General features: G+C 71.6%; 55 protein-coding genes and 1 pseudogene (1 of these 56 only partly in view). 32 read left to right on the top strand and 24 right to left on the bottom strand.

What is annotated here, in order from left to right; genetic code table 11:
• Window positions 1–167 carry the 5' end (the start) of an aconitate hydratase gene (locus AB0F91_RS26725; protein ID WP_360601625.1) on the bottom strand. The gene continues 2,647 nt to the left of window position 1, outside the view, so the window shows 167 of its 2,814 coding nt (coding positions 1–167); it begins with the start codon at window positions 165–167; its stop codon lies off the left edge, out of view.
• 364 nt (window positions 168–531) lie between these two features.
• On the opposite strand from AB0F91_RS26725, the gene AB0F91_RS26720 reads away from it, so the two are divergent.
• Together AB0F91_RS26720 and AB0F91_RS26715 are read left to right on the top strand one after the other, a co-directional pair.
• Window positions 532–1,875, top strand: coding sequence for an NlpC/P60 family protein (locus AB0F91_RS26720; RefSeq protein ID WP_360601623.1), 1,344 nt, complete (start codon window positions 532–534; stop codon window positions 1,873–1,875).
• A gap of 19 nt (window positions 1,876–1,894) precedes the next feature.
• Entirely contained in the window at window positions 1,895–2,473 is a 579-nt protein-coding gene (locus AB0F91_RS26715; RefSeq protein WP_360601621.1) for an SMI1/KNR4 family protein, read from the top strand.
• Between the two features lie 43 nt (window positions 2,474–2,516).
• Here AB0F91_RS26715 and AB0F91_RS26710 read toward each other — a convergent pair whose 3' ends face one another.
• Window positions 2,517–3,299 (bottom strand): GNAT family N-acetyltransferase, encoded by a 783-nt coding sequence (locus AB0F91_RS26710; protein ID WP_360601619.1) that lies wholly within the window; start codon window positions 3,297–3,299, stop codon window positions 2,517–2,519.
• Window positions 3,300–3,711: 412 nt separating this feature from the next.
• Here AB0F91_RS26710 and AB0F91_RS26705 point away from each other — a divergent pair, with 412 nt between their 5' ends.
• The 3 genes from AB0F91_RS26705 to AB0F91_RS26695 are packed head-to-tail and all read left to right on the top strand — an operon-like array spanning window position 3,712 to window position 6,706.
• Window positions 3,712–4,776: a MoxR family ATPase gene (locus AB0F91_RS26705; protein WP_360601617.1), complete on the top strand. Its 1,065-nt coding sequence runs from the start codon at window positions 3,712–3,714 to the stop codon at window positions 4,774–4,776.
• A gap of 5 nt (window positions 4,777–4,781) precedes the next feature.
• Entirely contained in the window at window positions 4,782–5,729 is a 948-nt protein-coding gene (locus AB0F91_RS26700; RefSeq protein ID WP_360601615.1) for a DUF58 domain-containing protein, read from the top strand.
• Complete coding sequence (locus AB0F91_RS26695; protein ID WP_360601613.1) at window positions 5,726–6,706, top strand: VWA domain-containing protein; 981 nt, start codon at window positions 5,726–5,728, stop codon at window positions 6,704–6,706. Before AB0F91_RS26700 ends, AB0F91_RS26695 begins: the two co-directional genes overlap by 4 nt.
• Before the next feature lie 6 nt (window positions 6,707–6,712).
• Here AB0F91_RS26695 and AB0F91_RS26690 read toward each other — a convergent pair whose 3' ends face one another.
• The 6 genes from AB0F91_RS26690 to AB0F91_RS26665 are packed head-to-tail and all read right to left on the bottom strand — an operon-like array spanning window position 6,713 to window position 11,992.
• The gene (locus AB0F91_RS26690; protein ID WP_360601612.1) at window positions 6,713–7,180 is read right to left on the bottom strand and encodes a tRNA (cytidine(34)-2'-O)-methyltransferase; all 468 of its coding nucleotides are present in this window, start codon (window positions 7,178–7,180) and stop codon (window positions 6,713–6,715) included.
• An 18-nt stretch (window positions 7,181–7,198) separates the two neighbouring features.
• A complete protein-coding gene (locus AB0F91_RS26685; protein WP_360601611.1) occupies window positions 7,199–7,633 on the bottom strand; it encodes a thioesterase family protein in 435 nt (144 codons plus the stop codon).
• A 23-nt stretch (window positions 7,634–7,656) separates the two neighbouring features.
• Window positions 7,657–8,598, bottom strand: coding sequence for a TAXI family TRAP transporter solute-binding subunit (locus AB0F91_RS26680; RefSeq protein ID WP_360601610.1), 942 nt, complete (start codon window positions 8,596–8,598; stop codon window positions 7,657–7,659).
• On the bottom strand, window positions 8,595–9,980 hold the full coding sequence (locus AB0F91_RS26675) for a HAMP domain-containing sensor histidine kinase (protein WP_360601608.1): 1,386 nt from the start codon (window positions 9,978–9,980) through the stop codon (window positions 8,595–8,597). The genes AB0F91_RS26680 and AB0F91_RS26675 overlap by 4 nt, the downstream gene beginning before the upstream one ends.
• A gap of 3 nt (window positions 9,981–9,983) precedes the next feature.
• Window positions 9,984–10,649 carry a response regulator transcription factor gene (locus AB0F91_RS26670; protein ID WP_360601606.1) on the bottom strand — a complete coding sequence of 222 codons (666 nt, stop codon included), beginning with the start codon at window positions 10,647–10,649 and terminating at the stop codon, window positions 9,984–9,986.
• A gap of 14 nt (window positions 10,650–10,663) precedes the next feature.
• A complete protein-coding gene (locus AB0F91_RS26665) occupies window positions 10,664–11,992 on the bottom strand; it encodes an MFS transporter (RefSeq protein WP_360601604.1) in 1,329 nt (442 codons plus the stop codon).
• 348 nt (window positions 11,993–12,340) lie between these two features.
• Here AB0F91_RS26665 and AB0F91_RS26660 point away from each other — a divergent pair, with 348 nt between their 5' ends.
• Both AB0F91_RS26660 and fabI read left to right on the top strand, forming a co-directional pair.
• Window positions 12,341–13,045, top strand: a complete 705-nt coding sequence (locus AB0F91_RS26660; protein WP_285966883.1) for a beta-ketoacyl-ACP reductase — start codon at window positions 12,341–12,343, stop codon at window positions 13,043–13,045.
• A 44-nt stretch (window positions 13,046–13,089) separates the two neighbouring features.
• Entirely contained in the window at window positions 13,090–13,857 is a 768-nt protein-coding gene (gene fabI, locus AB0F91_RS26655) for an enoyl-ACP reductase FabI (RefSeq protein ID WP_360601602.1), read from the top strand.
• A gap of 56 nt (window positions 13,858–13,913) precedes the next feature.
• Here fabI and AB0F91_RS26650 read toward each other — a convergent pair whose 3' ends face one another.
• Both AB0F91_RS26650 and AB0F91_RS26645 read right to left on the bottom strand, forming a co-directional pair.
• Window positions 13,914–15,122 (bottom strand): Cmx/CmrA family chloramphenicol efflux MFS transporter, encoded by a 1,209-nt coding sequence (locus AB0F91_RS26650; RefSeq protein WP_360601600.1) that lies wholly within the window; start codon window positions 15,120–15,122, stop codon window positions 13,914–13,916.
• 95 nt (window positions 15,123–15,217) lie between these two features.
• Entirely contained in the window at window positions 15,218–15,802 is a 585-nt protein-coding gene (locus tag AB0F91_RS26645; protein WP_360601598.1) for a TetR family transcriptional regulator, read from the bottom strand.
• Window positions 15,803–15,888: 86 nt separating this feature from the next.
• Between AB0F91_RS26645 and AB0F91_RS26640 the strand changes: the two genes are divergently transcribed.
• The gene (locus tag AB0F91_RS26640; RefSeq protein WP_360601767.1) at window positions 15,889–16,932 is read left to right on the top strand and encodes a ferrochelatase; all 1,044 of its coding nucleotides are present in this window, start codon (window positions 15,889–15,891) and stop codon (window positions 16,930–16,932) included.
• A gap of 113 nt (window positions 16,933–17,045) precedes the next feature.
• On the opposite strand, the gene AB0F91_RS26635 is transcribed toward AB0F91_RS26640, so the two are convergent.
• Window positions 17,046–17,843 (bottom strand): hypothetical protein, encoded by a 798-nt coding sequence (locus AB0F91_RS26635; RefSeq protein ID WP_360601596.1) that lies wholly within the window; start codon window positions 17,841–17,843, stop codon window positions 17,046–17,048.
• A 100-nt stretch (window positions 17,844–17,943) separates the two neighbouring features.
• Between AB0F91_RS26635 and AB0F91_RS26630 the strand changes: the two genes are divergently transcribed.
• The 5 genes from AB0F91_RS26630 to mshC all read left to right on the top strand — a co-directional run bounded on the left by AB0F91_RS26630 (window position 17,944) and on the right by mshC (window position 24,137).
• Window positions 17,944–19,341: an ATP-binding protein gene (locus AB0F91_RS26630; RefSeq protein ID WP_360601594.1), complete on the top strand. Its 1,398-nt coding sequence runs from the start codon at window positions 17,944–17,946 to the stop codon at window positions 19,339–19,341.
• A complete protein-coding gene (locus tag AB0F91_RS26625) occupies window positions 19,341–21,299 on the top strand; it encodes a VWA domain-containing protein (RefSeq protein WP_360601592.1) in 1,959 nt (652 codons plus the stop codon). Before AB0F91_RS26630 ends, AB0F91_RS26625 begins: the two co-directional genes overlap by 1 nt.
• 770 nt (window positions 21,300–22,069) lie before the next feature.
• Window positions 22,070–22,642, top strand: a complete 573-nt coding sequence (locus AB0F91_RS26620; protein ID WP_360601590.1) for a MerR family transcriptional regulator — start codon at window positions 22,070–22,072, stop codon at window positions 22,640–22,642.
• Window positions 22,636–22,812 (top strand): hypothetical protein, encoded by a 177-nt coding sequence (locus AB0F91_RS26615; protein ID WP_360601588.1) that lies wholly within the window; start codon window positions 22,636–22,638, stop codon window positions 22,810–22,812. The genes AB0F91_RS26620 and AB0F91_RS26615 overlap by 7 nt, the downstream gene beginning before the upstream one ends.
• An 83-nt stretch (window positions 22,813–22,895) precedes the next feature.
• Window positions 22,896–24,137 (top strand): cysteine--1-D-myo-inosityl 2-amino-2-deoxy-alpha-D-glucopyranoside ligase, encoded by a 1,242-nt coding sequence (gene mshC, locus AB0F91_RS26610; RefSeq protein ID WP_360601586.1) that lies wholly within the window; start codon window positions 22,896–22,898, stop codon window positions 24,135–24,137.
• A gap of 187 nt (window positions 24,138–24,324) precedes the next feature.
• On the opposite strand, the gene AB0F91_RS26605 is transcribed toward mshC, so the two are convergent.
• Entirely contained in the window at window positions 24,325–25,950 is a 1,626-nt protein-coding gene (locus tag AB0F91_RS26605) for an ABC-F family ATP-binding cassette domain-containing protein (protein ID WP_360601584.1), read from the bottom strand.
• A gap of 154 nt (window positions 25,951–26,104) precedes the next feature.
• Window positions 26,105–26,590 carry a MarR family transcriptional regulator gene (locus AB0F91_RS26600; protein ID WP_360601582.1) on the bottom strand — a complete coding sequence of 162 codons (486 nt, stop codon included), beginning with the start codon at window positions 26,588–26,590 and terminating at the stop codon, window positions 26,105–26,107.
• Window positions 26,591–26,745: 155 nt separating this feature from the next.
• Here AB0F91_RS26600 and AB0F91_RS26595 point away from each other — a divergent pair, with 155 nt between their 5' ends.
• The 4 genes and pseudogenes from AB0F91_RS26595 (at window position 26,746) to AB0F91_RS26580 (ending at window position 30,341) form a co-directional block, all read left to right on the top strand.
• Window positions 26,746–27,333, top strand: a complete 588-nt coding sequence (locus tag AB0F91_RS26595; RefSeq protein WP_360601580.1) for a helix-turn-helix domain-containing protein — start codon at window positions 26,746–26,748, stop codon at window positions 27,331–27,333.
• Window positions 27,330–28,603: pseudogene (locus AB0F91_RS26590) on the top strand (MFS transporter). The gene AB0F91_RS26595 and the pseudogene AB0F91_RS26590 overlap by 4 nt, the downstream one beginning before the upstream one ends.
• Window positions 28,567–29,397: a metallophosphoesterase gene (locus tag AB0F91_RS26585; protein ID WP_360601578.1), complete on the top strand. Its 831-nt coding sequence runs from the start codon at window positions 28,567–28,569 to the stop codon at window positions 29,395–29,397. The pseudogene AB0F91_RS26590 and the gene AB0F91_RS26585 overlap by 37 nt, the downstream one beginning before the upstream one ends.
• Window positions 29,394–30,341, top strand: a complete 948-nt coding sequence (locus tag AB0F91_RS26580; RefSeq protein WP_360601577.1) for a phosphotriesterase — start codon at window positions 29,394–29,396, stop codon at window positions 30,339–30,341. Before AB0F91_RS26585 ends, AB0F91_RS26580 begins: the two co-directional genes overlap by 4 nt.
• 68 nt (window positions 30,342–30,409) lie before the next feature.
• Here the strand turns inward: AB0F91_RS26580 and AB0F91_RS26575 are convergent, their stop codons facing one another.
• Window positions 30,410–31,324, bottom strand: coding sequence for a PAC2 family protein (locus tag AB0F91_RS26575; RefSeq protein ID WP_360601575.1), 915 nt, complete (start codon window positions 31,322–31,324; stop codon window positions 30,410–30,412).
• Window positions 31,325–31,664: 340 nt separating this feature from the next.
• Here AB0F91_RS26575 and AB0F91_RS26570 point away from each other — a divergent pair, with 340 nt between their 5' ends.
• The 4 genes from AB0F91_RS26570 to AB0F91_RS26555 all read left to right on the top strand — a co-directional run bounded on the left by AB0F91_RS26570 (window position 31,665) and on the right by AB0F91_RS26555 (window position 34,307).
• Window positions 31,665–32,351 carry an HAD family phosphatase gene (locus AB0F91_RS26570; RefSeq protein WP_360601573.1) on the top strand — a complete coding sequence of 229 codons (687 nt, stop codon included), beginning with the start codon at window positions 31,665–31,667 and terminating at the stop codon, window positions 32,349–32,351.
• Between the two features lie 65 nt (window positions 32,352–32,416).
• Window positions 32,417–32,680, top strand: a complete 264-nt coding sequence (locus AB0F91_RS26565) for a phosphoribosyl-ATP diphosphatase (protein ID WP_184778231.1) — start codon at window positions 32,417–32,419, stop codon at window positions 32,678–32,680.
• Window positions 32,681–32,715: 35 nt separating this feature from the next.
• A complete protein-coding gene (hisG, locus tag AB0F91_RS26560) occupies window positions 32,716–33,561 on the top strand; it encodes an ATP phosphoribosyltransferase (protein ID WP_360601571.1) in 846 nt (281 codons plus the stop codon).
• Between the two features lie 146 nt (window positions 33,562–33,707).
• Window positions 33,708–34,307, top strand: coding sequence for a YdcF family protein (locus tag AB0F91_RS26555; RefSeq protein WP_360601569.1), 600 nt, complete (start codon window positions 33,708–33,710; stop codon window positions 34,305–34,307).
• A gap of 21 nt (window positions 34,308–34,328) precedes the next feature.
• Here the strand turns inward: AB0F91_RS26555 and AB0F91_RS26550 are convergent, their stop codons facing one another.
• The 4 genes from AB0F91_RS26550 to AB0F91_RS26535 form a co-directional block, all read right to left on the bottom strand.
• Complete coding sequence (locus AB0F91_RS26550; protein WP_360601567.1) at window positions 34,329–34,496, bottom strand: hypothetical protein; 168 nt, start codon at window positions 34,494–34,496, stop codon at window positions 34,329–34,331.
• A gap of 37 nt (window positions 34,497–34,533) precedes the next feature.
• Window positions 34,534–35,469: a ParA family protein gene (locus tag AB0F91_RS26545; protein ID WP_360601565.1), complete on the bottom strand. Its 936-nt coding sequence runs from the start codon at window positions 35,467–35,469 to the stop codon at window positions 34,534–34,536.
• A 63-nt stretch (window positions 35,470–35,532) separates the two neighbouring features.
• Complete coding sequence (locus AB0F91_RS26540) at window positions 35,533–36,324, bottom strand: thioesterase family protein (protein ID WP_360601563.1); 792 nt, start codon at window positions 36,322–36,324, stop codon at window positions 35,533–35,535.
• Window positions 36,324–37,217, bottom strand: coding sequence for a RecB family exonuclease (locus AB0F91_RS26535; RefSeq protein WP_360601561.1), 894 nt, complete (start codon window positions 37,215–37,217; stop codon window positions 36,324–36,326). The genes AB0F91_RS26540 and AB0F91_RS26535 overlap by 1 nt, the downstream gene beginning before the upstream one ends.
• Window positions 37,218–38,208: 991 nt before the next feature.
• Here AB0F91_RS26535 and AB0F91_RS26530 point away from each other — a divergent pair.
• Both AB0F91_RS26530 and AB0F91_RS26525 read left to right on the top strand, forming a co-directional pair.
• Window positions 38,209–39,366 (top strand): M50 family metallopeptidase, encoded by a 1,158-nt coding sequence (locus AB0F91_RS26530; RefSeq protein WP_360601559.1) that lies wholly within the window; start codon window positions 38,209–38,211, stop codon window positions 39,364–39,366.
• A gap of 81 nt (window positions 39,367–39,447) precedes the next feature.
• A complete protein-coding gene (locus tag AB0F91_RS26525) occupies window positions 39,448–40,278 on the top strand; it encodes a tRNA (adenine-N1)-methyltransferase (protein ID WP_360601557.1) in 831 nt (276 codons plus the stop codon).
• A gap of 27 nt (window positions 40,279–40,305) precedes the next feature.
• Here the strand turns inward: AB0F91_RS26525 and AB0F91_RS26520 are convergent, their stop codons facing one another.
• The gene (locus AB0F91_RS26520; RefSeq protein WP_360601555.1) at window positions 40,306–40,758 is read right to left on the bottom strand and encodes a hypothetical protein; all 453 of its coding nucleotides are present in this window, start codon (window positions 40,756–40,758) and stop codon (window positions 40,306–40,308) included.
• A 10-nt stretch (window positions 40,759–40,768) separates the two neighbouring features.
• On the bottom strand, window positions 40,769–41,779 hold the full coding sequence (locus AB0F91_RS26515) for a hypothetical protein (protein WP_360601553.1): 1,011 nt from the start codon (window positions 41,777–41,779) through the stop codon (window positions 40,769–40,771).
• A 351-nt stretch (window positions 41,780–42,130) separates the two neighbouring features.
• Here AB0F91_RS26515 and arc point away from each other — a divergent pair, with 351 nt between their 5' ends.
• Window positions 42,131–43,933 carry a proteasome ATPase gene (gene arc, locus AB0F91_RS26510; RefSeq protein WP_360601551.1) on the top strand — a complete coding sequence of 601 codons (1,803 nt, stop codon included), beginning with the start codon at window positions 42,131–42,133 and terminating at the stop codon, window positions 43,931–43,933.
• 51 nt (window positions 43,934–43,984) lie between these two features.
• Here the strand turns inward: arc and AB0F91_RS26505 are convergent, their stop codons facing one another.
• Complete coding sequence (locus AB0F91_RS26505) at window positions 43,985–44,890, bottom strand: DMT family transporter (protein ID WP_360601549.1); 906 nt, start codon at window positions 44,888–44,890, stop codon at window positions 43,985–43,987.
• Between the two features lie 108 nt (window positions 44,891–44,998).
• Here AB0F91_RS26505 and AB0F91_RS26500 point away from each other — a divergent pair, with 108 nt between their 5' ends.
• The 3 genes from AB0F91_RS26500 (at window position 44,999) to AB0F91_RS26490 (ending at window position 47,058) form a co-directional block, all read left to right on the top strand.
• Window positions 44,999–45,340, top strand: a complete 342-nt coding sequence (locus AB0F91_RS26500; protein ID WP_360601547.1) for a hypothetical protein — start codon at window positions 44,999–45,001, stop codon at window positions 45,338–45,340.
• Window positions 45,341–45,430: 90 nt separating this feature from the next.
• Window positions 45,431–46,354 (top strand): aldo/keto reductase, encoded by a 924-nt coding sequence (locus AB0F91_RS26495; RefSeq protein WP_360601545.1) that lies wholly within the window; start codon window positions 45,431–45,433, stop codon window positions 46,352–46,354.
• Between the two features lie 77 nt (window positions 46,355–46,431).
• Window positions 46,432–47,058 (top strand): hypothetical protein, encoded by a 627-nt coding sequence (locus AB0F91_RS26490; protein WP_360601543.1) that lies wholly within the window; start codon window positions 46,432–46,434, stop codon window positions 47,056–47,058.
• Here the strand turns inward: AB0F91_RS26490 and AB0F91_RS26485 are convergent.
• Window positions 47,049–47,561 (bottom strand): NUDIX domain-containing protein, encoded by a 513-nt coding sequence (locus AB0F91_RS26485; protein ID WP_360601541.1) that lies wholly within the window; start codon window positions 47,559–47,561, stop codon window positions 47,049–47,051. The genes AB0F91_RS26490 and AB0F91_RS26485 overlap by 10 nt on opposite strands.
• Before the next feature lie 41 nt (window positions 47,562–47,602).
• On the opposite strand from AB0F91_RS26485, the gene dop reads away from it, so the two are divergent.
• From dop to prcA, 4 genes are all read left to right on the top strand, one after another.
• On the top strand, window positions 47,603–49,105 hold the full coding sequence (gene dop / locus AB0F91_RS26480) for a depupylase/deamidase Dop (protein ID WP_360601539.1): 1,503 nt from the start codon (window positions 47,603–47,605) through the stop codon (window positions 49,103–49,105).
• 99 nt (window positions 49,106–49,204) lie between these two features.
• Window positions 49,205–49,399, top strand: coding sequence for a ubiquitin-like protein Pup (locus tag AB0F91_RS26475; RefSeq protein WP_360601537.1), 195 nt, complete (start codon window positions 49,205–49,207; stop codon window positions 49,397–49,399).
• Between the two features lie 190 nt (window positions 49,400–49,589).
• Entirely contained in the window at window positions 49,590–50,456 is an 867-nt protein-coding gene (gene prcB / locus AB0F91_RS26470) for a proteasome subunit beta (protein WP_360601535.1), read from the top strand.
• 68 nt (window positions 50,457–50,524) lie between these two features.
• Window positions 50,525–51,301 (top strand): proteasome subunit alpha, encoded by a 777-nt coding sequence (gene prcA / locus AB0F91_RS26465; RefSeq protein WP_360601533.1) that lies wholly within the window; start codon window positions 50,525–50,527, stop codon window positions 51,299–51,301.
• 63 nt (window positions 51,302–51,364) lie between these two features.
• Here prcA and AB0F91_RS26460 read toward each other — a convergent pair whose 3' ends face one another.
• The gene (locus AB0F91_RS26460; protein WP_360601765.1) at window positions 51,365–52,552 is read right to left on the bottom strand and encodes an alpha/beta hydrolase-fold protein; all 1,188 of its coding nucleotides are present in this window, start codon (window positions 52,550–52,552) and stop codon (window positions 51,365–51,367) included.
• Window positions 52,553–52,713: 161 nt separating this feature from the next.
• On the bottom strand, window positions 52,714–54,213 hold the full coding sequence (locus AB0F91_RS26455; protein WP_360601531.1) for a phosphatase PAP2 family protein: 1,500 nt from the start codon (window positions 54,211–54,213) through the stop codon (window positions 52,714–52,716).
• Window positions 54,214–54,360: 147 nt separating this feature from the next.
• Here AB0F91_RS26455 and pafA point away from each other — a divergent pair, with 147 nt between their 5' ends.
• Window positions 54,361–55,719 (top strand): Pup--protein ligase, encoded by a 1,359-nt coding sequence (gene pafA / locus AB0F91_RS26450; protein WP_360601529.1) that lies wholly within the window; start codon window positions 54,361–54,363, stop codon window positions 55,717–55,719.
• Window positions 55,720–55,964 lie beyond the last annotated feature (245 nt).

Raw genomic sequence — 55,964 nt, 5'->3', positions numbered from 1 at the left:
TTCGCGCCGTCCTCGGTGCGCAGCAGGTTCTCGAGCAGGATCTTCAGGCTGTAGGGCAGGCGCTCGGCGCCCTCGACCTTGTTCAGGCGGAAGACCTCGTACGAGTTGTCTCCGACCTTCAGCGTGTCTTTGGCGCCGAAGCTGTCCTTGCTGGCAGGTGCAGTCACGTCTAACTCCAGTGGCGGGGACCCGCGCCGTCGCGGGTGCGGGCCCCGGGTCAGTTCGGTGTGTGTTTCGCGGTCCTCGGGAAGACCGCGACCGAGTCTTGCGCACCCCCACCGTAGGACCGGAATCGGGATGGCACACCTCGTCCGTCGCCTCAAACAGTACGCGTGTCCTGTATTCACTTCAAGACGACACGCGGGGTGAGCTGGGCCATTCGGACACGCCGCACGTCGGGGGTCCCCCGATGAGGGGAATTGGTGTCTACGGTGTGTGAGTTCCGCCTGAGGCTTGTGATAGTGGTGTGACTGCAGTGGCACGCGGTGTGATCACTGCTGGCAGGCGCTGGTGAGCGGGAGGTGGCTGGTCGTGGTGGTCTGGCGTGGACGGGGCGGCAGACCGGGCGTACGGCGTGGCGTCACCGTCGGCACCTTCGCCCTCGTGGTCCTCTTCGGAGCAACCGGCACGGGCCTGGCGGTGCCGCCGCCCCCGCCCAACCCGAGCGACTCCGAACTGAACTCGTCGAAGGCCGCGGCCAACGAGAAGGCCGGCGAGGTCGGCAAGCTCACCAACCAGCTCGCGCAGGCGGAGCAGAAGCTCAGCTCACTGCAGGACGACGTCGAGCTGAAGCAGGAACAGGCCATGAAGGCCCTGGTCGACCTGCAGTCGGCGCAGGACGCCGCGAGCCAGGCCGAGGCCGCCGCGAAGTCCGCGCGCACGGAGGCCGACGCCGCGGCGGGTGCGATCGAGAAGGCACGCCAGGACCTCAAGGAGTTCGCGGCCGCCAGCTTCGAGCAGGGCAGCACGGTCGGCTCGATCTCGGCGTACCTGACCTCCGACAGCCCCAAGGACCTGCTGGCCCGCGCCCAGATCCTCGACTCCATCGGCGGCTCGCGGCTCAACGCGCTCGACCGCCTCCAGCAGGCGCAGACGGACAAGTCCAACAAGGACGCCGCCGCGCGCAAGGCCCTCGACGTCGCGCAGCAGAAGCAGGAAGCCGCGCGCCAGGCGAAGAGCGGCGCCGACGCCGCCCAGGCCGACGCCGTGCAGGCGCAGCAGGCCCAGGCGTCGCAGAACCAGCAGCTGCAGGCGAGCAAGAGATCGGTGGAGCAGCAGCTCTACGCGGCGCAGTCGAAGGTCAACGGCCTGCAGGGCCAGCGCCAGCGCTACCAGGACTGGCTGGCGCAGAAGCAGCGCGAGGACGAAGAACGCGCCCGCCAGGCCGCGCTGGGTTCCTCGGGCGGCGGCCGTCCCTCGTCGGGCGGCGGTGGCCGGCCTTCACCCGCGGCGGGCTCGTCGATCGAGTCCGTGATCGCCCGGGCGCTGTCGCAGCTGGGCCGCCCGTACGCCTGGGGCGGCGGCAACGGCAGCGGCCCCACCCGCGGCATCCACGACGGCGGCGTCGCCGACATGTACGGCGACTACCGCAAGATCGGCTTCGACTGCTCCGGCCTGATGATCTACGCCTTCGCCGGCGTGCGGGCCCTCCCGCACTACAGCGGCTACCAGTACACCTCCGGCCGCCGCGTCCCCCTCTCCCAGATGCGCCGCGGCGACATGCTCTTCTGGGGCGGCGCGGGCGGCATCCACCACGTCGCCCTGTACCTGGGCGGCGGTCAGATGGTGGAGGCTCCGCAGTCAGGTTCGTACGTGCGGGTGACGGCGGTGCGGTACGGCGGAATCATGCCGTATGCGACCCGGCTGATCGGCTGAGGTCCTACGCTCGTCCTTCGTGACGTGGGACGGAGTCCGCGACCGGCTGGCGCGGCTGGCGAAGCGGCGGGACGCCCGCTCGGTGTTCAGTGCGGCCGCACACCGGTTCCGGCTGGCGCCACCCCTGGGCGAACGCGACGTCGAGGCTGTCGAGGAGCAGTTCGGCGCGCCATTGCCGGCGCCGTACCGGAGCTTCCTCGTGGAGGTCGGCGCGAGTGGAGCGGGTCCCGGCTACGGGCTGCTCGGCTTCGGCCGGTCCGCTCGGCGCTGGGAGTTCGCCGCCGACGACCGACGTGGCGGCGGCTCCGTGGACCTGCGGACGGAGTTTCCGCATCGAGAGCTCTTCCGCCACGCCGAACGGCCGGACTTCACGAAGATCCCGCACGAGCGATGGCCTGAGCTGTCCCGCTCGCTCGATGCCCGCGACGAGGCCGGCACCCACGGCACCCTGCCGCTCTGCCACCGGGGCTGCGGCCGCTACGACCTCCTCGTGGTGACCGGCCCCGACCGCGGCGCGCTGTGGTTCGACGGCGAGGCCTCCGACGGCGGAATCGGACCCCAGGCCGACGGCCGCGGCCGGATGACGTTCGAACGCTAGTACCTCGGCTGGCTCGCGGAGGTCGAGGCCGCGGTGGGCCGGTCTAGGCGGGGGTCCACACGTACGGCGTGGTCGTGGTCACGGCGGTGAAAGCGAGGCGCTGGAGGATCGGGCGGCTCGGCGGGAGGGCGTCGACCTGGAGGTAGCGGACGCCGCGGGTGCGGGCGGTGGCGGCGCGGTGCGCGACGAGTGCGCGGTAGAGGCCGCGGCCCCGGAAGTCCGGCAGGGTGGCGCCGCCCCAGAGGCCGGCGAAGCTGGTGCCGCCGACGAGTTCCAGGCGGGCCGCGGAGACGACGTGGCCGGCGGACTCGGCGACGACGTGGACCGTCGTGCCGTGGTCTGCGCGGGCGCGCGCGAGGAGGTCGCGGGCGACGGCGGCCTCCTCGCTGCCGAAGACGGTGGCGCTGAGGTGGGCGATGCGGCGCAGGTCGGCCTCACCGGTGGCCTCGCGGATGGTGACACCGGCGGGGGGCGGGGCCGACGGGGAAATCGCTTCTACCGGGGCGATGAGGACAGTTTCGGTTTCCTCCGGGACGAAACCGGCGGCGATCAACCGGCCGGGCAGATCGGCCGGGCGGTCGTGGGCGCGGGTTTTCCATTCGAAAGCCTCCCCGCGCGAGGCGAAGAAGCGGACCTGGCGGTGGATGAGGGCGTCGAGCGCACGGCCGGTCACGCCGAGGTCCGGCGGGCCCACCACGAAACCGCGCCGGGTGCCGAGGACGCGGGTGACGGGGGCGTCGCGGTCCAGGGTCGTGCCCGGTTCCGCGGTGGTCAGCTCGGCGGTGCGGACTTCGGCGTCGTAGGCGGCCAGGAGGGGGTCGGTCATGGGGCGACGCTAGCGTGGGCGGGCGACGGGGAGCGCGCCCGCCGGTGGTGTCCCCGGCGACAGTCCGGTGTGGACGAACGGGAGCTGAGGGCGGGGGGAAGCTCGTCGTGGACCTGCCTATCGCCCGCGAGTCCACTGTGGACCAGCGGACCGCGCCGGCCGCGGCGCCGCGTTCGTCGACGTGGCAGGGGAGGGGCTGCGGGTGCACCACACCGCGAGTCAAAACGGTCAAAAGTGACGATCTCGGCATCGCGAGCGACCTGTGCCGACGCCGCTGACACCGTCTTCACAGCTGTCACACCGCTGATGCGCTTGGCTACCGTGACGGGCCAGCGTGCCGCGCGGACTACGACCACCGGGAAGCAGTACGGTCGCGGGCGAGCCCGGAGGAAGCAGAACCACAGGAGGCAGAGTGACCGAGCCCGGCTACGCCGAGGGCGGGAACGGGCAGCAGCCCGGCACGCCGGCGCGGGACGCCCAGTTGCTGGAACGCACCGTGTTCGAGGTCAAGCGCATCATCGTCGGTCAGGACCGGTTGGTGGAGCGCATGCTGGTCGGGCTGCTGGCGAAGGGGCACCTGCTGCTGGAAGGCGTGCCCGGTGTCGCGAAGACGCTGGCCGTGGAGACCTTCGCGCGGGTGGTCGGCGGCTCGTTCTCTCGGGTGCAGTTCACGCCCGACCTCGTGCCGGCCGACATCCTCGGCACGCGCATCTACCGCCAGGGCGCCGAGCGCTTCGACGTGGAGCTCGGCCCGGTCGTGGCCAACTTCGTGCTCGCCGACGAGATCAACCGCGCGCCCGCGAAGGTTCAGTCGGCGATGCTGGAGGTGATGGCCGAGCGGCACGTGTCGATCGGCGGCCAGACTTTCCCGATGCCCGACCCGTTCCTCGTGCTCGCCACGCAGAACCCGATCGAGAACGAGGGCGTGTACCCGCTGCCCGAGGCGCAACGCGACCGCTTCCTGTTCAAGATCGTGGTCGAGTACCCCACGGCCGAGGAAGAGCGCGAGATCATCTATAGGATGGGCGTCACGCCGCCGGTGCCCCACGAAGTGCTCAGCCCCAGCGAGCTGGTGCGCCTGCAGGGCGTCGCGTCGCAGGTGTTCGTGCACCACGCCCTGGTCGACTACGTGGTGCGCCTCGTGCTCACCACCCGCACGCCCAACGACCACGGCCTCGCCGACGTCGCGGGCTGGGTTTCGTACGGTGCGTCGCCGCGCGCGAGCCTCGGCATCATCGCCGCCGCCCGCGCGCTCGCGCTGGTGCGCGGCCGCGACTACGTGCTGCCGCAGGACGTCGTCGACGTGGTGCCCGACGTGCTGCGCCACCGCCTCGTGCTGTCCTACGACGCGCTGGCCGACGGCGTGCCCGTGGACCACATCATCACCCGCGTGCTGCAGACGGTGCCCCTGCCGCAGGTCTCGGCCCGGCCGCAGGGCGGGACCGGGCCGGTGCCGGCGGGCGCGCCCGTCAGGTAGTCGGCGTGGCAGGGAAGGCGCAGAAGGACCAGCGTCCCGGGTGGGCGCCCCCGGTGCTGCGCGGCGACCGCCTGGAGGCGGGGCTGCGCACGCTGGAGCTCGACGTCCGCCGCCGGCTCGACGGCCTGCTGCAGGGCAACCACCTCGGCCTCGTGCCCGGTCCGGGCTCCGAGCCGGGCGAGGCGCGGCCGTACCAGCCGGGCGACGACGTACGGCGGATGGACTGGGCCGTCACGGCCCGCACGACCACGCCCCACATCCGCGAGACGGTGGCCGACCGCGAGCTGGAGACGTGGGTGGTCGCCGACCTGTCCGCGAGCCTCGACTTCGGCACCGCGCTGTGCGAGAAACGCGACCTGGTGGTGTGCGCGACGGCCGCTGTCGCCCACCTCACCGGCGGGGGCGGCAACCGCATCGGCGCGCTCGTGTCCAACGGCCAGGGCGTGAACCGCATCCCCGCGCGCGGCGGGCTCGCCCACGCGCGCGGCCTGATCCGACGGCTCGCCGAGACCCCGCGGGCGCCCGAAGGCGTCCGGGGTGATCTCGCCGACGCGCTGGAGCAGCTTCGCCGCCCGCCCCGCCGGCGTGGCCTGGGCGTGGTGATCTCGGACTTCCTGGGCCCCACCGACTGGCAGCGGCCGCTGCGCGCGCTCGGCGGGCACCACGAGCTCATCGCCATCGAAGTCCTCGACCCGCGCGACGTGGACCTGCCCGACGTGGGCACCGTCGTCCTGGCCGACCCGGAGACAGGGAAACAGCGCGAAGTGCACGCTTCCGCCTTGCTGCGCAAGGAGTTCGGCGCCGCGGCGCACGCCCATCGGCAGGACGTCGCGGCCGGGCTGCGCCGCGCGGGTGCGGCGCACCTGGTGCTGCGTACCGACTCCGACTGGATCGCCGACATGGTGCGGTTCGTGGTCGCGCGCAAGCGCCGCTGGTCGGGTGGTGTCGCATGAGCCTGACCGGATTCACTTCGCCGTGGTGGTTCCTGCTGCTGATCCTGGTGGCGGCCGTCGCCGTCGCGTACGTGCTCGCCCAGCGGGCGCGGCGCAAGCGCGTGATGCGGTTCGCGAACCTGGAGCTGCTGGACAAGGTCGCGCCGAAGACGCAGGGCTGGATCCGGCACCTGCCGGCGGTGCTGATCGTGTTCTCGCTGCTGGTGCTCACAGTGGCGCTGGCCGGGCCGACGGCCGAGCAGAAGGTGCCGCGCAACCGGGCCACCGTGGTGCTGGTGATCGACGTGTCGCTGTCGATGGAGGCCACCGACGTCGCGCCCAACCGGCTGAAGGCGGCGCAGGACGCGGCCAAGCAGTTCGCCGAGAACATGACCCCGGGCGTGAACCTGGGGCTGATCTCCTTTGCCGGCACCGCGACCGTGCTGGTCAACCCGACCACCGATCGCGCCGGAGTGGTGAAGGCGATCGACAACCTGAAGCTCGCGCAGTCGACGGCCACCGGTGAAGGCATTTTCGCGGCCATGCAGTCGATCGAGAGCTTCTCGGCCGTCGTCGGCGGCGCCGACGGGCCGCCGCCCGCGCGCATCGTGCTGATGAGTGACGGCAAACAGACCGTGCCGGAGGATCTCTACGCCCCACGCGGCGCGTACACCGCGGCCCAGGCGGCGAAGCAGGCCCAGATGCCGATCTCGTCGATCTCGTTCGGCACCACGCACGGTTCGGTGGACATCGAGGGCAAACCGCAGGACGTGCGGGTCGACGACGACTCCCTGAAGGAGATCGCGCGACTGTCCGGCGGCGACTTCTACAAGGCGGCCAGCGCCGACGAGCTGAAGAAGGTCTACGCCGACCTCGGCGAGCAGATCGGCTACGAGCTCAAGAACGCCGACGCGAGCAAACCGTGGGTCGTGATCGGCACCCTGGTGCTGATGATCGGGGCGGCGGCCGCGTTGCTGATCGGCCAGAGACTCCCGTAGCGAGCGTCAGCCTGGCGGCAGACCGAATCCGTTCTGCCGCCAGGCTTCGTAGATCGTGATGGCCGCGGTGTTGGCCAGGTTGAGCGAGCGGCTCGTGGGCAGCATCGGCAGCCGTACCCGGTCGGTGATCTCGGCCGCGTGCTGCACGGCGTCGGGCAGGCCGGCGGACTCGGGGCCGAACAGCAGCACGTCGCCGGGTTCGTAGGCCACGTCGGTGTAGAGGCGCGTGGCCTTGGCGCTGAACGCGTAGACCTTGGCCGGCAACAGGGCTTGCCACGCCGCGGCGAGATCAGCGTGCACGCGGACTCGCGCGAGGTCGTGGTAGTCGAGTCCGGCTCGGCGCAGCTGCTTGTCCTCGAGCGTGAACCCCAGCGGCTCGACCAGGTGCAGCTCGCAGCCCGTGTTGGCGGCGAGGCGGATCGCGTTGCCGGTGTTCGGCGGGATCTCGGGGTGGTAGAAGAGCACGCGGAACATGGCCGGACCTCGGGAACGTCAGGAAGCGGTGGGTGCGGGCAGGTGGGCCGCGTAGACGTCGCGCACGGCGGCGGGCGGCTCGGTCTTGCTCAGGGTGACGGGGTCGATGAACACGTAGCGGGTCTTCGCCTCGGTGGTGAGCTTGCCGCCGCGGCGGATCTCCGACTCGTAGACCATCGACGTGGTCCCGAGGTGCGTGAGGAACACCGACACCACGAGGTCGTCGTCGTAGCGGCACGGCGCGCGGTAACGCAGGTTCGACTCCGCGACCACCACGTCGATCCCCGTGGCCAGGAATGCTTCGTGCGATCCGAACAGCGCCTTCTCGACCTCGAAGGAGGCCATGTCGACGTAGGCCAGGTAGTGGGCGTTGAAGACGATCCCCTGGCCGTCGCACTCGTGGTAGCGCACGCGCAAGGGCATCTCGACCAGCGGTCGGCGCGGTGGGGTCACGCGACCAATCTAGCGAGCGCGGATCAGCCGTGGAGCGCCCGGTACGTCTCCGCGGCCCCGCGGTGCAGCGGCACGGGCTGGGTGCCGATGAGCGTGCGCACGTCGAGGAACTGCGTCCCGACGGCCTGCGCCGGCACCAGATCGGCCGCGCGCCCGGCGAGCACGCGCACCACCGCCGCGGTGACGTCAGAGGGCAGCCGCGGGGCGCAGACGAGCAGGTTCGCCACGCCGATCGTCGCAGGCGCCCCGACTCCGGCGTACGCGCCGGCGGGCACCTGGACCTGTTCGTAGACCGGGCCGTGCTTCGCGCGCAGCGCGGGGATCACGGACGCGAGGGGCAGCAGGGCCAGCGGTGTCGTGCGGTTGAGTTCGGCGAGCGCGGGGGTGGGGAGGCCACCCGACCACAGGAGCGCGTCGATGCGGTGGCTCGCCAGCGCGGCGATGGCGTCCGCCAGCGGCAGATGCCGCGCCACCACGGACACGCCGGCCGTGGCGAACACGCGCTCGCCCAGCTGCGCGGCCCCCGACCCGCCCGCGCCGACGGACACCGGATGTCCACCCAGGTCCTTCAGCTGTGCGAGACCATCGTCTGCGCGCACGACGAGCTGCGGGTAGTTCTCGTACACCCGGCCCAGCGCCTGCACCGGGACCGGCGCGGGGAACGGCGCCCGGCCCGTGAGCGCCGACTGCGCGACGTCCGCGAGCACCAGCCCCAGGTCGGCCGTTCCGTCGCGCACCCGCTCGACGTTCACGACACTCGCCTCGGTCGCCACGGCCACGCAGTGCAGCCGCGGCTCCGCCCGGCTCACCTCGGCCGCGAGCACCTCCGCGAACGCCAGGTAGAACCCGCCCTGCTCCCCGGCAGCGATCGTGACGGACCGCTCGGGTCCGCGGTACGCGGGCGCGCACCCGGCGAGTGCGAGGCCGAGCCCGCCGAGCAACGCGGTGCGGCGCGTGATCGTCACGGCGTCACCGCCGGCAGTGTCACGCGGACCTGCAACCCGTGCGGCGCGTTGGCGCGCAGTTCGAGCGTGCCGCCGCGGGCACGGCTTTGCTCGCGCGCGATGGCGAGGCCGAGACCTGTGCCGCGGGGTGCGCCGTCGCCGCCGGCGCGCCAGAAGCGGTCCGTCGCGCGGGCGAGGTCGGCCCCCGGCAGGCCGGGGCCGTCGTCGGTGACGACGAGGGTGACGGCGCCCGGCGAGGCCTCCCACGCGGCCGAGATGGTGGTGCCACGCCCGGCGTGGTGGACGGCGTTGTCGAGGAGCACGTCGAGGATCTGCGCGAGCTCGCCCTCGGGGGTGTGAACGAGCACCGGTTCTTCGTGGCCGGGACAGGGGAGCAGGGTGGCACCGGCTTCGTCGGCGGCGGGCCGCCACGCGTCGACGCGTTCGGCGATCACGGCGGCGAGGTCGGCGGGTTCGTCGTCCGCGCCGGCGGCGATGCGGGTGGCGGTGGACTCCGCGGTGGCGAGGGCGAGCAGGCCGTCGAGGATGCGTTCGAGGCGTTCGACCTCCGCGACGATCGCCCGGTACGCCGGGTGGTTCGCCTCGCCCGCAGCGACCGAGTCGACGCGCAGCCGCAGCGCGGCCATCGGGTTGCGCAGCTGGTGGGAGGTGTCCGCGACGAGCCGGTGCTGCTGGTCGGCGGCCTCGGCCACGGCGTCGGACATGCGGTTCACCGAAGCCGCCAGCGACCGCAGCTCGCGCGGCCCGGAGCTCTCCGGCACCTGCGCGCGGTGGCCGCCCGCCACGGCCAGCACGCCCGTCTCCAGCTCCAGCAGCGGCCGCACCATCCACCGGGCCAGCAGCACCGCCAGCAGGACGAACACGGCGGCCACGAGCAGTGCCCCGGCCGCGATCGCGCTCCAGCGGGCCGCGACGTCGGCCGCCGCCGCGGCCACGGAAGCGCGCAGCACCACCACGCCGGCCACCCGCGTGCCCGACCCCACCGGACGCGCGAACAGCACCGGCCCGGCCGACCACGGGCTCAGCCGCTCGACGCGCGGCGGCGGCTCGTTGCGCATGGTCGCCTCCACGAGCGCGCGCACCTGCCGCGCCGCGGCCGTGAGCCCGCCCGTCTGCACCAGCGGGTCGCGCTGCGCGTCGACGACCACCACGGCCTCGCCGTAGAGCGCCGAGTAGCGCTCGGCCTCGGCGTCGAGCGCCGCCGGGTCGTGCGCGTCGACCGCCTGCTGCGCCAGCACGCCGAACCGGTCGACGTCGCTGCTGCGGGAGATCACCAGCTGCTGCGTGCGCTGCTGCGCCGTGGTCACCAGCAGCGGCACGGCGAACGCCGCCACCACGAGCAGCGCGAGCGCGACCAGCACGACGAGCAGGCGGGTGCGCACCGCTCAGCCCCGGCCCAGCCGGTAGCCGAAACCGCGGATCGTGGTCAGCAAGCCAGGGCGGTCGAGCTTGGCGCGCAGCTGCGTCATGTGGACGTCGAGCGATCGGGAGATGGCGAGGTACGCGTCGCCCCACACTTCGTCCATCAGCTGCTGGCGGCTCACGGCGGTGCCCGGCCGCGCGGCGAGCACGGCCAGCACCGCGAACTCCTTCGTCGTCAGTCCGATGTCCCGGCCCGCCACCCGGACGCGACGCGCGCCGAGGTCGATCTCGACGTCTTCGAGCCGCACCACGGCGTCGTCGGCCGGCGTGTCCCGCACACCCGCCCGGCGCACGACGGCGTCCATCCTCGCGAGCAGTTCGGCCAGCCGCACGGGTTTCGTAAGGTAGTCGTCCGCACCCAGGCGCAGCCCGCGGACGACGGACCGCTCGTCCCCGCGGGCGGTCAGCACGATCACGGGCACGGCGGAGACCTGGCGGATCTTGCGCAGCACGTCGAGCCCGTCGATGTCCGGCAGACCGACGTCGAGCAGCAGCAGATCGGCCTCACGGTGCCGGTGCAGTGCGTCGGCACCGCGGCCGACGCTGGTCACGGCGTGGCCGCGCGCGTGCAGCGTCTCGGCGAGCGCACCGGCGACCCCGGTGTCGTCCTCCACGAGCAGCACGCGCACGGCCGTCCTCCCGCTCAGTCTTCGTCCCGCTCCAGTGCGGACGAACGCGACGTTTCGCGCATTGTTCCGTACACGACGAGCGAGACGAGAATGCAGCCCGCGACGTACCAGAAGAAGAGCGACTCGTGCCCCGCCTTCTTCAGCGCCTGCGCGATGAGCTCGGCCGTGCCGCCGAAGATCGCGACCGTCAGCGCGTACGGCAGGCCCACGCCGAGCGCGCGGATCCGCGTGGGGAACAGCTCGGCCTTCACGATCGCGTTGATGGACGTGTAGCCCGTGACGATCACGAGCGCGCCGAGCAGCAGCAGGAACGCGAGCACCGGCTGTTTCGTGTGCGCCATCGTCGTCATGATCGGGACGGTGAGCACGGTGCCCGCGATGCCGAAGAACATCAGCAGCTTGCGCCGCCCGATCCGGTCCGACAGCCGCCCGGCCACCGGCTGCAGCAGCGCGAACACCAGCAGCGCGATGAAGAGGATCCACGTCACCGTGCGGCGCGGGATGCCGGCGGTGTTCTCGAGGAACTTCTGTGTGTAAGTCGCGTACGTGTAGAAGGCGACCGTGCCGCCCAGCGTGAGGCCGACGACGAGCGCGATCTCCTTCGGGTACTTCACGAGCGTGCGCAGTGTGCCGCGTTCGCCGCCCTGCTTGCCGGATCCGGATTCCGCGGCCACGCGCTCGTAGCTCGCCGACTCGTCCATGCTGCGCCGCAACGCCATCACGACCACGGCCGCGACGGCGCCGACCACGAACGCGATCCGCCAGCCCCAATCACCCATCTGCGCCTCGGTGAGCAGGCTCTGCAGGATCAGTTGCAGCCCGAGCGCGAGCAGCTGTCCGCCGACGAGCGTCACGTACTGGAAGCTGGAGTAGAAACCGCGCTTGCCGGGAGTGGCCACTTCGGACAGATACGTCGCCGAGGTCGAGTACTCACCGCCCACCGAAAGGCCCTGCAGCAGCCGCGCGAGCACGAGCAGGATCGGCGCCGCGACACCGATGGCCGCGTAGCCCGGCGTCGCCGCGATGAGCAGCGAGCCGAACGCCATCATCGAAACCGAGAGCACGAGCGCGCTGCGGCGCCCGAACCGGTCGGCGAAGCGCCCGAGCAGCCAGCCGCCCAGCGGGCGCATCAGGAACCCGACGGCGAACACGGCCGCGGTGTTGAGGAACTGGGCCGTTGCGTCGCCGCCGGGGAAGAACGCTTTGGCGAAGTAGATCGTGAAAGCCGAGTAGGCGTACCAGTCGTACCACTCGACGAGGTTGCCGATGGAGCCGCGCAGCACGTTGCCGACGACTCGGCGCTCGCCCTCGCGGGTCACCGGGGTGGGGATCCGGGTAGTCATCCTTGACCTCCTGTGTCGCGACTCACGGTGACCGCCGGAGCACGCTCGCGGCAAGGTCGCGGCGTCGTTCCTTACCTGTCCTTAGGCGAGTTCCGGCTGTCTCGCCGGGCCGGGGGACCGGCGATCCTGATCACGTTTTGTGCGGATCGCACGTGCGGCTTTCCCCCGGTTTGTAGGAACCCTCTGGTCTGCGCAAACGGACCGGCGCGCCGCGCCCTAACCTCCGCTCTGGACTTCCGCGCCCGGCCCGGGCGCGGAGATGGCGCCGGGTGCGGCAACGCCGCGCGCGGCCGATAGCCTCGTCCCGACGCGTTCGCGACAGGGACACCGAGCAGAGGGAGACGTGCAGTGGGACGGTCGGTCTTGGTCACCGGCGGCAACCGGGGTATCGGTCTGGCGATCGCCCGGGACCTCGCCGAACAGGGCCACCAGGTGGCCGTGACCCACCGCGGCTCCGGCGCGCCGGAAGGGCTCTTCGGGGTCGAAGCGGACGTCACGGACGCCGAGCAGATCGACGCCGCGTTCAAGCTGGTCGAGGAGCACCAGGGCCCCGTCGAGGTGCTCGTGTCCAACGCCGGGCTCACCGACGACACGCTCCTGATGCGCATGAGCGAGGAGCAGTTCGAGCGCGTGGTGAACGCGAACCTCACCGGCGCGTTCCGGGTCGCCAAGCGCGCGTCGCGCGGCATGCTGCGCGCCCGCTGGGGCCGGTTCATCTTCATCTCGTCGGTCGTCGGCCTCTCGGGCTCGGCGGGCCAGGCGAACTACGCCGCGTCGAAGGCCGGGCTCGTAGGCTTTTCGCGCTCGCTCGCGCGGGAGCTCGGCTCGCGCAACATCACGTCCAACGTGATCGCGCCCGGCTTCGTGCGCACCGACATGACCGACGCGCTCGGCGAGGACCGCAAGAAGGAGATCCTCGCCAACGTGCCCACCGGCCGCTACGCCGAGCCGGCCGAGATCGCCGCGGCCGTGCGCTACCTCGCCTCCGATGACGCCGCCTACGTCAACGGCGCGGTGCTGCCGGTCGACGGCGGCCTCGGCCTCGGCCACTGACCTTCCCGTCTCTTCCGCGACCACCACAAGACCTGGAGGAACCGTTGCCCGGACTGCTCGAAGGCAAGCGGCTGCTGATCACCGGCGTCATCACCGACGCCTCGCTCGCGTTCCACGCGGCCAAGATCGCGCAGCAGGAGGGCGCTGAGGTCGTGCTCACCGGCTTCGGCCGGCTCTCGCTGGTGAAGACGATCGCCAAGCGTCTCCCGAAGCCGGCGCCGGTGCTCGAGCTCGACGTGACCAACTCCGAGCACCTGGACTCACTGGCCGACCGGGTGCGCGAGCACGTCGACGGCCTCGACGGTGTGCTGCACTCGATCGGCTTCGCCCCGCAGACCTGCCTGGGCGCGCCGTTCCTGGACGCGCCGAGCGACGACGTGAAGATCGCCGTGGACGTCTCGGCGTTCTCGTTCAAGTCGCTGGCCGTGGCGACGCTGCCGCTGCTCTCGCGTGGCTCGTCGATCGTCGGCATGGACTTCGACGCACGCGTGGCGTGGCCGGCGTACAACTGGATGGGCGTCGCGAAGGCGGCCCTGGAGTCGGTGAACCGCTACCTCGCGCGGGACCTCGGCCCGCGCGGCATCCGCGTGAACCTGGTCAGCGCCGGCCCGATGAAGACGATGGCCGCGAAGTCGATCCCGGGCTTCAACGAGCTCGAAGACGGCTGGAACGACCGCGCCCCGCTCGGCTGGGACAGCTCCGACCCGGACCCGACGGCCAAGACCGTCTGCGTCGCGTTGTCGGACTGGCTGCCCGCCACGACCGGCTCGATGATCATGGTCGACGGCGGCGTGCACGCGCTCGGCATCTGAGTTTTTCCTTTACGGCGAACGGCTCCCGCGGAGTTTCGCGGGAGCCGTTCGCCGGTTCACCGCGTGGCCGGGCGGATCACCGGCTCTTCGGGGGAGAGCGCCGGACGGCGGGCGTCGTCGGAACGCTGCAGGCGCAGGGCGAAAGTGAGAGCGGTCAGCGCGAGCCCGCCGAGCCCGACGCTCACCCACGCGACGCTCGGGAAGCCGAGACCGGCGTTGATCGCGACGCCGCCGGCCCACGGGCCCGCGGTGTTGCCGACGTTGAAGCCCGACGTGGTGCTGGCGCCGACCAATGTGGACGATCCGCCCGCGACCGAGTACGCGCGGACGTTGAGGGCCGGGTTGGCCGCGAACGCCGCGGCGCCGAGCACCAGGACCGCGACCACGGCGACCACGGTGTCCGAAGTGACCGCGAGCGCGATCAGCGCGGCGACGGCCAGCCCCAGGCTGCCGTAGAGCGTCGGGAACGGGCGGCCGTCGGCGAGCTTGCCGCCCGCGAGGATCCCGATCACCGCGCCGACGCCGAACAGCACCAGGACGAGCGGGACGCCCGAGGACGGCAGGCCGTCGGCCGACGTGAGCAACGGCGCGAGGTAGCTGAACGTGGCGAAGACCATGGCCTGGGTCAGCGCGATCACGCCCAGCGCCAGCCAGACGCGTCCGTTGCGGAAGACCCGCAGTTCGGTCCGGACCCGCACCCGCAGGGCCGAGGAGTCCGAGACGGTGCGCGGTACGAAAGCGAGGACGCCGGCGACGGCCACCACGGTCAGCGCCGCCACCGCCCAGAACGCGGTGCGCCAACCGGCGTGCTGGCCGAGGAAGGTGCCGGCGGGGACGCCCGCGATGTTCGCCACGGTCAGGCCGCCGACCAGCACGGCGAGCGCACGCCCGCGCCGCGCCGCGGGGACGAGCGAAACGGTGGTCGCCGCGGCGACGGCCCAGAACCCGGCGCAGGCCAGGGCGCTCACGATGCGGGTCGCGAAGAGCAGGCCGTAGCCCGGGGCGAGCGCGCCGACGACGTGCGAGCCGGCGAACACCGCCAGCAGTGCGAGCAGGGTCGTGCGGCGGGGCAGCTTGAGCGTGCCGACGGCCAGCAGCGGCGCGCCGACCACCATGCCGACGGCGAACGCCGAGATGAGCAGGCCGGCGTCGGGGATGCTGACGCCGAGGTCGGCCGCCATCCCGGGCAGCAGCCCGGTGATCATGAACTCCGAGGTGCCGAGGGCGAAGATGCTGAGCCCGAGCACGAAGACGGCCAAGGGCACGGTTCGACTCTCCTTTTGGATTGAGTGGTACAAAACTGGCGCGTGACACCTTGAGGCTGATGCCGGGGTGGGGCGGCCGGTTGTGGTGGGTGGGGTCAGCGGTGGGCGAGTGCGGCGACGGCGATGTCGGCCACCGCCGTCATGGCCGGGCGTTCCGCGCCGCGGCGCGACATCAGGCGCAGCCCGCTCACGGTGCTGTGCACGAACTCCGCGATGTCGCGTGGCTCCCGGTCACGGGTGATGCTGCCGTCGGCCTGGCCGAGGCGGGCGCATTCGGCGAGCGACGCGAGGTGCGCGGCGGTGTCGGCTTCCACGTGCGCCGTGATCTCGGGGTCGGTGGTGCCGAACTCGGCGACGGTGTTCACCACCAGGCAGCCGCGGCGGCCGTGGGTGAGCTCGTCGTCGATCACCGACTCCAGGAGCCGGTGGATCGCGTCGAGTCCGTCGTCGGCCTGTTCCAGCACGGCGGCCCGGCTGCGGACGCCGAGCCGGATGTAGTGCTCGAGCGCGCGCCGGAACAGGATTTCCTTGCTGGTGAAGGTGTTGTACACACTGCTGCGGCCGAGCCCGGTAGCGGCGCAGAGGTCCTGCGTCGAGGTCGCTTCGTAGCCGCGGGCCCAGAAGGCGTTCATGGCGCCTTCAAGGGCTTCGGTCTCGTCGAACTCGCGTGGCCTGGGCACGGGACGACCGTACCAGGTTTTGGATAGGTCGGTACACAATGAGCCCGCTCCGTCGTGGGCGCCGCCACAGGGGCAAGATGGACACCGTGGGTTACAACGCGCTGTTATGGCTTTCGTTCGGCGGTCCGGAGGGGCCCGACGAGGTGATGCCGTTCCTGGAGAACGTCACCCGGGGACGCGGGGTGCCGCGCGAGCGGCTGCTCGAGGTCGCCGAGCACTACCAGCACTTCGGCGGGGTGTCGCCGATCAACCGGCTCAACCGCGCGGCCATCGCGGCCGTCGAGAAGCAGCTCGCGGCCGAGGGGCTCGACCTGCCGGTGTACTTCGGCAACCGCAACTGGCAGCCCATGGTGGAGGACACCGTGGCGCGGATGAAGGCCGACGGCGTGCAGCGGGTGCTCGCATTCCCCACCAGCGCCTACGGCGGTTACTCCGCGTGTCGCCAGTACGACGAAGACATCCTGCGCGCCCGCGAAGCCGTGGGACCCGACGCGCCGGAAATCGTGAAGCTGCGCCAGTTCTTCGACCACCCGCTGTTCATCTCCGCGATCGCCGACGCGGTCCGCGCCGCCCACGCGAGCCTCGGCGACCGGCCCGGCACGCGCACGGTTTTCACCGCGCACTCCGTGCCGCTGAGCGCCGACGTCGCCTCCGGTCCACCCGCCGAAGGGGGCCGGCGCTACTCCCGCCAGATCGCCGAAGCCGCGCGGCTCGTGGCCGCCGAGGCGGGCATCGCGGAGTACGACGTGGTCTGGCAGTCGCGTTCGGGGCCGCCGCAGATGCCGTGGCTGGAGCCGGACATCGTCGACCACCTCGACGCGCTGCACGAGCGGGGCGTGAAGTCCGTGGTGGTCAGCCCGATCGGCTTCGTCTCGGACCACCTCGAGGTGATCTGGGACCTCGACAACGAAGCCGCCGAGCGTGCCGCAGAGCACGGCATGGCCTTCGCCCGCGCCGCGACGCCCGACGTGGACCCGCGGTTTGCCGAGCTGGTGGTGGAACTGGTGCGCGAGCACGTTTCCGATGCCCCGGCCCGCAAGCTCTCGTCCTTCCCGGCTGCCGGCTGCTCGATCAACGGCGCGCCCTGCTCGGTCGGGTGCTGTGAGCCCGCGAAGCGTCCCGCCCGGTAAAGCGAAAAGATCCCGCGTGGTCCGGGAACCGGGCAACGCGGGCAAAAACGCCTTGTTCGCTCTCGGCTGACGCTGACGAGTGCCTGTTCACTGTCAGCTGAGCGCGGAGATGCTCACGGCTGCCGGTCGGCCTGCTCCGCGAACACTCGCACCGCTTCGTTGACCGACGCGGTCCGAGCCGTCCGCACGGCGTCCGACAACGGCCGCAACGCTTCGGCCCGGCGGCTCGCCGCCGAAGCGGACAGCGCGCCACCCGGATCGTCGGTGCCCGCGATGGCCAGGATCGCCGAGATCTCCTCCGCCCGCTGCAACACGCGCAGTGCCCGCGCGGGCGTGCCGGCCGGCCACTCGACCTGCGGCCGGGACCGCAGGTGGGCCGACAGCTCGGCGCGCACGCCGGGGCGGTCGCTGGCCACGTCCAGCGCCTGCAACGCACCCGCGCTGGCGCGGATCGCGTCCGTGAGGCCGTGTTCGGCGTCGGGCAGCGACTGGTACTCCAGCGGAAGCGGGGCGGGCACCGAGTAAACCGTCCAGCGCATCAGGCCTTCGGCGATCGGCTCGGGCACGAGGCCGAAGCCGAGCTCGGTCAGCACCACCGCGTCACCGCACCGCAACGCCGCTTCGGCGAACGGGCCGCCCCCGCCGAGGCCACGGACGTCGCCGGGCACGGGGAGCACGAGCTGGGCCATCTTCACGCCCTGCGTGCGCAGTGCCATGAGGAGCTGGACCGGGGTGGCGGCGCGGTGGAACGCCAGCGGGAGCTCGAAGGCTTCGGCGGCGGGGGCGTCGGCCGCGACGACGTCGTGCGCTTCGCCCCAGGCAGCGAGGGCGTCGAGCACATCGTCGGAAGCCGCGGCTCCGTTGAGCCACGCGGAGGACCAGACGGCGAGGGTCGCACTGGGACGGCACACGACGCCCTATTTTACCGGTAGCCCGCACTTCGTGGACGATCGCCCACGCTGGAGTCGCTCCACGTCGACGTACGCCGAAACGGTAAGTAGCGTCGATGCGGTGACCGTTGTCCCAGACTCACTTCCCCGTACCGCGGGCGAGCTCCGCGCCGCCGGGTACACCCCGCGCCCCATCGCGCAGGAGATCCACGACAACCTGCTGACCGCGCTGCGTGAAGGCCGCGACGCGTGGCCCGGCATCGTCGGCTTCTCCCGCACCGTCCTGCCGCAGCTCGAGCGCGCGCTGCTCGCCGGCCACGACGTCGTCCTGCTCGGCGAACGAGGCCAGGGCAAGACCCGCCTGCTGCGCACCCTCGCCGGCCTGCTCGACGAGTGGACCCCCGTCATCGAGGGCTCCGAGCTCGGCGAGCACCCCCTCGACCCCATCACCCCCGCCTCGATCCGCCGCGCGGCGGAGCTCGGCGACGATCTGCCTGTGGCGTGGCGCCACCGCAGCGAGCGCTACACCGAGAAGCTCGCGACGCCGGACACGTCCGTCGGTGACCTCATCGGCGATGTCGACCCGGTGAAGGTGGCCGAGGGCCGCAGCCTCGGCGACCCGGAGACGATCCACTTCGGGCTCGTCCCGCGCGCCCACCGCGGCATCGTGGCCATCAACGAGCTGCCCGACCTCGCCGAACGCATCCAGGTCGCGCTGCTCAACGTCATGGAGGAGCGCGACATCCAGGTCCGCGGCTACACGCTGCGGCTGCCGCTGGACGTGGTGCTCGTCGCCACGGCGAACCCCGAGGACTACACCAACCGCGGCCGCATCATCACGCCGCTGAAGGACCGCTTCGGTGCGGAGATCCGCACGCACTACCCGCTCGACGTCGACGCCGAAGTCGCCGTGGTGAAGCAGGAGGCGCACCTCGTCGCCGAGGTCGGCGAGCCGCTGCTGGAGGTGCTGGCCCGGTTCGTGCGCAACCTGCGCGAGTCGCCGGTGATCGACCAGCGGTCCGGCGTGTCGGCCCGCTTCGCCGTGGCCGCCGCCGAGACCGTCGCCGCCGCGGCGCTGCGCCGTTCGGCGCTCACCGGGGAGGACCCCGCGGTCGCGCGGCCCGTCGACCTCGAGGCGGTGCCGGCCGTGCTGCGCGGCAAGATCGAGTTCGAGCCGGGCGAGGAGGGCCGCGAGGTCGAGCACCTGGTGCACCTCATGCGCCGGGCCGTGGCCGAAACCGCGCGGGAGCGCTTCGCCGGGCTGGACCTGCGTCCGCTGTCCGACGCCGTCGCCGACGGCCACCTCGTGGCCACCGGCGAGCGCGTGCCGGCCCGGGACGTGCTCGCCGCCCTGCCGGAGCTGCCGGTGCTGCACGAGGTCGCCCAGCGTGCCGGGGTGTCCTCCGACGAGCCGGCCGGTCGCATCGCGGCCGCGGTGGAGCTGGCACTGGAGTCGCTGTTCCTCGCCAGGCGGCTGGCGAAGGACTCCGACGAGAACACCACGGTGTACGGCCAGTAATGCCGCTCATTCCGGAGGGGTACTCCTACGGCCCGTGGCACGACGGGCCGGACCCGCTGGCGCCGCCGGCGGACCTGCGCGACGCGCTCGACGAGATCGGCCGCGACGTGATGGCCGGCGCGTCTCCGCGCTCGGCGCTGGAGGAGCTGCTGCGCCGCGGCACCGAGCGCACGTCGGGGCTCGACGAGCTCACGCGGCGGCTGTGGCAGCGCCGTTCGGAGATCCAGCGCCGCCACCGGCTCGACGGCACGCTACAGGAGGTGCAGCAGCTGCTGAGCGAGGCACTGACCGCCGAGCGCCGCGAGCTGTTCCCGGACCCGGACGACGAGGCGCGCTTCCGCGAGGCGCAGCTCGACGCTCTCCCGCCGGGCACCGCCGCGGCCGTGCGTGAGCTGAGCGAGTACGACTGGCGCTCGTCCGAAGGCCGGCAGAAGTACGAGCAGATCCGCGACCTGCTCGGTCGCGAGGCGCTCGACGCGCGTTTCCAGGGCATGAAGCAGGCGCTGCAGAACGCCGGGCCCGAGGACGTCGAGCAGGTCAACCAGATGCTGTCCGACCTCAACGCGCTGCTGCAGGCCCACGCACAAGGGGCCGACGACATCGCCGAGCGGTTCGCGGAGTTCATGCGCCGCCACGGCGAGTTCTTCCCGGAGAACCCGCGCAACGTCGAGGAGCTGATCGACGCGCTGGCCTCTCGCGCGGCCGCCGCGCAGCGGATGCTGAACTCGATGTCCGCCGAGCAGCGCGCCGAGCTGGCGGAGCTGTCGCAGCAGGCGTTCGGCGACCCGCGCATCGCCCAGCAGCTGTCCGCTTTGGACGCGGCGCTGCAGGCGCTGCGGCCGGGTGAGGACTGGGCGGGCTCGGAGCGCTTCCGCGGCCAGGACCCGCTCGGCCTGGGCGAGGGCGCGCAGGCGATGCAGGACCTCGCGGAGCTCGACGGGTTGGCCGAGCAGCTGGGCCAGGCTTACCCGGGCGCGCGGCTCGAGGACATCGACATGGACGCGCTGCAGCGCCAGCTGGGTCCCGACGCCGGTGTCGACGCGCGGCGACTGTCCGAACTGGAGCGTGAGCTGCGTCGGCAGGGCCTGTTCGAACGCGCCGCCGACGGCACGCTCCGCCTGTCGCCCAAGGCGTTGCGGCGCCTGGGCGAGACGGCACTGTCCGATGTGGTCAACTCGTTGCGCGGCAAGACCGGCGAGCGGGAGACCGAGTCCGCCGGTGCCGCGGGTGAGCCCACGGGCTCGAGCCGCCCGTGGCGGTTCGGGGACATGCAGCCGTGGGACGTGCCGCGCACGGTCCGCAACGCGGTGCTTCGCTCGACGTCGCTCGGCTCGCGCGCGGTCACGCTCGACGTCGAGGACGTGGAGGTCGTCGAGACCGAGCACCGCTCACGCGCGGCCGTGGCGCTGCTGGTGGATACGTCGTGGTCGATGGTGCAGGAGGACCGCTGGCTGCCGATGAAGCGCACCGCACTCGCGCTGCACCAGCTGATCAGCACCCGCTTCCGCAACGACGCGCTGCAGCTGATCACCTTCGGCCGCTACGCGACGAAGGTGGACCTGCCGGAGCTGGTGGGCTTGGAGGGCACGTGGGAGCAGGGCACCAACGCTCACCACGCGCTGCTGCTTGCCGGCCAGCACCTGCGCCGCCACCCCGACGCGCAGCCCGTGGTGCTGATGGTCACCGACGGCGAGCCGACCGCCCACCTCGAACCCGACGGTGAAGCGGTGTTCGACTACCCGCCGGACCCGCGCACGATCTACAAGACACTGTCCGAAGTGGACCGGATCGCCAAGATGGGCGCCTCGGTCACGGTCTTCCGCCTCGGGGAGGACCCACGGCTGGAAGCGTTCGTGGACACCATCGCCCGCCGCTCCGGCGGCCGCGTGGTGGCCCCCGACCTGGACGGCCTGGGCGCCGCCGTGGTCGGCGACTATCTGCGAACACGGCGGCGCTGAATTGCCTCGGCTTCGCCGGGGCGTGCGAGACCGCCGTTGAGCCGGCTTCTGGATGGGGCGGTCGGATCGGCCGGGGGCCGATCGCGCCGCCCCATCCAGAAGCCGGTGCGATCTCGTGCCGTGGTCGCCTTCGGAGTCCAGACAGGAGGGGACCGCACGATTCGCGGTTGTCGAGGTCATTCCTGCTGCGTGGGGTGAATCCGGCCTCTCGCACAGAAAAGAACCTGTGTCCGCCAGAAGGCGACGCCGCGGACACCCTGAGGAAGCTACGTCGGGAAGCGGAAACGATCTGGGGCACCGACGACACCGGTCTCGCGGCGGGCACGGTGTTCGCGGTGGTCACGACCTACGACGGCCGTCCGGAGTTGCTCGCCGGGCACGAGGCCCCGGCCCGGCCGACGGCCGTCACGGCGGCCCGGAGCCGGCTTCTGCCGGTGTGGGTTCGCAAGCTCCCGCGGCCCCTGGGCGGCTCTCGCCGACGGCGACCAGGTCGTGAGCCTGGCCCACTGCGCCCGCCTCACCGACGAAGCCGTGGAGGCCGGCGTGCAGCCGGAGGGGTCCCACCGCGGCCGTGGCCGGGCCGGCGTGGACTGCGTTGTTCGCGCCGAGGGGAGGGTGCTCTTCCAGCGCGTTCGAGACTACCGAGTCTTCCCGCCGGGTGGCTGCGAAGTGCGGCGCCGAGCCGCCCGGACTGCTGACCCGGTAGTTCGTGCTTGACCCTCACGCGACGTGAGGCGGCATCGTCGGCGGGAACAGGAAAGGCGGGGGAGATGGGCCACCGGGTGGGCGAGGTCGCCGTGCTGGCGGGGATCACCGTGCGCACACTGCACCACTACGACGAGATCGGTCTGTTGTCACCGAGCGGGCGCACCGCCGCCGGCTACCGGCGCTACAGCGAAGCCGACCTCGACCGGCTGCAGCGCGTGCTGCTCTACCGGGAGCTCGGATTCCCTCGAAACGATCGGCGGCGTGCTCGACGACCCCGGCGCCGGCGCCGGGGTCCACCTCAAGCGACAGCGTTCGCTGCTGGTGGAGCGGCACGAGCGCCTGGGTCGCATGATCGCGGCCGTCGACCGGGTGATGGAGGCGAGAGCCATGGGGAACGCGTTGCCGCCCGAGGAGAAGTTCGAGGTGTTCGGCGGCTTCCGCGAGCCCGAGGGGTACGCGGAGCAGGCCGCGCAGCGGTGGGGTGCCACGTCCGAGTGGCAGGCTGCGACACCGCCGGACAAGGAGGCGCTCGCGGCGGGAGAACGCCGTCGCGTGGAGTGGGTACGAGTGCTGGTCGCGCTCGTCGACGCGGGTACGCCGGGGGGAGCTGGCGGAACAACACCGCGCGATGCTGAGTGCCGTGATGGGGGAGTGCGGCTACGAGACGCAGCAGCGGATCGCGGAGCTGTACGTGACGGAGCCGGTGCAGCTGTCGTTCCTCGTCCGGGAGGACGAGCAGCGGCCGGGCATCGGGGTGTACGTGCGTGACGCCGTCCGGGCGAACGCCGCTCGGCGGGCTTCCTGAGCGCCGGGGAGGGGAACCACCCGGATGTGGTTCCCCTCCCACCGGATGGGAAAGCGGACGTCTGTCCCGTTTACAGTCGAGGTATGCAGACTTGGTCCTCCGTCGACGTGCCCCGGTTGCCGGGCACGCCCCGCCCGCTTCGGCTCCACGACACGTCGACCGGGCAGATCCGCCCGACGGCTCCGGGAGCCACCGCCCGGATGTACGTCTGCGGCATCACGCCCTACGACGCCACCCACCTCGGCCACGCGGCGACCTACCTGGCGTTCGACCTGGTCAACCGCATCTGGCGGGACAACGGGCACGAGGTCCACTACGTCCAGAACGTGACCGACATCGACGAGCCGCTGCTGGAGCGCGCCGAGCGTGACTCCGACGACTGGGTCGTGCTCGGCATGCGCGAGACGGCGCTGTTCCGCGAGGACATGGAGGCGCTGCGCGTGCTGCCGCCGCGGCAGTTCGTCAGCGTCGTGGAGGCGATCCCCGAGATCGTGGAGGTCGTCGCGAAGCTGCTGGCCAACGGCACGGCGTACCGCGTGGACGACGCCGAGCACCCCGACGTGTACTTCGACCACTCCGCGACCGGGCGGTTCGGTTACGAGTCGCGCTACGACGAGCCGACGATGGCGAAGTTGTTCGCAGAGCGGGGCGGCGACCCGGACCGCGCCGACAAGCGCCACCCGCTCGACGCGCTGCTGTGGCGCGCCGCACGTGAGGGCGAACCGTCGTGGGATTCGGAGCTGGGTCCCGGCCGCCCGGGCTGGCACATCGAGTGCAGCGCGATTTCGGTCAACCGGCTGGGGTTCGGGTTCGACGTGCAGGGCGGTGGCTCGGACCTGCGGTTCCCGCACCACGAGTACAGCGCCGCGCACGCGGAGGCGGCTGCGGGGGACCACCCGTTCGCCCGCCACTACGTGCACGCCGGGATGATCGGCCTCGACGGCGAGAAGATGTCGAAGTCGCGTGGGAACCTGGTGTTCGTTTCGCGGCTGCGCGCCGACGGCGTGGACACCTCGGCCATCCGGCTCGCGCTGTTCGCCGGGCACTACCGCGAAGACCGGCCGTGGACCGACGACCTGCTGACCGAGGCCCAGGAACGCCTCGACCGCTGGCGAGCGGCCATGGCGCTGCCCGCGGGCCCCGACGCGACCGACACCCTCGCGCGGCTGCGCGACCACCTCTCCGACGACCTCGACACCCCCAAGGCCCTGGCGGCCGTCGACGCGTGGGCCGAGGCGGCGCTGCGCCGCGACGGGAGCGACACCGACACCACCTCGCCGGGTCTCATCCGCACCGCGGTTGACGCCCTGCTCGGTGTTGTCTGAATTTTCTGCCCCGGCTTCGCCGGGGCGTGCGAGATCGCCTAGAAGCCGGCGTCTCGCGCCGTGGTCGCCGGAGCGGGGGGGCACCTTGATCCACACGTGTGGATCGAGGCGCGGGCTCGCGTTGTGGGCGCCGGAATGGGGGCGTCGCGATCCGAAGAGGCAGGGTGTTCGGTGGGTGTATAACGACCTATACCGCGGCGGATTGGGCTGTGGTCAGGGTGAGGTGGTCGCCGTGCCACTGGCGGCGCAGCCAGCGATCATGAGAAGCGACGACGACGGCGCCCGGGGCGTCGTCCAGTGCGGCGAAGAGCTCCTCGGCGAGGGCCAGCGAGATGTGGTTGGTCGGCTCGTCGAGGAGCAGCACGTCCGGCGGGTCCGCCAGCAGGACGGCGAGCGCGAGGCGCCGGCGCTGGCCGACCGACAGCTCGCCGACGGGCCGGCCGAGGTCCCGCGAGGACAGCAAACCCAAGCGGGACAACGGCGGCGCGTCGTCCCCGAGCGCGGCGCGGTAGACCTCGTGGGCCACGCGCGCCGAATCGGGGGACACCACGTCCTGCTCCAGCAACCCCACTCGCAGCCCGGGTCCGAAGTGGACGGACCCGCCCGCGGGTGCCAGCCGGCCGGCCAGCACCGACAGGAGTGTGGACTTGCCCGCGCCGTTGCCGCCGGTCACGAGCAGCCGCGCCGTGCCGCTCACGTCGAGCCGGTCGAGGGTCAACCGGCCCGGCACGTCCAGGTCCCGCACCGAGATCGCCGGTCCTTCGCCTGACGGCGTGGCCGTGAGACGCGCGCGGAACCGCAGCGGCGCCGGGGGTTTGCGCACCTGCTCGTGTTCGAGCTCGTCGAGCCGCAGCTGCGCGTTGCGGACGCGGCGGGACACCTGTTTCTGCACCCGCCCTCCCTTGAAGTTGTAGAGGTTCTTGTCGCCGTCGGGCTGCGCGCGGTTGTGTGCGACCCGCCGCGCCGTGACCGCGACGGACTCCCGCAGTTCCTTCAGCTCGTCCTGCTCCTCGGCGTAACGCTGCTCCCAGCGCGCGCGTTCGGCCCGCTTCTGGTCGAGGTAGTCGCTGTAGGTGCCGCCGTAGCGCGTCGCCCCGCCCACGAGCCGGTCGGCCGGCGCCGGGTCGAGATCGACGATGTCGGTGCACACCGCGTCGAGGAACACGCGGTCGTGCGAGGAGAGCACGGCGATGCCGGCCAGCTCCGCGAGGTGGTGCTCCAGGAACTCCATCGCGGCGTCGTCGAGATGGTTGGTGGGCTCGTCGAGCAGCATCGTGGCGGGACGGCGGATCAGCAGTGCCGCCAGCCCGAGCCGGGACCGCTGCCCGCCCGACATCTCGCCGAGGCGCCGGTCGCTTCTGAGCGCGCCCAGACCCAGCCCGTCGCAGACCAGCTCGGCGCGGCGGTCGGCGTCCCAGAGGTCGTGGGCCTGGGCCCATTCCAGGAGCTTCCCGTACTCGTCGAGCACGGCCGCGTCGTCGGGCCGGTCGGTCATCGCGGCGATGAGCGCGTCGAGCCGCGCGGCGGCCGAGCGGATGTCGGCCAAAGCGCGGTCGAGGACGTCGCCGAAGGTCGCCGACGCCGGGAACGGCAGCTCCTGCAGCAGGAAGCCGACGTCGCCGCCGCGGACAATCTCGCCCGAGCGTGGCTGTTCGAGGCCCGCGAGCAGGCGCAGCAGCGTGGACTTGCCGGTGCCGTTCTCGCCGACGAGCCCGAGGCGGCGCCCGGCCGACGCGGTGAGGGAGACGCCGTCGAGGACGGTCCTGGCGCCGTAGCCGAACACGACGTCGGTGGCCTTGAGGGACGAAGACATGCGGGATCACCGGCCCTGGTGGGTGAAGCGGGTTCCCCGACGGGACTCGTGGCTCGCGGGAGCGGTGCTCGACCGGGAGCTGCCTCGGTGCGGGAAAGGGCTGGGCTCAGTTGTCCATGATGTGAAGAGGTTAATGCAACGCCTGTAGGGTTAGTCAACCCCGAATTTCGCGGGGCTGTCGCGCGGCCTCGTCGACCTGCCGCGTGGCCAGGTCGGCGGCCTTCTCGCCGTCGGTCAGGAACGACACCAGAGCGGTGAGTTGACGACGGTCGAACCCGGCCAGGTGCTCGCCGAAACTCTGGGCGAGCGGGGCGTAGAGCTCGGTCAGCTCCGCCATGCGGTCGGGCAGCGCCCGCACGCGCAGCCGCCGGCGGTCGGCGGGGTCGGGCGCGCGCTCCACGAGCCGGGCGCGCTCCATCCGGTCGAGCATCCGCGTGAACGCGCCGGTGGTCATCCCGAGCAGCCTCGCCAGTTCCGTGGGGGAGTCGGTGGCGCCGCTGTGCACGAGCTGCAGGCAGTGCAGCTCGGCCGGGGTCACGCCGAGCCGGTCCGCAACCGCGGTGTGGAAGCGGACCGTGGCGCTCACGAACCGGGGGAGCGCCAGCGCGGCGGCGGTGGCGAGTTCTCGCTGGTGGGGCAACAGACCGTCCTCGGCGCAGGAGTGGCTGACGGAGACAACGACTGCACGGAGCAGTAACTGTCCGTGATGGTAGCGAAGCCCGTTGACAGCAGGTCGGGCGGCTGCAACTCTGAAAGGACACTTTCGAAAGAGTTCTTTCAGATATCGGAGGACCGATGGCCCAGCTGCCGCCGCGCAAACTCGTCGACGACGCCGAGCTGCTGCGCGCGCTGGCGCACCCGCTGCGGTCGGCCCTGCTGCACCATCTGATGGCGGTCGGGCCCCGCACGGCTAGCGAATGCGCCGAAGCCGTCGGCTCCACCGCGTCCAACTGCAGCTGGCACCTGCGCCGGCTCGCGCAGCACGGGCTCGTGGAGCGCGCCGACGCCACCGACGGGCGCGAGCGGCCGTGGCGCGCCCTGAAGGTCGGCCTCGACCTCGACGACCTGGGGGACGACCCGGCGCTCAACCGGGCGCAGCTGGCCGTGGTGGGCACGCAGCTCGCGGAGGAACAGGGCCTCACGCGCCACTACCTGGACTCCCTCGAGACGCTCGACCCGGCGTGGCGCGCGGTCGGTGGCTTCAACTCGTACACGCTGCAGGTCACGCCGGCAGAGCTCGACCGGCTGCTGCAGGCGGTCGACGCGCTGGTCCGCCCGTACGTCGGCGCCATCCGCGAAGACGCGCCGGAAGACGCGCTGCCGGTGCACGTGGGCCTGCGGGCGTTTCTGCGGCTCGGCCCGGACGGGGCGCCGGTGTCGTGAGGCAGCTGCTGGGCGTGCCGGCGTTCGTGCGGCTCTGGCTGGCCGCGTTCTTCGGCGAGTCCGCCGAGTGGATGCTGCAGGTCGCGCTGCCGGTGTTCCTCTTCGCGACCACCGGCTCGGCGGCGACGACGGCGCTGAGCGTGGTGCTCGGCCTGCTGCCGGCGGTGCTGCTGAGCCCGGTCGCCGGGGTCGTCGCGGACCGGTGGGACCGCCGGGTCGTGCTCGCCGTGGTGTGCGAGGGCCAGGCGGTGGTCGCGTTGCCGCTGCTCGCCGGCGACGGCATCCCCGTCGCGCTCGTGTACCTGGTGATGGCCGCGCAGGCCGGGCTGGCGTCGGTGTTCGAACCGGCGCGCAACGCGCTGGTGCCGGAGCTGGTCGGCGTCGCGGAGGTGACCGGGGCCAACGGCCTGATGAGCGTGAACGGCAGCGTCGCCCGGCTCGCGGGCGGCTGGGCCGGTGGCGCGCTGCTCGGCTGGGGCGGGCTGGACCGCGTGGTGCTCGGGTACCTCGGGGCGCTGGCCGTCGCGGCGGTGCTGCTCGCCCGGCCGTTCCCGGGGCCGGCGGTGCCGCGCGTCCGTCAGCCACGCCGGGAGCCCGTCGTCGCCGCATGGTTGGCCGGGCTGCGGGAGCTCACGCGGGACCCACGGCTGCGGGCCACGGGGATCGCGACGGTGCTCGTGTCCGTGGCCCAGGGGATGTTCCTCGTGCTGTTCGTGGTCTTCGTGCTGGACGTGCTCGGCGGCAGCGAGGCCGACGCGGGGCTGTTGCGCGGTGTGCAGGCGATCGGCGGGCTGGCAGCGGGCTTCGCCATGGCGACGCTCGCCCGGCGCGTGGCGGGTGTTTCGCTGCTCGCGTGGGGCTCGCTGGCGACCGGGCTGGTGTCGGCACTGATCTGGAACGCGGCGGCCCTCACGACGGCGCTCGGAATCTACGTGGGCCTGTTCGCGGTGGCCGGCGGGCCCGCGGTGCTCACCGGCGCCGGACTGCTGGCGCATCTGCAGAGCGTCGCGGCTCCCGAGCGCGCGGGCCGGGTGCTGAGCACGGTGTTCGCCGTGGTCGCGGCGGCCCAGGCCGCCGGGTCGCTGCTCGCCGGGGCGCTGGTGGCCGTGACCGGACCGGCGGTGCGCTCGACGTGCAGGCGGGCGTCTACGTCGTGACCGGGCTGGTGCTGCTGGGGTGGCGTAAGGGGCGGTTCCGGCGATCTGCCGATCGGGAAATGGCTACGGTGGAGGAGTGCCGTCTCTCTTCGCCACCAGTGACCTCCACGTGACCCACGAGGGCAACGGGCCGATCCTCGACCGCGTCGTGCCGGATTCGCCGGAAGACTGGCTGCTCGTGGTCGGTGACGTCGCCGAACGCTCGTCCGTCATCCGCGACACGCTCGCCACCCTGCGCGAGCGGTTCGCCAAGGTCGTGTGGGTGCCGGGCAACCACGAGCTGTGGACCACGCCGAAGGACGAGTCGCAGCTGCGCGGCCAGGCCCGCTACGAGTTCCTCGTGGAGCAGTGCCGGGAGATCGATGTGCTGACCCCCGAGGACGAGTTCCCCGTGTGGGAGCACGGTGCCGGGCCGCTGACGATCGCGCCGCTGTTCGTGCTCTACGACTACAGCTGGCGCACCCCGGCCGCCGAAGGCAAGACGATCGAGGAGGCGCTCGCGCAGGCGCGTGAGGCCGGCGTGGTCTGCACGGACGAGTACTTCCTGCACCCCGACCCGTTCCCGAGCCGCCAGGCCTGGTGCGCCGAGCGCCTGAAGGTCAGCACCGACCGCCTCGACGCCGTGCCGGTCGAGCACGGCACAATTCTCGTGTCGCACTGGCCACTGCACCGCCACCCGACCGCGCCGCTGCACTACCCGGACTTCGCGTTGTGGTGCGGCACCACGGAGACCGAGGACTGGCATCTGCGCTACCGCGCCGAGCTCGCCGTGTACGGCCACCTGCACATCCCGCGCACGACGGCGGCCGACGGCGTGCGGTTCGAGGAGGTCTCGCTCGGCTATCCACGTGAGTGGAGCCGCCGCGCCCGCGGGGCCGTGCCGCTGCGGAAGCTGTTGACCGCGTGACCGGGGAACCCCGGGTCCGCACCGTGCTCGGCGACGTCACGCCCTCGTCGCTCGAGGTGTGCGACGCCCACGACCACCTGTTCTTCGCCTCCCGGCAGCTCGCCGGGCAGGAGCTCGACGACGCGGCGGCCGCCGAGGCCGAGCTGCGTGCGTTCGCGGCCGCGGGCGGGCGCACGGTGGTGCAGTGGACGCCGTTCGGCCTGAACCGCCGAGCGGCCGATCTCGCCGCGCTTTCGCAGGCGACCGGCGTGCACGTCGTCGCCGCGACGGGCTTCCACCGCGCGGAGCACTACCCGGCCGAGGTCCTCGACCGCGTTTCCGACCGGCTGGCCGAGATCTTCGTGGCCGACCTGCTCGACGGCATCCCGGCCGGCGACGACCCGGACGCCGAGCGGACCGGTCCCCGCGCGGGCCTGATCAAGGTCGCGGGCGCCTTCCACGTCGTCGACCGGCACGCCCGCTGGACGATGGTCGCCGCCGCGCAGGCCCACCAGGAGACGGGCGCGCCGATTGCCGTGCACCTCGAGCTGGGCACCGCGGCGCGGGAGGTCGCCGACCTGCTGTGCGGCGAGCTGGCCGTGCCTCCGTCGCGCGTGATCCTGGGCCACCTCAACCGCAACCCCGACGTGCGCGTGCTGCGGGAGGTCGCCGACACCGGTGTCTTCCTGGGCTTCGACGGCCCATCGCGTGCCAATCACGCCACCGACTGGCGCCTCACCGACCTGCTGTACGAGCTCGCGACCTCCGGTCACACCGGCCAGCTGCTCCTCGGTGGCGACACGACCACCGCCGCGGCCCGCCTGTCCTCCGGCGGCGGCCCCGGGATCCCCTACCTCCTCACGACGCTGCGGCCCCGGCTCGTCCGAGCTCTGGGCGACGACGTGGTGGCGGCGATGCTGGTCTCGAACCCGGCCCGCGCGTTCGCCGCCCGCTGGCGCCGCTGAGCCGAGGCCGGAGCCGGGAAGGGCCCCCGCCGCGAGTGCGGCAGGGGCCCTTCCTGCTGGTCAGCGCGTCAGCGAAGGCCGAAGCCCCCGCCCTCCTGGCCCGGGCGGCGCCGGCGCAGGTAGCGCTCGAACTCGGCCGCGATCTTGTCGCCGGAGACCTCCTCCATGGTGAAGTCGGTTTCCGCGTCGCCGCGTTCCTCGAGGCTGCGGACGTACTCGCTGATCTCCTCGTCCTCGTCGGCCATCTCGCTGACGGTCCGCTGCCACTCCTCGGACTGCTCGGGCAGCGCGCCCAGCGGGATCTCGACGTCGAGCACGTCCTCGAGCTTGTGCAGCAGCGCCAGGGTCGCCTTCGGGGACGGCGGGTGCGACACGTAGTGCGGCACGGCCGCCCAGATCGACACGGCGGGGATGCCGGCCTGCACGCAGTAGTCCTGCAGCACGCCCACGATCCCGGTCGGCCCCTGGTAGTTGTTCAGCTCGAGGCGGAACCGGCTGGCCGTGTCCTTGTCGTAAGCGGTCCCGGTGACCGGGACCGGCCGCGTGTGCGCCGTGTCGGCCAGCAGCGCTCCGAGCGCGACGACGGTGTCCACGTCGAGCTGCATCATGTGCTCCAGCAGCTCCGCGCAGAACGCGCGCCAGCGCATGTTCGGCTCGGGGCCCTGCACCAGCACCACGTCGCGGTCGAGCCCCTCGGGACGGCAGATGGACAAGCGCGTGGTCGGCCACTCCACCTTCCGGGTCACGCCGTCGACCATGCTGATGGTCGGCCTGCTGACCTGGAAGTCGTAGTAGTCGTCCGGCTCCAGCTCCGCCAGTGGGGTGGCGTCCCAGTTGAGCTGCAGATGCTCGATCGCGCGGCTGGCCGCGTCACCAGCGTCGTTCCAGCCTTCGAAGGCCACGACCATCAGCGGGCGCTTCGATTCCGGGCGGGCGCGATCCGGGTCTCCGGGTCGCTGGGTCTCGTCGACTGGCTCACTCACCTTCCCAGCCTACGACCCTTCGCCCGTAACCTGTGCAGCATGTCCGACCGCGCGCCGTCACCATCGCCGCCCGCGTGCGGCGGACGGGTCGCGGTGTGCGGGACACACCGGGGAGCCGCAGCTCAGAGCCGTGTGGGCGGTGCTCGCCGCCCGCGCCCGGCGGCGCGATGCGAATGGGATACTGGAGACGATCCGGCCCGCCGTCGTGCCCGGTTCCCCCGGTGGACGGTCCGGGGCCGTCGCGGGCGCGACGCAAGCCCACTCTTTCGGGGCGGATTTGCGCGGGTGTGCCGCGGCCGTCCGGCCCGCCACGCGCCGACGCACCGACAAGGAGAAAACCGTGACTGAACCGTCCTCTTCGGACGGACTGGGCGCCGTCCTCTGGGACATGGACGGCACGCTCGTCGACTCCGAGAAGCTCTGGGACGTCGCGCTGTACGAGTGCGCGGAAGCGCTCGGCGGCACGCTGTCGGAGGAGCAGCGGATGACGCTCGTGGGGTCCAACATGGACGCCACGGCCACCTACCTGCTGGAGGTGACCGCGCGGGAGGTCACGCCGGAGTCGGTGGCGGAGACCGGCGCGTGGATCCGCCGGCGCACGGCGGGCCTGTTCGACGACGCGTTGCCGTGGCGCCCGGGCGCGCGCGAGGCACTGGCCGCGGTGAAGGCCGCCGGCATCCCTTCGGCGCTCGTCACGTCGACCGAGCGCGCGCTGACCGAGCTGGCGCTGCGGACGATCGGCCGCGAGTTCTTCGACGTCACGGTGTGCGGTGACGAGGTCGACGGGTTGAACAAGCCGCACCCGCGGCCCTATCTCAAGGCCGCCGAGCTGCTCGGCGTGCCGCCGCAGCGGTGCGTCGCGGTGGAGGACTCGCCGCCGGGCGCGGAGTCGGCGGAGCGCGCCGGCTGCTCGGTGCTCGTGATCCCGAACGACGTGCAGGTGCCGGCAGGGCCGCGGCGGGTGTTCCGCGACTCGCTTGCCGGTGTCGACGTGGCCGCGCTGGCCGCGTTGCTGCCGGGAGTGTGACCCCTGCGGCATCGGGGTCACCCGGGGCAGCGCCCGCCCGTGCGGGATGGAAGGATCTGCAGACCGTGAAGACCTTCGATGAGCTGTTCGCGGAGCTTGCCGAGCGCGCCCGCACCCGTCCCGACGGGTCCGGCACCGTCGTCGCCCTCGACGACGGGGTGCACGCACAGGGCAAGAAGGTGCTCGAGGAAGCAGGCGAGGTGTGGATCGCCGCCGAGCACGAGTCCGACGACCGCCTCGCGGAGGAGATCTCGCAACTGCTGTACCGGGTCCAGGTGCTCATGCTCGGCCGGGGGATCTCGACCGAGGACGTGTACCGCTACCTGTGACGCGTTCGCGCACCGGAGATCGAGGAGAGAGCGAAATGCTGCGTGTTGCCGTGCCTAACAAGGGAGCCCTCGCCGCGGCGGCGGCCGAGATGCTTTCCGAGGCGGGCTACCGCAAGCGACATGACTCGAAGGACCTGACCGTGCTCGACCCGGTCAACGAGGTCGAGTTCTTCTTCCTGCGGCCCAAGGACATCGCGATCTACGTCGGTTCCGGCGAGCTGGACCTCGGCATCACCGGCCGCGACCTCGCACTCGACTCGGGCGCGCCGGTCGAGGAGATGCTCGCGCTCGGCTTCGGCGGGTCGACCTTCCGCTACGCCGCCCCGGCGGGCCAGGACTGGAAGCCGGCCGACCTGCAGGGCAAGCGTCTCGCGACCTCGTACCCGCGGCTCGTGCGCGAGGACCTGGCCCGCCACGGCGTCGAGGCCGAGGTGATCCGCCTCGACGGCGCCGTCGAGATCTCGATCCAGCTCGGCGTCGCCGACGCGATCGCCGACGTGGTCGAGTCCGGACGCTCGCTGCGCCAGCACAACCTGGTGGCCTTCGGCGACCCGATCTGCGTGTCGGAGGCCGTGCTGCTGCAGCGTGTGGGCAGCGACTCGGCAAAGGCGAAGAGCCAGCTGGCGGCGCGGCTGCGCGGTGTCGTGTTCGCGCAGCAGTACATGATGCTCGACTACGACTGCCCGCGCACGCTGCTGGAGCAGGCCATCGCCATCACGCCGGGCCTGGAGTCGCCGACGGTCGCCCCGCTGGCCGACGAGGACTGGGTCGCCGTGCGCGCGATGGTGCCGCGCAAGAAGGTCAACCAGATCATGGACGAACTGGCGGAGGTCGGCGCGAAAGCCGTGCTGGCTTCGGACATTCGTTCTTGCCGGTTGTAGCTCGGGTCGTAGCTTCCGTGTTCTGCCCGCCCCGGCTCGCCAGGGCGGGCAGACTGGTCTGAGCAATTTGGTCCCGGGGCCCACAGCCCTCGGATTCCTGACAGCACGCGTGTTTGTCGCGAGCCGGGGTGCCCTAGAGTCGCCGCATGCGGCGACGGACAGGATGGGCGGTAGCCGGGGTAGCTGCCCTGGGTTGGGGAGAATGGCTGAACGGGCGTTGGTCGCGCGCCCTCGTGGGGCCCGGCGCGGGCGTTTCCGAGGCGGTGGTCGTGCTCGGATACCGGAATCCCCAAGCGACGGCGAACTTCATCAACCGCTGGCGCGTTCGTGCCGGCCTTCGCTCGATCTCCGCTCACAACGGGCGGGACACACGCGTGATTTTCAGCGGCGGCGCGATCGGCAGCGGCGCTGCGGAGGCTCAGTTGTTGGCTGACTACGCGAAGGCTGTGCTCGAGTTCGACGGCACAGTGTTCCTCGAAGACCAAAGCAGAACGACATGGGAGAACGTCACGAACGTGATCCCGCTGCTCGAGGACGTCGACCGCATCAAGATCGCCTCCCAGCCGGCTCACGCGCTCAAGGCCCGCGCGTACTTGCGGCGGCAGCGCCCTGATCTTGCCGAACGGCTCGTGCGCGCGGCTGACCACCGTCCCGGCGAATGGTTGATCGTCAAGCCGCTGCTGGCTCTCTACGGTCTGTGGACGCTTCGCGGCCTCACCAAAGAAGAGCGGAGGATTTCGCTCTAGCCAGCCGCTGTCGCGCCGGCGTCAACAGCCGCGGGTGTCGAGCCGACGCCCGCAGATCATGGCGTCGGCCCGGCGGAGGAACACTTCGTGGTCGGAGCAGTCGATCACCGCGCTCGACCGCTTGTTTGTGCGGGCGTTGCCAGACACGGCGTTGTGCCAGTCCCGCAGCCGACGGTTGTTGCCGGCCACACCGGCGAGATCGCGCCGTCTCGGCGAAGCCGCGACCTCAGCGAGGTCGCGTCGGGCGCTTCGGCATGAGGTCGTAGAGCTTTTTGCGGGCGCCGTTGTCGTTGGCGTTGCGGGTCATCGCGACTTCGGAGATGAAGTCCTCGAAAACGAACTCGTCGTCGGCCGGGACCTCGGTGGGGCCGGGGTTCTGGACCAGGTAGCCGTCGAGGGTTTCGGCGATCTCGCGGAACGACAGGGCCTGCAGGGTTTCCGGCGCGTACGTGGTGACCGGCACGCCGTTGGCCGCGGCCTCGTTCATCACGACGCCGAGCGGCACGTGCGAAAGCATCGGCACGCCGAAGTCATACATCTCCTGCAGCGCCGCGGCCGCGTAGTGGGAGATCGGGCGGCGGTAGAGCCCGGGCACGATCCCGTACCACGCGATGGGCGTGCGGCCGGTGGTCTGTTCCACGTAGCGCACCTGGTCGGCGAGCAGCCGCAGCGCGCGAATGCTCGTCTTGTCCGGTTGCACCGGCACCAGGATCCCGTGTGACGCTGCGAGTGCGTTGTTGGTGAGCACGTCGAGCGCGGGCGGGCAGTCGATGACCACGTGGTCGTAGTTCGCGAACTGGATCACGCGCGCGAGCTGCCAGCCCGGCACCCGGAACGAGTCCAGCCGGCGGATCAGGTCGAACATGCCCGGCGACGTCGGGATCACGTCGAACGCGCCGCCACGGCCGAGGTTGCTGCGCGGGTGCGGCACCGCGAGCTCCTCGATCGGTCCCTTCCAGAGCTTTGTGAGCGCCTTCGCGAGTGTGGGTGCGTCACCGGACACCTCGGCCAGGCCGAGCATCTCGGTGGTGGCGTGCCCCTGCGGGTCGAGGTCGATCAGCAGCACACGCCGGCCGCGTTCGGCCAGCGCCGCGGCCGCGCCCACGCTCAGTGAGGTCTTGCCGACCCCGCCTTTCTGGTTGACCACCGAGGTGATCTGCATGCCGGAGCGCTCCCTTGTCGGTCGTTCCGCGAAGGTTATTGGATCCGGGGCGTGGGCGCGCGGTTATCCGCCCCCGGCCTGTCGCGGCCGGACGAGCAGAGCCTGCGCGCCGGTGCCGACCGGACCTGAGCCGTCGTGCACGGTACTCGTGGCGGTGCCGACGCCGTGCGGCCCGACCAGGGTCACGGCGTCGAGTCCGATCCACTCGCCCTCCGGCGCCCGGCGCAGGTGGACCGTGAGCTCCGAGTTGATGAACCACCAGTCGTCGGCGGGCAGGAAGTGGGACACGCCGTTGGCCGAGTCCGCGACCGCGAACAGCCGCTGCAGCGCGGTGGGCTCCTCGCCGTCGACCAGCGGGATCCGTTGCCGGCCCCACACCGCGGCCGGGCCCGGCGCCGAGATGCTGCCACGCACGGCCCGCCACTCGACAGCGTTGAGGTAACCGCCGCGCCAGTCGGCGGGGAACGTCGTCTCCGTGCCCGCCTCCGCCGAGGGCAGCAGGGGACCGGCGTCGGTCGCGACGCTCGTGGTGTCGGTGGTCGCGATGCGCCACGCGCTGGCTCGCGCGATCAGCCTGCCGCCCGCGGACAGCTCCGACTGCAGCAGCTCGACCGATCGGCCCGGCCGCTCGATCCACGACCGCTGGTTCAGCTCCGCGACCGGCGCGGGTCCGAGGATCTCGATGGTGACGCGCGCGATCAGCGCCGGGTGCGGCGCTTCGAGCCGTTCCAGCCCGCGCGCGAGCAACGCCGACGGTGGCCCGAAATGCTGCGCGCCCGGCGCCCAGGGGCCGCTGGTGTGCTCGGTCGCGGCGTACCGCTCTCCGCCGAGGGGGACGTAGAACGCGTCGGCCATCAGTCGGCCCGGTCCAGTGCGGTCTCTTCGCCCGCGTCGGGTTCCGGCCAGCCGGGGTATTCCGGCGGGGTGCCGCCGAACTCGGGGCAGTGCGCCTGGTGGTCGCACCACGAGCAGAGCTTGCCGGGGTTGGGCCGGAAATCGCCGGTCTTGCCCGCCTTGAGGATCGCCTGCCAGATGGCTTCCAGCGTGCGTTCGAAACGGACCAGCTCGGCCTCGTCGGGCGTGTAGGCGAGCGACTGGCCGTCGGTGAGGTACATGAGCTTCAGCTGCCGCGGCACGACGCCGCGCAGCCGCCACAGGACCACGGCGTAGAACTTCATCTGGAACATCGCCTTGGCCTCGCCGATCTCACGCGGCGCGGCCCCGGTCTTGTAGTCCACCACGCGGATCTCGCCCGTGGGCGCCACGTCCACGCGGTCGATGTACCCGCGCAGCAGCACCCCCGAGCCCAGCTCGATCTCCACGTGCAGCTCACACGCCTCCGGCTCCAGCCGGCGCGGGTCCTCCAGCTCGAAGTACGCGTCGAGCAGCTTCTCCGCCGAGGCCAGCCACTTGTCGGTTTCGCCGGCCTCGGCGTCCGTGAACAGCTCGGTCCACTCCGGACTCGCGGCCGACAGCTCCGCCCACGTGGGCGCCAACAGGTCCTTCGCCCGCGGCGCCACGCGCTCACCCGCGGGCAAGCCGAACAGCCGTTCCAGCACGGCGTGCACGAGCGTCCCGCGCACCTGGGCCTTCGTGGGCACCTCGGGCAGCCGGTCTACCGCCCGGAAGCGGTAGAGGAGCGGACACTGTTTGAAATCGCTGGCACGCGACGGCGACAGCGCCGGCCGCCTGCGGACGGGCGCGTCACCGGATCCCGGCGGGGTGGTGACCGTAGCGGTGTCGGGCATGGCCAGAGCGTAACGCCGGGCACCGACAGGATCTGATTGCCTCGGCTCCACTGTGTCGTCTGCCTCGGCTCCACCGAGGCGTGCGAGATCGCCTCGAAGCCGGTGTTTCGCCTGGGCGATCGGCTCGGCCGGGGCCGATCGCACCGCACGGGTCGAAACATTGGCGCGATTTTGCTGCCCGGGGTCTCTGCTGGGTGACCATGGTGGGAAGGGGGTGGTCGCGGGGTGGTCGCCGCGGTGGAAGTGGTTTGCAGTGATCAGGTCGGCTGCGCGGGGTGGCCAGAGGCAGTTCCGAGTTCACGGCCCGCACAGCTCTCACCGGGCGAGCAAGCCCGACACGCCCGGTTTCGCAACGAAGCCCGAGAATCCCCGGCCCCGCGACCGATCCCGTCGCGCTTGGTGTCGCGACTGAGCCGACACGCCCGGCCTTGCGCGACCAGCTCCGACGCGCCTGGGTGTCGCGAGCAAGTCCGAAACACCCAGTCTCGCGGGGCAAGAGCGACACGACCGGTCTTGAGACTTGGCCCGCTACGTCTGCCTCGCGACTGAGCCGACACGCCCGGCCTCGCGACCAAGTCCGACACGACTGGGTGCCGCGGGCAAGTCCGACACGACCGGTCTTGAGACCGGGCCCGCTACCTCTGCCTCGCTACCGAGCCCGACACGCCCGACCTCCCAAGCAAGTCCGACATGCCCCGGCGTCGTGACCAAGTCCGCCCTGCCCCCGCCCCACGACAAGCCCACCTCACCCGGCCCTCCGACCAACCGCGCCCTTCCCCCAACTCACCCCGCCGAGGGCAACCCACCAGCGAGATCGCGCCGGCTTCCGGATGGGGCGGTGCGATCGGCCCCCGGCCGACCCGACCGCCCCATCCGGAAGCCGGCTCAACGGCGATCTCGCCCGCCCCGGCGGAGCCGGGGCAGACAACACAGCCGGGGCAAACAACACAGATCACCCGCTTCCCACACCGCGACCTTTACCCTTGCCCGCATGGCCGCGACCCGACAGCACGGTGCCGGGCCGTCCCGGCGCGCCACGCCCGGCGACGGCGGGCTGCTGCTGTTCCGGGTGGCCGGGGTGCCGGTGCTGCTGGCGCCGTCGTGGTGGATCGGGTCGTTGATCATCGTGGTGCTGTACGCGCCGCTGGTGGGGCGGTTGCTGCCGGACGTGTCGACGCCCACGTCGTGGCTGCTGGCGGCCGCGTTCGCGGTGCTGCTGGGGCTGTCGGTGCTCGCGCACGAGCTGGGGCACTGCCTCGTGGCGCTGCGGTTGGGGATGCCCGTGCGCCGGCTGCGGCTGTTCCTGCTCGGCGGGCTGTCCGAGGTCGCGCGTACGCCGCGCCGGCCGGGGCAGGAGGGGCTGGTGGCCGCGGCCGGGCCGGCGGTCTCGCTGGTGCTGGGCGGGTTCTGCGCCTTGCTGATGCTCGCCGTGCCGCCCGACGGCGCCGTGTGGCTGCTGGTCGCGGAGTGCGCCGTGGCGAATTTCGCGGTGGGCCTGTTCAACCTGCTTCCCGGGCTGCCGCTGGACGGCGGCCGCCTCGTGCGGGCCGGCGTCTGGGCCGCGACGGGCCTGCGCGCCAAGGGCACGCGCGCCGCCGTGGCCGGGGGTGCGGTGGTCGCGACCGGCCTGATCGTGTGGGCGCTGTGGGGCCTGGCGACCCAGAGCGAGGACCGCTGGTTGCGGCTCGGCGTCTGCGTGGTCACGGCGTGGTTCGTGATCCTGGGCGCCCGCGGAGAGCTCGCGGCCGAGGCGCGGCGCAGCTGGCCCGACGGCCTCGAGCTGACCGAGCTGGTCCGCCCCGTTCTGCAGCTGCCCGCGGAAAGCCCGGTGTCCGACGCGCTCGCCGCCTCGGCCGGCCGCGGGGTCGTTCTCGTGCGCGCCGACGGGGTCGCGGCGGGGCTGCTCGACGAGCAGGCCGCCGAGCAGCTGGCCGGGACCCACCCGCACGCCCCGGCGGAGCTCGCGGCGGAGCCGATCCGCGCCGAGACGGTGCTGCTGGCCTCGGAGCCGGGGGAGGAGATCGCCGAACGCGTGCGCGAAACCCCCGCTTGGCAGTTCCTCGTGGTCGACGACGAGGGCCGTCCCGCCGGCGTGCTGCGCCGCGAAGACCTCCGGGCCGCGCTCGTGCGCGGCCGCCACGCTCACTGAGAGTGCACCCGACCGGCGACCGGCGCGGACCACCTGCGAGGATCTGACGCCAGCGTTTCGCATGTGAGGTGGAGGACGAAGTTGTCGGTCAGCGGACCGTTTCGCGCAGGAGACCGGGTTCAGTTGACGGACTCGAAGGGCCGGCACTACACCCTCACACTCGCCGAGGGCGGGGAGTACCACACCCACCGCGGCGCGCTCGCGCACGACGAGCTCATCGGGCTCCCCGAGGGCTCCGTGGTCACCTCGGCCGGCGGCAGCAACTACCTCGCGCTGCGCCCCCTGCTTCCGGACTACGTGCTCTCCATGCCGCGCGGAGCCCAGGTGATCTACCCCAAGGACGCGTCGCAGATCGTGATGTGGGGCGACATCTTCCCGGGCGCGCGCGTGCTCGAAGCCGGCGCCGGCTCGGGCGCGCTGACGCTCTCGCTGCTGCGCGCCGTCGGCCCGGCCGGGCACGTGTCTTCGTACGAGATCCGCGACGACCACGCGGAGCACGCCGAGCGCAACGTCGTGAAGTTCTTCGGCGAGAAGCCGGACAACTGGACGCTCACCGTCGCCGACCTGGCCACGCACACCGGTGAGGTCGACCGGGTCGTCCTCGACATGCTGGCCCCGTGGGACCAGCTGCCGAACGTCGCCGCGCACCTCGTGCCCGGCGGCGTGCTCACGGTGTATGTGGCGACTGTCACGCAGCTTTCGCGCGTGACGGAGTCGTTGCGGGAACAGCAGTGCTGGACCGAACCGGAGTCGTGGGAGACGCTGATGCGCCCGTGGCACGTCGTCGGCCTGGCGGTGCGGCCGGATCACCGGATGGTGGCGCACACGGCGTTCCTGCTCACCGCGCGCCGGCTCGCCGACGGCACGGTGTCCCCGCGCGTGTCGCGCCGGCCGGCCAAGGGCAAGGGCTGAGCAGCCAGGGCTAGCCGGACGTCACAGCTAGCCCGGCACACACCACCGGCCGTTTTCCCGGTGCATCGGGAACGGCGTGTCCTTGCGCCCGCCAGCCCCTTCCACGTGCACGGTGACGGCGGCCGAGTCCCCGGCCACGTTCGGCGGCCCGGCAAGGGTCACGGTCAGCGGGCCTGCCGCGTCCCACCGAAACTGCAGTTCGGCCAGCGCCTGGGAAGTCTGCGGTCGGCACGTGAGCCGGCCGAACTCCGTGGCGTCGCCACGCTTGATGGCCACGACGATGGCGTTGGCGAGCACGTTCGTGGCGGCGACGTCCGCGTCGCTCGCGGGCGAGGAAAACGCGGGGACGCTCGCAAGCGGCGATGACGTGGCAGGCGGTGGCGCTGAGGGCCCGGCCGGTGCGACCAGGACCAGACCGAGCACCGCGCCGGCCACGAGAGCGCCGAGCACGACGAGCCCGGCGGTGAGTCTGCCACTCACCGCCGGGGTCTCACTGCTTGTCCGCCTGGGCGTCGACCAGGCACCAGACGCCGGCCTCGCGCTTCGAGGTCATCGTCCCGTTGGCCGTTTTCGCACCCTGGGTGGCCTTGTACCGCACGGAGGCAGTGTCGCCGTTCTCCTGTGCGGCGCCCGTGAGCTGGACGTCGGTCTTCGGGATGTCCACGGCGCCACCGTTGTAGAGGCTGCGGCACGCCAGGCCGGCCAGCGCCGAGCCGTCGCCGCTGCTGAAGTCCGCCGCGGCGGCCTGGAACAGCTCCTGCGCGCTCTGCGTGCCACCCGGCGCCGGCGCGTCGGTGCCGCCCGACGAGCCGGTGGAGGGGGTCGTGCTGCGGGGCCGACTCGGGACGGTGTTCGGCACGCCGCCACCCTGACTGGTCACGGCCGGGGGCGCCGGTGGGGCCGCGGTGTCGGTTTTGTCCTGGTCGTCACCCGAAAGCCCGATGACGAGACCGATCGCGGCACCCACCACGACCACCACGCCGACGGCGATCCCGACGATCAGGCCGGTCTTCTTTTTCTTCGGAGGCTGCTCGGTGTAGCCGCCGAAGGACTGATAACCACCCGGTTGGCCGTACTGATCGCCGAAACCACCCTGCTGGTAGCCCTCCGGCTGCCCGAACTGCTGCGTTCCGCCCTGCTGGTACGGATCTTGCTGCCCGTACTGCTGAGGCCCGCCCTGCTGCTGGTAGGGATCTTGCTGCTCGAACCGCGCCGGCGGGGAGTACGGATCTTGCTGCCCCCAGAGCGGGGGCTGCTGCGCCGGGTGCCCAGGCTGCTGCTGCGGACCGGACTGTGGGTACCCGCTCTGCGGGGGCCAGGTGCCCGGCTGCTGCCCGCCGTAGGGCTGGCCGCCGGGGTGGCCGGGCTGCTGCTGGGGACCGGACTGGGGCTGACCTGGGCCCTGCTGGGACTGTCCGTAGGGGTTCGGCTGCTGCCCGTAGCCTCCGTAGCCACCGCCCTGTTGGCCGTGACCACCGGGCTGCTGCGGCGGGTAGGTCATGTGTGGTGCCCCCTAGCGTTCCTTCGCGTGCCGAGCCGGCCACCGGGTGAGGTGAACCCCGGGGGATGCTAGCCAGGCCACCCGGGATCCGTGCGCTCAGGCCGGAATCCGGCGAAACCAGGGTTGGCGGCGGGGTCCGCGGGGTACCTGCACCGTGCTCGCTTTCGCCTGGTGGAACACGGCGTGACGGCCTTCGGTGTCCGGGCACCGAATCGGCCGCTTGCGCATCCGTGACCACCGTGCTGAGCGGGTGCGGAAATCGCGACGCGCCGATCTTGTGATGCGGAAAGGCCTTTTCTTGTCGGTGATCGCCGGTACCGTGGAATGAAAAGCACTCCGAGGAGGTGCCCGATGCATCATGACCTTCCCGGAGGTCGGCGCGAGGAGGCCGACCCTTCAGCAACAGGCGGAGCTGGGCAGACGGCGGAACAACAAGCCCGGCAGATCCGTTTTCTCGAGGAGGAAGTGGCGCTCTTGCGTCGCAAACTCACCGATTCGCCGCGGCAGAACCGAGTTCTCGAACAGCGCCTCGCCGAGGCGTCCGAACGGGTGAGCCAGCTCACCGAGCGCAACACGAAACTGGTCGAGACCCTGCGCGAGGCGCGTGGTCAGCTGCTCGCCCTCCGCGAAGAGGTCGACAGGCTGGCCCAGCCGCCGAGCGGCTACGGGGTCTTCGTCACCTCGTACGAGGACAACACGGTGGACGTCTTCACCGCGGGCCGCAAGATGCGGGTCTCGGTGTCGCCGGCCGTGGAGATCTCGTCGCTGCGTCGTGGTCAGGCGCTGCGTCTCAACGAGGCACTCACCGTCGTCGAAGGCGGCGATTTCGAGCGCACCGGTGAGGTGTGCGCACTGCGTGAGGTGCTCGCACCTGAGGACGAGGGCGGCATTCTTCGTGCCCTCGTGGTGGGGCACGCGGACGAAGAGCGGGTTGTCCTGCTCTCCGAACCGCTGGCCGAGCAGCCGCTCAAGCCGGGCGACTCGCTGCTCGTGGACTCGAAGGTCGGGTACGCGTACGAGCGCGTGCCGAAGGCCGAGGTCGAGGACCTGGTGCTGGAGGAGGTGCCCGACGTCCGCTACGAGGACATCGGTGGCCTGAGCAGGCAGATCGAGCAGATCCGCGACGCGGTGGAGCTGCCGTTCCTGCACGCCGATCTCTACCAGGAGTACCAGCTGCGGCCGCCGAAGGGTGTGCTGCTCTACGGGCCTCCGGGCTGCGGGAAGACGCTCATCGCCAAGGCGGTGGCCAACTCCCTGGCCAAGAAGGTCGCGCAGGCACGGGGCGACAAGGCGGACGGGAAGTCCTACTTCCTGAACATCAAGGGTCCCGAGCTGCTCAACAAGTTCGTCGGCGAGACCGAGCGGTCCATCCGCCTGATCTTCCAGCGGGCTCGGGAGAAGGCCTCCGAGGGCACTCCCGTCATCGTGTTCTTCGACGAGATGGACTCCATCTTCCGCACCCGTGGCTCGGGCGTGTCCTCCGACGTGGAGACCACGATCGTGCCGCAGCTGCTGTCGGAGATCGACGGTGTGGAAGGGCTGGAGAACGTCATCGTCATCGGCGCCTCCAACCGTGAGGACATGATCGACCCGGCGATCCTGCGGCCGGGCCGGCTCGACGTGAAGATCAAGATCGAGCGTCCGGACGCCGAAGGCGCGAAGGACATCTTCTCGAAGTACCTGGCCGAGGGCCTGCCGATCCACGCCGACGACCTGGCGGAGTTCGGCGGGGACCAGAAGGCCACGTTCGACGCGATGATCCAGCACACCGTCGAGCGCATGTACGAGGAGAGCGACGAAAACCGGTTCCTCGAGGTGACCTACGCCAACGGGGACAAGGAAGTCCTGTACTTCCGCGACTTCAACTCGGGCGCGATGATCCAGAACATCGTGGACCGGGCGAAGAAGTCGGCTATCAAGTCGGTGCTGGAGACCCAGCAGCCCGGCTTGCGCGTGCAGCACCTGCTGGACGCGATCGTCGACGAGTTCGCGGAGAACGAGGACCTGCCGAACACCACGAACCCGGACGACTGGGCCCGGATCTCCGGCAAGAAGGGCGAGCGGATCGTCTACATCCGCACGCTCGTCACCGGCAAGAACCAGGACTCGGGGCGGGCGATCGACACCGCCACCAACACGGGTCAGTACCTGTAGTCGATTCGACGCGTGGGGCCGCCGGTTCGCCGGTGGCCCCACGCTTTCGTCTCAGACCTTCACCGCACGGCGACGGGGCGCGAGTTTCCCGTGCGAGGCGAGGATTCCCAGCACCACGAGGATGGCGCCGGCGGGTTCGTTCCAGTGCACGGGCTCGTGCAGCACGAGGACGCCGAGCACCACTCCCACCACGGGTGTGAGGTAAGTCACCGAAGACGCGTGCGCGGCGCCCCAGGCCGCTACTACGCGTGTGTTCCACACGTACGAGATGCCCGTTCCCAATACACCGAGCGCGAGCATACTGAACACCACGGCGAGGCTGAGGTGCATCGGCTGGCTCGCCACCACCGGCGTCAGCAGCAAGAGCAGCACTGTCGCGAAGCCGACCTGCCCGAACGCCACCACCACGGGATCGGCGCACTTCGGGGATACGAACCGGCGCAGGTACACGAACGCCGCGCCGTAGCACGTCGTGGCACCCAGGCACGCCAGCTGAGCCGTGAGCTCGTGCGACAGGTCCACGCCCTGCCACACGCCGACGAGCGTCAGCACGCCCGCGAACCCCAGTAGCAGTCCGGTCACGCGCGGCGCGGTCAGGCGCTCCGCGGGCAGCGCCGCCGCGGCGAACACCATGGTCAGCAACGGGGTCGTCGCGTTGAAGATGCTGGCCAGCCCTGAGGAGATGTACTGCTCGGCCCAGGAGAACAACAGGAATGGTGCCGCGCACAACAGCACCGACACCACCGCGAGATGGCCCCACAGCGCGGGGTCACGGGGGAGGGGCCGGCGCCGGCCCACGAGCACCAGGGCGAGCGCCAGTGCGCCGAAGCCGACTCGTGCCAACGCCACCTGGGCGGGGGAGAGGCCCTGCAGGCCCACCTTGATGAACAGGAAACTCGCGCCCCACACCACTGCCAGCGCGACGAACCGCGCACCGATACCGAACCTCCCGGCCATGCTCCTCCTTGTCGTCACCGGTGAGTCAACGGTCCGCCACGCCGCGAGGCCAGCGGTTTTCGGTCATGTCACCGAACTCCGGTGTATAACGACCTATACTTCCCGGCTGTGAGCACCGACGACACTCCGCACCCGCGCGCCCCGATCACCGAAGCCGACGTCCTCACCTGGCTGGAGACGACCGCGGCCGCCGTCCAGGCGGGGGAGCTGAACGCCAACGACCTCATCGACCTGCTGGGGGAGCTGCGCCGCGCCTCCGCGGCCTGTGCCGACGCGTCCGACTGGGCCCTGCTTGCCGCCCGGGAGGAAGGCGCCAGTCTCCGCCAGATCGCCCCTGTCTTCGGCAAAGGCTACGTCCGGGCACCCGCCGCACGCCTCGAAAAGCTCCACCGCCAAGCCCAGAACTCCGGACAATGGCTCGCCATCCTCCGGCACAAACAAACTGTATAACGAACTATACAGCTGGCCATGGTCAAAAAACATGTGGTCTGGCAACGTAATCCCGTCACCATCTCAAACCCGCACAGAGAAGGACACCGAATGGAGCGCATCGCGGTCGGGCTCGCCGCTCTCGGCCGGCCCGCGTACATCAACCTCGGCCGGGACCTGCCGGGGGCGCGGGACGTGCTGGCGATGCGCGCCGCGACCCACGAGGTGCTCGACGCGGCCTACGCGGCGGGAGTCCGCTGGGTCGACGTCGCGCGTTCCTACGGGCTGGCCGAGGACTTCCTCGCGAGCTGGCTCGCGGAGACCGGGCACACCGACGTGACGGTGTCGAGCAAGTGGGGCTACCGCTACGTCGGCGAGTGGCGGCTCAACGCGCCGGTGCACGAGGTCAAGGAGCACTCGGCGGCGCGGTTCGCCGCGCAGTGGGCCGAGACGCGGGCGCTGCTGGGTGTGCACGTGGACCTGTACCAGGTGCATTCGCTCACTGTGGACAGTCCACTGTTCTCCGACGCGGCGCTGATCGATGCCCTCTCGGGGTTGTCGGACCAGGGCGTCGAGGTCGGGTTCTCCACGTCCGGGCCGGCGCAGGCCGACGCCGTGCGGCGGGCGTTCGAGCTGGAAGCGGCGGGGCGGCCGGTGTTCTCGTCGGTGCAGTCCACTTGGAACGTTCTGGAGCCCTCGGTCGGCGGGGCGCTGGCGGAGGCGCGGGCGGTGGGGAAACGGGTGCTGGTGAAGGAGACGCTGGCCAACGGCCGCCTGGTCGTGGAGGCGCCCGCGCCGCTGACCCGGATCGCTGCCGCGCACGGCGTGGGTCCGGACGCGGTCGCGGTGGCCGCGGTGCTGGCGAACGACTGGGTTTCGGCGGCGCTGGTGGGTCCGTCGAGCACGGCGCAGCTGGCGGCGAACCTGGCCGCCACGCGGGTTTCGCTGACCGCGGACGAAGTGGCCGAGCTCGCGGGTCTCGCGGAGGCGCCGGAGGAGTACTGGCGGCACCGGTCCCACCTCGGGTGGGACTGAGGGGCTGCACTACCCTCGCTGCAGCGCGGGCCCGGCGAGTGGACCGCGGTTCTCGGATTTTTCCGGAGGGGCGGCAGGTGCGTCATCGGCAGGTGCTCGCGGTGGCGGCGGTCGCGCTGGCAGGGTTCACGACCGCGTGCGGCAACCGGCCCAACGACCTCGAGACGTACTACGACGATCCGACGTCGGTGAACGACGCGACGTCGTTCGCGCCGGTGACTCCGCCGCCTGCCGCGCCGCCGAGCACTCCCGCATCTCCCTCGCCCGATCCCCGGATCCTGGCCGCTGCGGCGGCTTCGGCCGCGTTGCTGTCCGATGAGGACGTTGCCGAGGAGGGTGTGGCGCCGGGGCCGGGCAAGGCGTCGGGGTGCTTGGCGGGGTTGGCTCAGGGGGAGCGGCGGTCGGCGAGCTGGGTGTATCCGAGTGGATCGGGGATCACGCACGAGGTCACGGCGTACGCGGGTGGGTCGGGCGCGGACGTGGTGTCCGCGGCGGACTGCGCCGGTCAGGTGCTCGCGATTCCGCCGCAGCCGGGTGCTGCGCAGCAGCGGGCGTGGTGCGAAGGGTCGACGTGCACGGTGCTGCTGGCCAAGGGTGAGCTGGTGTCGGCGTTGAGCGTGGTGGCGAGCACGCCGGCGCGGGCCGCGGACGCGGCGAAGCGGTTGCTGCCGAAGGTCGTGGCGAAGCTGGTCGCTCAGCCGTAGCGGCGGAACCACTCCTGCACGCCTTCGCGGCCGTCGGGGATGAAGGGGCTTGCGGGGTCGTCGGCCCAGGCGCGCAGTTCGGTCAGGGGGAGCCAGCGGCCTTCGGCGATCTCTTCGGCCTGGTGGTGGATGGGGCCGTCCCAGCGGACTTCGTAGGCGAAGTTGTGGCAGTGGACGGTGCCCTGGTCGTAGATCTTGGTGAACAGGGGTTGCGGTTCCACTCCGTGGACGCCGAGTTCTTCGGCGAGCTCGCGGCGGGCGCAGTCGGCGGGGGTTTCGCCCGCGGCGACGACGCCGCCGGCCCAGCAGTCCCAGGTGGACGGGAAGATGTCCTTGTCCGCGGTGCGGAGGTGGACGTACACGGATTCGCCGTCGCCCGAACGGACGAGCACCACGCCGGCGGCGTGCCACAGTCCTTCGGCGCGGACGCGGGAGCGGGGTGCCTGGCCGACGACGTGGCCGGCGCGGTCATAGAGGGCAACGAGTTCGTCACTGCCTGGCATGGGGGCATCGTCGCACGGTCGCACCCCGTAGGGTGGTGGGTATGCGTCGGATCATGGGAACCGAAGTCGAGTACGGCATCGCCGTGCCCGGGGACGCCACGGCGAACCCGGTGCTCACCTCGACCCAGGTGGTGCTCGCCTACGCGGCGGCTGCTGACATTCCGCGGGCTCGCCGGGCCCGGTGGGACTACGAGGTGGAGTCGCCGTTGCGCGACGCGCGCGGGTTCGACTTGACGGGTCCCGGTGGGCCCGGGCACGACCCGGACGTGGAGGACCTGGGCGCCGCGAACGTCATCCTGACGAACGGTGCCCGCCTGTATGTGGACCACGCGCACCCGGAGTACTCGGCGCCCGAGGTCACGAACGCGCGCGATGCGGTGATCTGGGACAAGGCCGGCGAGCGGGTGATGGAGGAGGCGGCGCTGAAGGCGGCGTCCGTGCCCGGTCAGCCGCCGTTGCAGCTGTACAAGAACAACGTGGACGGCAAGGGTGCGAGTTACGGTACGCACGAGAACTACCTGTGTTCGCGGTCGACGCCGTTCACCGCGATCATCGCCGGGTTGACTCCGTTCTTCGTGTCGAGGCAGGTGGTGACGGGTTCGGGGCGGGTCGGGGTCGGCCAGCAGAGCGAAGAGGCCGGTTTCCAGCTGTCGCAGCGGTCGGACTACATCGAGGTCGAGGTCGGCCTGGAGACGACGTTGAAGCGCGGGATCATCAACACGCGCGACGAGCCGCACGCGGACGCGGACAAGTACCGGCGGTTGCACGTCATCATCGGTGACGCGAACCTGTCGGAGTACTCGACCTACCTGAAGGTGGGCACAACGGCGCTGATCCTGGACCTGATCGAGTCGGGGATCCGGTTCGACGAGCTGAAGCTGGACGAGCCGGTGCGGGCCGTGCACAAGATCAGCCACGACCCGACGTTGAAGACGAAGGTCGAGCTGGCGAACGGGAAGAAGTTCTCGGGGCTGGACCTGCAGTTCGCGTACCACGAGATCGCGGCGGCGAACCTCGAGCGCACGGGTGCGGACGAGGCTTCGAAGGAGGTTCTGCGGGTCTGGGGCGAGGTGCTGGACGCGCTGGCGCGGGATCCCCAGGAGTGCGCGGACCGGTTGGACTGGCCGGCGAAGCTGCGGCTGCTGGAGGGGTACCGGGAGCGGGACCAGCTGGCGTGGGGCGCGCCGCGGTTGCGGCTGGTGGATTTGCAGTACTCGGACGTGCGGCTGGCGAAGGGCCTGTACAACCGGCTGGTGACGCGTGGGTCGATGAAGCGGCTGGTCACGGAGGAGGAGGTCCAGGCGGCGATCACGACTCCGCCGTCGGACACCAGGGCGTACTTCCGGGGGCGGGCGCTGGAGAAGTACGCGACGTCGATTGCGGCCGCGTCGTGGGATTCGGTCATCTTCGACGTGGGCAAGGAGTCGCTGGTGCGGATCCCGACGCTGGAGCCGCTGCGGGGCACGAAGGCGCACGTGGGGAAGCTGCTGGACGCGGCGGCGACGGCCGAGGAGCTGGTCGAGGCGATCACTGGTTCGGATTAGTCCGAACCGGCACGGTGCCGGGGATCGGGATCGCGGCGTTGCCCCGAATGTCGGGGCCGCTGGGTAGGCTAGGAATCATCGGCCACACCGGGAGGCGATATGGCGCAGGAGAAGATCGAGAAGCACGGCGGTGGGGACTCCGACGAGGAGTTGGAAGCCACCGGAGCGGCGGGCCAGGAGCGGCGCGAGAAGCTTGGCGAGGACGTCGACACGATCCTCGACGAGATCGACGACGTGCTGGAGGAGAACGCCGAGGACTTCGTTCGCGCCTACGTGCAGAAGGGCGGCGAGTAGTCGTTCGCGGCCGGTAGCCGCCCTCGGGTTTCCGGGGGCGGCTACCGGTTGGCGTGCCTTTTGCACGCGGTGTCGTGCAAGTGGGCGTGCGGAGCGACATACTGCGCGGCAGAGTTCGCCATGGCGCGGTTTCAGCACGCGGCCTCAGCGTTGTTTCTTCAGCCGATACAGATGGGAACCAAGAGCACGTATGGACAACACCTTCCCTCGGGCGGGTTTTTCGGGACCCGGCCTGCCTGCTTCGTACTTCTCGCCGGCTTCGTCGTCGTTCGCGGATTTCGTGCGGGCGCAGGCGCCTGAGCTGTTGCCGGCGCGGCGGGTGCCGTCGTCCGGGGCGGGAGAGCTGGCGGTGCCGCACGGGACGACGATCGTGGCGCTGACGTTCGCCGGGGGTGTGCTGATCGCGGGTGACCGGCGGGCGACGTCGGGGAACCTGATCGCGAGCCGGGACATCGAGAAGGTGCACGTCACGGACGAGTACTCGGCGGTGGGGATCGCGGGTACCGCGGGTCTGGCCGTGGAGATGGTCCGGTTGTACGCGGTGGAGCTGGCGCACTACGAGAAGATCGAGGGTGTGTCGCTGTCGCTGGACGGCAAGACGAACAAGCTGGCCGGGATGGTGAAGGCCAACCTGGACATGGCGATGGCGGGTTTGGCCGTGGTGCCGCTGTTCGTGGGCTATGACCTGGAGGCCGAGGACGCGAAGCGCGCCGGCCGGATCATCTCCTACGACGCCGCCGGTGGGCGCTACGAGGAGAACGCCGGGTATGCGGGTGTCGGGTCGGGTTCGTTGTTCGCGAAGTCGGCGCTGAAGAAGCTGTACGACCCCGATGCGGATGTCGAGGCCGCGGTGCGGGCGGCCGTGGAGGCGTTGTACGACGCGGCGGACGACGACACCGCGAGTGGCGGGCCGGATCTGGTGCGGCGCATCTTCCCGAGCGTCGTGACGATCACCGCCGAGACCGGTGCGGTGCAGTTGCCGTCCGAGCAGACGGCGGCGGTGGCGGAGGCCGTGGTGGCCGGCCGCGCCGAGCGCACGCACCACCGGCCGAGCTGATCGCCGGTGACTTTCCCGAACGCTGAACCTTCGACCGCCGGTACACCGGAGAACGTGGAGCCGACACCGTGACGATGCCGTTGTATGCCTCTCCCGAGCAGCTGATGCGGGAGCGTTCCGAGCTGGCGCGCAAGGGCATCGCGCGCGGCCGGAGCGTGGTGGTGCTGAAGTACTCCGGCGGGGTGCTGTTCGTGGCGGAGAACCCGTCGGCGACGTTGCACAAGGTGTCGGAGATCTACGACCGGATCGGGTTCGCCGCGGTGGGCCGGTACTCGGAGTTCGAGAACTTGCGGGTGGCGGGGATCCGGCACGCGGACTTGAAGGGCTACCAGTACGACCGGCGTGACGTGAGTGCCCGGGCGCTGGCGAACGCGTATGCCGCGACGTTGGGCAGCATCTTCACCGAGCAGCTGAAGCCGTTCGAGGTGGAGGTGTGTGTCGCCGAGGTCGGGGCGAACCAGTCGGAGGACCAGCTGTACCGGCTGACCTACGACGGGTCGATCTTCGACGAGTCGCCGTTCGTGGTGATGGGTGGGCAGACCGAGCCGATCAGCACGAAGCTGAAGGACACCGTCGACCCGGAGCACGATCTGGCGACGGCGCTGGCGACGGCGATCGAGGGGTTGCGGGCGACCGTGTCGTCGTCGAACGGCAACAACGGTGCGGCCGCCGAGCCGGATCAGATCAAGCTCGAGGTCGCGGTGCTGGACCGGGCGCGGCCGCGGCGGGCGTTCCGCCGGCTGACGGGGGCGGCGCTGGACGCGTTGCTGCCCGAGCCGCCGGCGAAGGACGAGGCCGAGAAGCCGGCCGAGGGTGACTCGGACGGTGGCTCCGCCAAGGAGTGAGGTTGTCGCGCGAGTGGGCCGTCCGGGTTTCCGGGCGGCCCACTCGGCGTTTGGGGGCCGGTTTCAGGATGCCGGCGTGGGGCTGCGGAAGTTCTGGTCGGCGAAGGCCAGGAGGTAGGGCAGGGTCGCGCGAGCGGTGTGCCAGGTGTGGTTGAAGCCGTGTTCGGTGTGGACGACGGCTTCCTGGCCACGGCGGTGCAGCGCGTCGGCGATGCGGTGGGCCGTGGCGACGTCGGTGGGGGCGCCGGTGCCGGCTGCGAGGAGCACGGAGATCGGTGCGGTGAACGTCATCGTCGGCAGGTAGTGGCGCGGTGTGTTCGCGGCGATGGCGGAGGGTTGGCCGTCGAGGATGCCGATGGAGTCGTTGAGGTCGTCGTAGGGCAGGGCGATGACGAGGGTGGCGAACTCGTCGAGGTGGTGCAGGCCGGTGTTGAGCGCGGCGAACCCGCCGCCGGACATGCCGCCGAGCGCGCGGTGGCGGCGGTCGGCGAGGGTCCGGTAGTGGTGGTCGACGCCGGCGACGACGGTTTTCGCGAGGTAAGTCTCCAGCTGCGGCCCGCCGGGGACGTCGAGGCCTTCCCAGTCCTTGCTGGGCGCACCCGCGGTGAGGTCGACGCTGACCACGATCATGGGGGCGATGACGTGGTCGGCTTCGAGGTTGCGCAGGGCGTCGGGTGCGGCGCCGGAGGTGAGCCAGTCGCGCGGACCGCCGTAGGGGTAGCCGTGGATCAGGTAGACGACCGGGTAGCGGTGGCCCGCGTTGGCGGGGGCGTCGTAGCCGGGTGGGAGGATCACGTAGTTCTCGCCCGAGGGCACGGCGTCGGCGGGGTCGGGCAGGCTGAGTATGTCGACGCGTTGCCCGCCGCTCAGCACCGCGGGACGGTGCGGCGCGGTGGAGGTCGTGTTTGCCGGTGCGTCGGGTTCGTCGGCGCCGTCGTCGAGCAGCATGCCCACGGCGTCGGCCGCGCCGGAGCCGCGTTCGAGAAGCCGGCCGAGGTCGTCGGGGGTGCGGACGTAGCCGACGTAGCTGTTCACGGCGGTCACGGCGGCGAGGAGGAAGAGCCCCACCGCTCCGCCGGTTCCCCAGCGGCGGGCGCGCCGGTGGTGCCCGAGGGCGATGGTCACGGCGAGCAGGGCGACGGCCGCGCCGGCGGCGGTGAGCCAGATCGCCGGGGACTCGAGCGGGCCGAGGTCTCGTGCTTGCTCCGTGATGTCGGGCGGCAGCACCGGGTCGACGGCGGCCTGTGGCATCACGGCCGCTCCGCCGGGCGAATCGGGCGTGTGGCACCGCATGAGAAAAAAGGCACAAGGAGTCCCTGCCGTGAACGGACGCGGGCAGGGTCGCCCGCATCTGACGTGATCACGCTAGGGACGAGGCGCTGTGGATTCGCTGTGAGCGGGTAAAGCGCAGGTCAAGCCCGGTTTTCGGGGTTGCGGTAGATCGTCAGGGCGCTGGGGCGGGCGCGGAAGGTGAACTCGTTGCCGAGGGGCCCGACCTCGCCGTCTGTGGCCACGCGGCGGTTGCCGCCGAGTAGCTTCACGCGCAGCTCCGGCAGGTCGAGCTGCTGGTAGACGTGGCTGGCGTTGAGGCTGTTGGTCACCATCGCGAGCAGGAATCGGGCGCGGGAGTAGGGCAGGTCGGCGCGCAGGTAGCGCACGTCGAGCAGGCCGGTGTCCAGCGCCGGGCGCCGCGACGGGGCGAAGCCCTTGGGGGAGTAGGTGCCGTTGCCGACGAAGATCAGCCAGACTTCGGCGGGCTCGCCGTTGAGCAGGATCGGCAGCGGTTTCGCGCGGCGCAGCACGCGGGCGAGCGCGAGCGCGGCCGAGGGCCATTTCGGGTGCTTCTGCTGCAGTTTCTCCCGCAGCCGGACCATCTCGGGGTAGCCGCCGAGGCTCGCGGTGTTCACGAACCAGCGGTGCTCGGGCTCGCCCGCGCCGTGGATCTCGACCTCGCCCAGGTCGATGCCGACGGCGTTGCCGGCCTCGGTGGCGGCGTCGGCGTCGGGCATCGACCGCACGCCGACGTCACGCGCGAAGTGGTTGAGCGTGCCCGCCGGGATGAGGGCGAGAGGCAGGCCGCGTTCGGCGGCCACGGACGCGACCGCGGCGACCGTTCCGTCGCCACCCGCCACGCCCAGGGCGCGCACGGAGCCGCCGCGGGCGTCGATCTCGACGCCGAGCTGTTCGCGCAGGTCCTGGTGCGGGTCGGGGTAGAGGAGCGTCGCCTTGGGCCAGGCGTAGCGGACGTCCTCGGTCGGGTCCTGGCCGTCGACGCCGGAGTGCGGGTTGACCAGCGCCAGCATGTCCTCGCCGTCACGCATCTCCGGCGCTTCGGCCGGGTGCGCGGTGCGGGCGGGCACGTCGGGGTGCAGCGGCCACCAGTGCCGGGTCAGCGCGGCGGCGCCGATGCCGATCACGATCCCGGCGCCGACGTCGCTGGGCCAGTGCACGCCGGTGTGGACCCGCGAGTACGCCACGGCGCCGGCCAGGGGCGCGACGACGAGCCCGGTCTTCGGTGACTCCATCGCGACCGCCGTGGCGAACGCGGCGGCCGAGGCCGCGTGACCGGAGGGGAACGAGGACGACGTGGGCCGCTTGCGCAGCCGTCGGTGTTCGGGCACCTCGTCCTCGGCCGGGCGCCGGCGGGGGAACAGCGGCTTGCCGAGCAGGTTCGCGGCCGCACTCGCCCCGGCGATGGCGGCCATCCCGCGCAGCGCTCCCCGGCGCGTTGCACCCGTGCGGGCAGCCAGTGCGGCGGCCACGACCCACCACAGGCGCGATTTGTTGGCGGATTTCGAAAGCCAGCCGAGAACATCGTCGGCGCCGGTCCTCGGCAGGGCCGCACTGCGGCCGATCAGGGCCCGATCGGTGCGCCCGACCTTCCGGAACGGGCGGCTGAGCTGGTACAACACCGTCGCTGACCTCTTCTTCGTCCGGGCCTGGGTCGCGCCGCTCCGTCGCCGGATTGGCACGATTTCTCACCCCACGCAACGTACCGACCGCGTGTCGCCGCCCGAACGGCGCACCGCTCAAGGGGGTGCAGCGCCTACTCTGGTGGGATGCAGCGGCGGATCTTTGGCATCGAGACCGAGTTCGGGGTCACGTGCACCTTCCACGGTCAGCGCAGGCTCTCGCCCGACGAGGTCGCGCGGTATCTCTTCCGGCGGGTCGTGTCCTGGGGACGCTCGTCGAACGTTTTCCTCTCCAACGGCTCCCGGCTCTACCTCGACGTGGGCTCGCACCCCGAGTACGCGACGGCCGAGTGCGACGACCTCACGCAGCTAGTCACGCACGACAAGGCCGGTGAGCGGATCCTCGAGGACCTGCTGGTCGACGCCGAGCGCCGGCTGGCCGACGAGGGCATCGGCGGCGACATCTTCCTGTTCAAGAACAACACCGACTCCGCGGGCAACTCCTACGGTTGTCACGAGAACTACCTCGTGACGCGTGCAGGCGAGTTCTCCCGCATCGCGGACGTGCTGCTGCCCTTCCTCGTCACCCGCCAGCTCATCTGCGGCGCGGGCAAGGTCCTGCAGACCCCGCGCGGCGCCGTGTACTGCCTCTCGCAGCGTGCGGAGCACATCTGGGAGGGGGTCTCCAGCGCCACCACGCGCTCGCGGCCCATCATCAACACCCGCGACGAGCCCCACGCCGACGCCGAGCGCTATCGGCGCCTGCACGTGATCGTGGGCGACTCGAACATGGCCGAGCCCACCACGATGCTCAAGATCGGGTCGGCGAACCTGGTGCTCGAGATGATCGAGGCCGGCGTTCAGTTCCGCGACTTCACCCTCGACAACCCCATCCGCGCCATCCGCGAGATCAGCCACGACCTCACCGGCCGCCGCCAGGTCCGCCTCGCCGGCGGCCGTGAGGCCTCGGCGCTCGACATCCAGCGCGAGTACCACGCCCGCGCCCTTCAGCACCTCAAGGAAAACGGCTCCACCCCGGCCAACGAGCGCGTGGTCGAGCTGTGGGGCCGTGCGCTGGAGGCCGTTGAGCAGCAGGACTTCGCGAAGATCGACACCGAGATCGACTGGGCCATCAAGCACCGCCTGGTCGAGCGCTACCGCGCGAAGCACGACCTGGACCTGTCCAGCCCCCGCATCGCCCAGCTCGACCTCGCCTACCACGACATCCGCCGCGGCCGGGGCATCTTCGACCTGCTGCAGCGCAAGGGCCTGGTCAAGCGCGTGACCGACGACGGCGAGATCGAAGCCGCCAAGGACACGCCACCCCAGACCACCCGCGCCAAGCTGCGCGGCGACTTCATCGCCGCCGCCCAGGCCGCGGGCCGCGACTTCACCGTCGACTGGGTCCACCTCAAGCTCAACGACCAGGCCCAGCGCACCGTGCTGTGCAAGGACCCGTTCCGCTCGGTGGACGAGCGGGTGGAACGCCTGATCAGCTCGCTGTAGCCGGCTCCGCTCACCGGAGGGCCGCCCCGCACCACGGGGCGGCCCTCCGGCATTTTCGGCCGACACAGTCCAGCCAGTCGGCGACACAGTCCAGCCAGTCGGCGACACAGTCCAGCCAGTCGACGGTGCCGAGTCGCGCCCCCAGCGGTGGGGGCGGGCTCAGCGGGACCGGCGTTGCGGGACCAACTCGGGCGAGCGGGCGGTCGGCGGCCCCTGCGGTGTTCCCGACGAAAGTCGCCACCCGG

This window comes from Amycolatopsis sp. NPDC023774 (genome assembly GCF_040639695.1).
Classification (GTDB): Bacteria; Actinomycetota; Actinomycetes; order Mycobacteriales; family Pseudonocardiaceae; genus Amycolatopsis.
The sequence above is the reverse complement of the archived record's forward strand: the minus strand, read 5'-3'. Positions and strand labels throughout refer to the sequence as shown.

Excerpts from the sequence above, each read along its gene's own strand:
- AB0F91_RS26710 (WP_360601619.1), bottom strand. The coding sequence starts at position 3,299 with ATGACCGACCCCCTCCTGGCCGCCTACGACGCCGAAGTCCGCACCGCC.
- AB0F91_RS26695 (WP_360601613.1), top strand. The coding sequence starts at position 5,726 with ATGAGCCTGACCGGATTCACTTCGCCGTGGTGGTTCCTGCTGCTGATC.
- AB0F91_RS26690 (WP_360601612.1), bottom strand. The coding sequence starts at position 7,180 with ATGTTCCGCGTGCTCTTCTACCACCCCGAGATCCCGCCGAACACCGGC.
- AB0F91_RS26665 (WP_360601604.1), bottom strand. The coding sequence starts at position 11,992 with ATGACTACCCGGATCCCCACCCCGGTGACCCGCGAGGGCGAGCGCCGA.
- AB0F91_RS26625 (WP_360601592.1), top strand. The coding sequence starts at position 19,341 with ATGCCGCTCATTCCGGAGGGGTACTCCTACGGCCCGTGGCACGACGGG.
- AB0F91_RS26620 (WP_360601590.1), top strand. The coding sequence starts at position 22,070 with ATGGGCCACCGGGTGGGCGAGGTCGCCGTGCTGGCGGGGATCACCGTG.
- AB0F91_RS26615 (WP_360601588.1), top strand. The coding sequence starts at position 22,636 with ATGCTGAGTGCCGTGATGGGGGAGTGCGGCTACGAGACGCAGCAGCGG.
- mshC (WP_360601586.1), top strand. The coding sequence starts at position 22,896 with ATGCAGACTTGGTCCTCCGTCGACGTGCCCCGGTTGCCGGGCACGCCC.
- AB0F91_RS26605 (WP_360601584.1), bottom strand. The coding sequence starts at position 25,950 with ATGTCTTCGTCCCTCAAGGCCACCGACGTCGTGTTCGGCTACGGCGCC.
- AB0F91_RS26595 (WP_360601580.1), top strand. The coding sequence starts at position 26,746 with ATGGCCCAGCTGCCGCCGCGCAAACTCGTCGACGACGCCGAGCTGCTG.
- hisG (WP_360601571.1), top strand. The coding sequence starts at position 32,716 with ATGCTGCGTGTTGCCGTGCCTAACAAGGGAGCCCTCGCCGCGGCGGCG.
- AB0F91_RS26555 (WP_360601569.1), top strand. The coding sequence starts at position 33,708 with ATGCGGCGACGGACAGGATGGGCGGTAGCCGGGGTAGCTGCCCTGGGT.
- AB0F91_RS26545 (WP_360601565.1), bottom strand. The coding sequence starts at position 35,469 with ATGCAGATCACCTCGGTGGTCAACCAGAAAGGCGGGGTCGGCAAGACC.
- AB0F91_RS26540 (WP_360601563.1), bottom strand. The coding sequence starts at position 36,324 with ATGGCCGACGCGTTCTACGTCCCCCTCGGCGGAGAGCGGTACGCCGCG.
- AB0F91_RS26535 (WP_360601561.1), bottom strand. The coding sequence starts at position 37,217 with ATGCCCGACACCGCTACGGTCACCACCCCGCCGGGATCCGGTGACGCG.
- AB0F91_RS26530 (WP_360601559.1), top strand. The coding sequence starts at position 38,209 with ATGGCCGCGACCCGACAGCACGGTGCCGGGCCGTCCCGGCGCGCCACG.
- AB0F91_RS26515 (WP_360601553.1), bottom strand. The coding sequence starts at position 41,779 with ATGACCTACCCGCCGCAGCAGCCCGGTGGTCACGGCCAACAGGGCGGT.
- arc (WP_360601551.1), top strand. The coding sequence starts at position 42,131 with ATGCATCATGACCTTCCCGGAGGTCGGCGCGAGGAGGCCGACCCTTCA.
- AB0F91_RS26505 (WP_360601549.1), bottom strand. The coding sequence starts at position 44,890 with ATGGCCGGGAGGTTCGGTATCGGTGCGCGGTTCGTCGCGCTGGCAGTG.
- AB0F91_RS26495 (WP_360601545.1), top strand. The coding sequence starts at position 45,431 with ATGGAGCGCATCGCGGTCGGGCTCGCCGCTCTCGGCCGGCCCGCGTAC.
- AB0F91_RS26485 (WP_360601541.1), bottom strand. The coding sequence starts at position 47,561 with ATGCCAGGCAGTGACGAACTCGTTGCCCTCTATGACCGCGCCGGCCAC.
- dop (WP_360601539.1), top strand. The coding sequence starts at position 47,603 with ATGCGTCGGATCATGGGAACCGAAGTCGAGTACGGCATCGCCGTGCCC.
- AB0F91_RS26475 (WP_360601537.1), top strand. The coding sequence starts at position 49,205 with ATGGCGCAGGAGAAGATCGAGAAGCACGGCGGTGGGGACTCCGACGAG.
- prcB (WP_360601535.1), top strand. The coding sequence starts at position 49,590 with ATGGACAACACCTTCCCTCGGGCGGGTTTTTCGGGACCCGGCCTGCCT.
- AB0F91_RS26460 (WP_360601765.1), bottom strand. The coding sequence starts at position 52,552 with ATGCCACAGGCCGCCGTCGACCCGGTGCTGCCGCCCGACATCACGGAG.
- pafA (WP_360601529.1), top strand. The coding sequence starts at position 54,361 with ATGCAGCGGCGGATCTTTGGCATCGAGACCGAGTTCGGGGTCACGTGC.